This window comes from Xanthocytophaga flava (assembly GCF_030068545.1).
Classification (GTDB): domain Bacteria; phylum Bacteroidota; class Bacteroidia; order Cytophagales; family 172606-1; genus Xanthocytophaga; species Xanthocytophaga flava.
This window is the reverse complement of record NZ_JASJOR010000041.1, coordinates 1-57,671: the sequence shown is the minus strand read 5'-3', so window position 1 is coordinate 57,671 and position 57,671 is coordinate 1. Positions and strand designations below refer to the sequence as shown.

Genomic DNA, 57,671 nt, shown 5'->3' with positions numbered 1-57,671 from the left:
TAATCTGTATCGTCCATTAAAAAAACAAGCCAAAGTGCCTGTGATACTCTGTACTCATGGTCATGGGAATAATCCTGATGGGCGATTTCATGAACAACTACAAAACCGATGTGCAACATTAGCCCGAATGGGTGCAATTGTATTTGCTTATGATATGATAGGTTATGGTGATTCAAAACAGTGTATACATAAGATTCCGAAAGCATTGCCATTACAAACATGGAACAGCATTCGTGCACTGGATTTTTTATTGTCATTGCCAGAAGCAGATCCTAATCGGACAGCTATAACCGGTGAATCAGGAGGAGGGACGCAAGCCTTTTTGCTTACGGCTATTGAACCACGAATTACTGTTTCTGTACCTGTTGTCCAGGTATCAGGCTATTTTTTTGGTGGTTGTGTCTGTGAAAGCGGTATGCCTATACATAAGCGATCTACTCATCAAACCAGTAATGTAGAAATTGCAGCACTGGCAGCACCACGTCCTATGTTACTTGTTTCAGATGGTGCAGACTGGACCAAATATACTCCAGAATTAGAATATCCCTATATTCAAAATATTTATCAATACTATAATGCTGGTAACCTGGTTGAGAATTCGCATTACACCAATGAAAAACATGACTATGGTCTATCCAAACGTTTAACCGCCTATTCATTTCTTGCCAAACATTTGAAACTGGATTTACACAAAGTAATGAAGGGCGGGCAGGTTGATGAAAGTATGAATACTATTTTATCAGCGAATCAACTTGCTGTCTTTGATAAACGTCATCCCCGGCCAGAGAATGCGATAGTAGGAGATGAAGCAGTAATGCAGCTTTTAAAATAATAATCGAATTCTCTACAGCAAAGTATGCGTAGGCAAAGAAAATATCAAAAATCTGATTGTATACGAAAGCCATCAGATTTCTGATAACCTCGAACTATTATCAGAACTTCGATATTTTTATAAACTAATCAGAGTTTTGATCTCTTTTTAATTTGTGACATAAACTACATACAACAAATATTTTATCAGAATTCTGATTACTTCAATTTACATTGGAGAGGAAAGTATTGACACAGATTCTTTCATGGTCAACTCCATTTCGAAAAGGGATGATATATGTTTAAGTAATAAAGCTTCAACTTCAGCCATATTGGGTACCTGGCCAATTTCTTTAGCTAGGGAAGTAACTGCTTTATCAGAAATACCACAAGGAACAATGTTATTGAAATAAGAAAGATCTGTAGTAATATTTAGTGCAAGGCCATGCATGGTAGCCCAACGACTGGTTTTTACACCCATTGCACATATTTTTCGTGGTTGCTTTTGTTCTACGTAATCTATCCATACTCCTGTTAGACCAGTTATTCGTCCTGCATCTACTTTATAGTAAGCTAATGTACGTATAACCGCCTCCTCAAGTAGACGCATGTATTTATGGATATCCGTAAAAAAGTTTTCCAGATCAAGAATAGGGTATACAACAATCTGTCCAGGTCCGTGATAGGTAATATCTCCTCCACGATTACTATGGTAATAGGTAGCACCTATGTCTGCAAGAGTATCTACTGCATGCAATAAGTTATCCGCTTTACCATTTCGTCCTAATGTATACACATGAGGATGTTCACAAAATAACAGAAAATTGGGCGTCTCTAATTGGCTTTCTGGTGGCAGATCACGATTCTGTGTTTTTACATCCAGGATCTGCTGAAACAATTCTGTTTGATAATCCCATATTTTCTGATAATCAGCCAATCCTAAATGCTGATACTGCACACTTTTATTGATTTTTGGATTCATATAAGCACATAGATAATGATACTCTTACTTAGGAAAACATATGTCATTTTCTGAAAGTTGCACAAAGGTATAACCTCTGCTACAATAGAACATTGTAATCCTATAAAGCGTAACCTGTAGTCATTGAAGTTGTCTAGGATAATTATTGCTTACTCATCTGGTCTTTTAATTCTGAAATATTTTTTAGCACTAGCGGATCTACATTATTTTCCTTTGCCAGATAGAAAGATATCCAGTCAAACAGATTAATAGCATATAACATCTGTTCTAATAGAGAATTTCCATATAATAAAATTACCTCTATGATTCCTGCTGAGTGTTTATAGATGATCTGACGAGTTTCATCAATTCGTAATTGGATACGCGGATGATCAAGAGTTGTAGTCAGCATTACAATCATAGTACTTTCCAATAGTGTAGCAGGATGCATCCATCCTTCTATCTCATTGTGATTCAATTCCGGAATTAGATTGGTATGGGCAAACTGTTTACTAGTTGTATTAATTTGTTGCTGAAGCCAATGTAATACAGGTCCAAACTTCGCATCTCCATACATTACAGGAAGTTTTCCTTTTAAAAATTCAGCCACATTTTTAGCACCATCATCAATAAAGTATTCTCTTTCATCAATCAATTCAATAGCTGCTTCAATCTGAGGAATAAACCAGTCTGAAATAAGAGAATACTGTTTAAGCAAAAATAATAATTGGATAACCGAGTATCCAATAAAAGCTCTTGAATGCGGTTCTTTAAATGGAATCTTAGCAATTGTAAGTCCATTCTGCTGAGCAATTTCAAGTAATTTACCACCAGTAGTAAGACAGACTATTGTTGCATTCCGAACAATAGCTTGAGTTAATGTAGATATGACTTCTTCTGTTGTTCCTGAAAAAGAAGATGCGATAAATAATGTATGCTCATTGACAAAGGCAGGGAGATCATAACTTTGAATCAAGACCACAGGTATCTGTATACTATCAGCAGTTACAGAGTGCACTATAGAAGCTCCAGTTCCAGAGGCTCCCATACCTGCAATAACTACATTTCGGATTTCTTTAACTGGTGGTTTTACAACAAGATCTTTTCCAAGCTCTAATCCACGCCTCAATTGATCTAAGTAGCCTTTTAAAAGATCTTCCATTCTAAACTTTGTTTACATAAAGGTACATTATAGTATATATCTGCATCAGGCATTGGCCAAAGATTTTAGTTGTATCAAAAGATTTTGTAAAGCAAAGGATTCTTTTAAATTCACTATGATTAGTCTGTCCAAAACACCTTTCTTGGCTAAACTATTTTTCTCTGATTCAAAAGGAAAATCATCTAGCCATACAAAGGACGCAGTATAGTCAATAGCTTCGGTTTTTAGTGTATCCCAGTTCGTAGGCTTTACTTGTTTTAGTTTTTCAAGATATTCACTTGAATAAAATTTTGACAGATATGTAATAGCTGTATCAGCATGGCCTTTGCAATGTGTGGTAAGCCAATAACAATCAAAAGTAGCAAGTATATAATCCAACAATTCATACACTCCCTCAGGGAGTTTCTGGTCTTTGGTCAATAAGACGCCATCTATATCCAGATATAATTGTACCATTAGCTATGAAATATTCCAAAACCAAACAAACTGGTAATCGGGGAGAAGACCAGGCAGCAGAGTGGTTGCAAAGTAAAGGATTTGAAATTGTTACACGAAATTTTCGATACAAACGAGCAGAGATAGATCTGATCGTACGCAAAGATTCCTGTTTGATATTTGTAGAGGTAAAAACCCGTTCAGGTACAGAGTTTGGCGAGCCTGAAACATTCGTATCTTCTACACAACGAAACCAAATTCATGCAGCAGCTGATGAGTATATTCATAACACCAACTGGCTGCATGACATTCGTTTTGATATCATTGCAATTACTCTTGGCAATTCTATAGAACTTGTCCATATCGAAGATGCCTTTTATTGATATTGTCTATGCTTCATCAATCCGTTTTTTTAAGCGTTGTAACAAATTTTCGCCAGCTGGTAGTAATCCCGAAGCTTTATTAATAACTATCGGAGCAATCGGTTCTACAACCGGATACACGAATGTATGCTCCCGAGCATCAGCAGGGATTCTGATTCCTATGGCTGTAATCAACCAAATCACTACACTTGCACCAAATGCCCACAGAGTCAGGCCTACTATGGCTCCTGCAATACTGTCAAAACTTCCAATCAGAGTATACTTCCAGGCATTACGCAGCATTTGCCCCAGTTTGGTTACCAAAAATATAATAGGAAAGAACAAAGTTGAAAAACCAATATAGGGAAGTATTCGACGTGGCACTCCACTTAGATAAGGAGCAAGCCATTCGATACCAGCATGTAATAATCGAAATCCAAGAACGACTGCTATCACAAAAGCGGCAATCGCAACAAATGACATCAATAATCCTTTTTTATATCCATTATATGCTCCCCAGATTAATGGTACTAATAATACAATATCTAATGTTTTCATTTTTTAGGTTGTAGTAGTGTAAATTTTACTCTTATTGGGCATTTTCTAAATCTTATGTGCTAATGCGAAAGAAAACCTTCCCAACACCATTATCACAATAACATTGTAAACTCTCCATGATGTTTGCAATATCTAACCGAAACTGATCTCCTGTTAAATAATCCAGATAGACATCCTTATCATCTTTCTCTATGACAAATTCCCAATCAATACTCTTGATAAAGTCTGGATTATGGATGATTTTTTTCTGGAATCTTTCAGCAATCTTTAAAACCTTTTCTGGATTTTGCATACATTTCTTTATATATACTTTCTGTTCCTTCCGGTAGTTGATTTCTTCTGCATGCGCCTTATCGTTATCAAAATCATCATCTTCTTCCATTTCTGCAATTTCAGAATACATAAGATGATACGAAAATGGTTTAAGGTTTATCTTAAGAAGATCCTGGAGTTGCTGAAACAACGAATCTTCATAATCACGATAATTTCGAGTTACTACCAACCAGTATGTTGATAATTGAAGGTTTGATCCACACTCTCTTATAGCATACCCATTTAGATCTGCATCAATACTTATTGATATTCCCATTGTAATGATTCTTTCTTATCCCTCAAACACTTTTTTCAATTCCATTCGGAGACCCATCATCTCCTGTAATGGGAATACAATCGTTTTATCATATTGGCTTCTTACCCAGCCGGGTGCATTGGCAGACATATAATCGGAGATATTCTCTTTTACAATGTCAGGGTGCATATGTAGTATTGACTCTATCAGAAAAGACACTGTATTTCCATAATTATAGGAAGTAAGATCACTACACATAGCTTTCACAACGTACTGTGTGAATGCAAATGACCACTGATGTTCTTTTCTTTTAAGTAACTCTTCACGCAATCGTTGTGAGTCAGTAGCAGTATTGGATAAGTCTATGTGTTTGAGATAAAACTCTTCTAGTTCTGCATCTGATAAATAGCTTAACAGATAACTTACATGAGTTTGCTGAATAGTATAAACGTCTTTATAATACTCTAACCAACTTCTAGCCCAGGCACTATTGTTATGATAATAAGCTGCCTGAGCCAATGCAACAGTATATAAAGCAATTGTGTCTTCTTTTGCTTTATCTTTCTTTTTAGTAAACCCTTCTCCTTTATTAAACGCTTCCATTATCTGGACAGGAGAGGCTGACAGATGTTGTTCCCATAGTTGAGGAGGAATACGTGAAATTATTTCATACAACCATCCTTCAACATCCACATACACATTTTTATTGTGGCTTTCTTCCAGAATACCTAGCCGTTCCCACATAGTTTCCTTACAAAAAAAATCGTCTCCTTTTTCAGGAATGACTACAGCTATGTTTTCAGCAGAAACCAGTCCCAACAATTTTCTGTCTGTTTTCTTATAAACATAGCGTTTCACCTTCTCCCATATTTCCTGGCTCAGCTTTGATTCTGGCAAGCTTAGTAACAACTCAACCACTTGCTTGAGCAAATCAGGCGTAGCATCTTTTTTCTTTTGGCGTACCGTTTGTATTTCATCGAATACCTGCTGCAGGAAAGGTTCATCATCTGAACTCAACTGATTTTTCAGTACAGCTATCAACTCCAGTTTTGTCTTGGCAGTCTCTTGTTCCCAGGATTTTTCCAAAATTTCACGTGCCTGTGCTGGATTGTTCTTCCGAATTTCTTCAAGAGCAATTTTTCTTTCTGCTGCTTTGCCTTCTTCCCATAAAAGTAGATAGTCTGTTTCTTTCAGGTAATTCCACTCTGAGTTAAACTGAGTCATCCACAATCCTCGCTTACCTGCAATTTGTCGGATTTTTGGTTGCAAATGTTTGTATTTTTTATCCAGTCCCAGATTTAATAATGCCAAAAGCAAATCAGGTGTAATAATCAATGATTTACGAATAGCTTCATCTAACCATTTTTCTACTAAAGCCTGATTTCCACTATCATATGAGAATATCTTCCGTAATAATGAGATAACCGGAGTAGGAGCATAGGAAAGAACTTCTGCCTCTGCAGGAAGACCTGCGGTAACTTCCAGCTTTTCAGGCATATTACCTGCCTTTCTATAGAAAGAGGCGAGTGCAGCTGCCTTATAAAATAAAGCCTCTTTATCCTTTTTATCAACTTGTGATAAACTGTTTTTTATTGTTTCTGGTAAAAGATTTTCATCAAATGTCTGCTTGTCTGTTCCTAACAAAGCAGTATTTACCAGATCATTCCAGAAATCGGCCATATAGCTGTTTTTTAAAATCTTTAGAGAGACTCTACGAATTATATTATCTCAAATATTTTCTCAATTACTAGTTCACTATTTTTCCATACCTGAAAAGTCCATTGCCCTTTTACCAGCTCATACTCATGTTCAAATGTTACATGCATGTATTGATAATAAGGCGTAGTATAGATGAATGTATCTGTTTGACTTCGTGCACTTATTTGGGTAAGCGGATTTGTCATTTCAGGATGGAGAATATGCAAAGTTATTTCAATATCAACTTCTCTGTGAGAATTATTTACCAGGAAATAAAAGCTGATTCCAAAGGTAGTTCCGATCTCAGCTTTTATCTGATCTGTGTTATTCAGAAAGACCGGATCATATTTATCCTTCGCCTCATGACGATACCCATTTAGCAAGTTTGTATCTAAGATCTTTACATAGCTATCTGCATTCAGATCAACATCTAGAGTGCCATATTCACCTAAAGTTGCAACAAATTCCTTCTCAATAAGTAATAACCTCTTTATTCGCCTATACAAATTCATTCTTTTCTGATTAGACAGCAACTTCCGATATCTTATTCTCTTTAACAAAAGGTAAGCCTTCCCAATCTTCTATTATTTCTGAAAAGGAGTAGCCTTAAACTCTTTTCATGTGTAGATTCATCTTATGAATTCGTGTAATATTGTTTTTTCTTTATTCTTTCAATGCGCTCACTAACATTATATGGATTTACTATCATAGCAGATAAAGTTCACTAAAGGAGAATTTATCAGATCAGTTTGTATTTGCCTTCTACCCAAACCCCCAATGGCACAACTGTATCTTTCTGCTGAAGGAAAGACATATGTACAGATGTTCCGCCAGATAGAGCAAGTATCTGATATAGCTTTTGAATGTCAAAATCAGCTGGCAATGGCATAATATATCCATCAGAATCTCTCAGATGCCATTTTGAAGCATGGGTTACAGGAAGTAAATCCTTTACAAACAAAGGAATATTGTCGGCCCAGGGAAACTTGCTCAAAATTTGCGTGTAATATTCCTGAACAGCATCCCAGTTAGCAAACATTTCAGGAACAGGAAATTGTGTAGAGTTGGAGCCCACCATTTTAATAGCTGCTCTCAAAGGATAATTGCCAGGATAAAAAACCAGTTCAGCTTGAGTAGCAGTACCTGGCACCACCAAATTCTGAATAGGCGCACTTCGATAGGCAAAATTTAGAATCAGGGCAAATCGTTTGGATTGTGTGCCATACAACCAATCACGTTGAATGGTTAGGTCTTCGTCATTTACTTCGCGCTGTCGGCCTAATACCAGCCAGATATCTTTAATTTTCTCAGCAGCAGCATCTTCTAAAAGCTCCTTCTGATTACGAGAAATGCCAATCAAACTTTTTACATCTTCCTGTACCAAAGTAGGTAAAGCATCTATATTTTTTACACCTTCTAACAGCATGAATATTTTGGTAGCCTGCTGTAGTGCTTCTCCTTGCCAGGTATTTCCGGAAAAATAATTAATCTCCTGAAATTCTTTGACCATATTTCCCAATCCAGGGGCTTTCGCATCAACCATCCGGGCTGCCGTTTTTTTCCAGAATTGAGGCCCTTTTTCAGGAAATGCTAATAAACCTCCACGTAATAAATCCTTTACCCATAGATCCAACTCTGCAACCCCACCAGCAATTTCTTCCAATCGTTTATTTTGCCTTTTTTCTTTTGCTTTAGCCTGTTTAGCAACTATTTCAACATCTGCTTCAGGTTTAGGTTCTGTAGTAGCCGGCTTTGATGCTCGTTTATCCATCCACTCTTTTACCCAGACAGGCTCATTCTCAGTCTTGGTAAAATCTGCAAAATTTCGGGTAAACATCAGATATAGACCTAGTCCATGTTTGCAGGGAAACTTACGACTAGGGCAACTGCATTTAAATGCAGTATTTGTCAGATCAATCTGGCTGCGATAAGGGGTACTGCCACTTCCTTTGATTTCACCCCACAGTACCCGTTCATTATACCCAAAAGAAACCCATTTTGATGTACCGGCAAGCCCTTTTCCAGCAGCCAAAGATGCTGTGTCCGGCGATAACTGAGCAATTTGTTCTTCCGTTAGCTGATTCATATCGTATTACTAGACTGGTATAATGCCAGTGTATAAACAAGATTTTATGGCATGAAATATACTATTTTTTTGACACACCAATGACTAAAACAACCTTACCCAATCCTTATTTTCAGGAAAAATCCTGATACAATCAGCATAATAGTAAAGTCTGTATTTCTATCAAAGTTTTTACAATGAAATACCTTTTAGAAATAGCCTGGCAAAATTTTCCATATCTGCTAAGGCAATTGATAATCTTCCTGTATATCAGTTGTTTTTATTCGTCTGCTAAATAATTATGGTTACTCCCTTTATCGATTTGTGTTCTCTACTTACAGAGAATTTTATTGTATCACAGGTACATTATAAAAACAGTTTGCTAATTACTGGTTTCTGTCTAATTTTGTTGCCTTCTAAATGCATTTATTCTATTGGTTCTCCTTCTAAGGTATACCAATGACCAACTAACAGATAACGAATAACTCAAAATCATACAATGAGAGAAATTGCATTCCGCGAAGCCTTGCGCGAGGCCATGTCTGAAGAAATGCGCCGCGATCCCAACGTGTTTTTGATGGGAGAAGAAGTTGCAGAATATAATGGCGCTTACAAAGTAAGCCAAGGTATGCTAGACGAATTTGGTGCTAAACGTGTGATTGATACACCCATTGCTGAACTAGGCTTTGCAGGTATTGGAGTAGGAGCAGCAGCCAATGGTCTTCGTCCTATCATTGAGTTTATGACATTCAACTTTTCGCTGGTTGCAATTGATCAGGTTATCAATAGTGCGGCAAAAATGATGTCTATGTCTGGTGGACAATATTCTGTACCTATTGTATTTCGTGGACCTACCGGAAATGCAGGTATGTTAAGTTCTCAGCATAGCCAGAATTTCGAAAACTGGTTTGCCAATACTCCAGGTCTGAAAGTAGTTGTGCCTTCTAATCCATATGATGCGAAAGGATTACTAAAGTCATCTATCCGTGATAATGATCCTGTAATATTTATGGAATCAGAATTGATGTATGGCAATAAAGGAGAGGTTCCAGAAGAAGAATACCTGATTCCACTGGGAAAAGCACACGTTAAAAAAGAAGGAAAAGATCTTACTATTGTTTCTTTTGGTAAAATGTTGTGTGATAACCCTCAAACAGGAGGTGTAGTAATGCCAGCTGTTGCCGAACTGGAAAAACAAGGTATCTCAGTAGAAGTAATCGATCTACGTACTGTACGTCCTATTGATTATGAAACGGTTATCAACTCTGTAAAGAAGACTAATAGACTGGTTATTGTAGAAGAATCATGGCCGTTGGCATCCATCTCTTCTGAGATTGCCTATAACGTACAACGTTTTGCTTTTGATTATCTGGATGCACCTATTCGTCGTGTAAACAGTATGGATCTTCCTCTACCTTATGCACCAACTCTGATTGAAGCAATTCTTCCAAGTACCAAACGAATCATTGAGGCCTCTAATTCAGTCTTGTATAGATAAAATAAAAGTGCTTTTACAAAAAAGAACCCCCTGGTAACAATTACCAGGGGGTTCTTTTTTGTACGAAAACATACAATGTAGTGTATGATATTTTCTTTCTAAATCCAATAATTGAAACATCTATAATTTGCATAGATTTTACCATTATTTAATTTATGAAAAGAATTTTTACATTATTATTTATTCTCGGTGTTTTTTTTAATTCAAAAGCACAAGTAAAACAAGTACAACGTACAGAAATACAGTTAGAGAGCAAAGATGAAAACTATCATTTGATTCCTATTGGAAAGGAAGGACTAATGATTTTCAAAGAAGGAGAATCTATTTCCCGTAGTGATGATAAAAACTGGGAGTTTATCCAATACGACAATAATTTTCAGAAATCATGGGAGACCACTGTAGCTATTGACGAAGACCTTTTTTTTAGCCGATATTATTATGATGAATTAAGTGTTGCTCCTAAAATTTATATCCTGTTCAACAGATATAAGTCTGCTAAAAAAGAACTGCTGGTTGTTGATATTCTGACAAAGAAGACTGTCAGAAAAACATTTGAGACTCCTAAGAAATTCTCCATTCAGTCTTTTAAAGCCTATAATGACGCCGTTTATTTTATGGGCACCATAAAAAAGTCTCAGGTTATTGGATATTATGATATACAAAAAGAAGGGTTTCTTCAAATAGGAGTAGAGAAGGGAGAAGTATTAAAAGACATACAGGTTCGTAACAGAGAAGGTTTAGTAGATATTACATCTCTAGTCAATCATAATAAAAAACAAGGGATAAAGCTTAATAGCTTTTATAAAAATGAACGTAAATCTTCCCTGACAATACATCCGGAAGACTCAGACAAGGAAAAACTATTAGATGCTAGAATGACTGTTGTAAATGATGAAAAGATTATAGCCGGAACTTATACAACCAGCACTTTTGCCCAAGGGTTATACATTAGTAGAGTTACAAGTGACAAAACTGATTATATAAAGTATTATAGTTTTACAGAATTTGCTAACTTCTTTAAATTCTTATCTGAGAAAGGACAGGAGAAAATGGAAAAGAAGATAGAAAAGAAAAAAGCCAAAGGTGAGGATTTAAAAGTAAACTGCCGATTACTATTACATGATCTTATTTTACAGGACAATCAATACATTCTCCTTGGAGAAGCTTATGTTCCTACCTATAGAACTGAATATCAGACTCGCTATGTCAATGGTCGTGCAATGACGTATACCACTCGCGTTTTTGATGGCTATCTTTACACACATGCGGTAGTTGCAGGATTTGACAAGCAAGGAAAGTTATTGTGGGATAATTGTTTTGAAATGGGAGATGTCAAACAATACTCCTTAAAACATATGATCCGTGTTAATGTAGAGAATCAAATTGTAAAGTTGATTTATTCTTATAATGATCATATCTTCACTAAGGTTGTTAAAGGTAATAATGTAGTTGATGATAAAAACCGGGAGGAAATGGATAAGAAATATGAAGGTGATAAACATAGGGCAGCAACCCGCAGCTCTACTGCTTACTGGTATGATAATTATTTCCTGGCATGGGGAGATCAACGAATTAAGAATAAAGAAGACAAAAAAGTAGATCGGAAACGCTCTGTTTTTTACTTTGAAAAGATAGAATATTAATAAAGCAGAAACCATTCTGTATATTTTCCTAAATTTCAGATACAAGTTGCTTCATCTGAAATAATACAAATTAAAAGCCTATACTTTTTAAGAAGAGTATAGGCTTTTAATTTGTATTGGATGCTTATATCATAGTTGGGTGAGTAAGTATCATATCTTGCTTTTATTCCAATCAATCAAACTCCTGCGATGAATTTCGGTCAAAAAAGTTTTGTGGTGAGTTATACGCAGCAACGAAATTTCAGTGAATAATCGCAATTCCCTCATTGGTCAAACAGATTACTTTGCTTCGGTAAAAAATCTTTTGCGATTTACTATGTGCAGACTTGAACCTTTTCCTAAAATTTAGGATCATTTATATTTTATTTCTGGTAATACTTCAATCCATCTTTGATATCCTTAAGAGAAATAGGCTGGTCAATAACAGGCTCGCCAATAGCTTTCAATAAGACACATTGTATTTTCCCGGCTGCATTTTTTTTATCCTGTAATGCTAAGGGTGCAATAGCTTCCATATCATTTTCCTGAATATCTACTTTGCCATAGATGGAAAAAACAAATTCTTCTATTTGCATAAGCGATTCTTCAGGCAGTAGCTTTCTTTTATAGGATAGATATGCCTCTGCTACCACCCCAATAGCAATGGCTTCACCATGTAGCAATTTTCGTTTCGGTTTTTCCAGAAAATAACTCTCTACTGCATGGCCAATTGTATGGCCAAAATTCAGAATCTTCCGCAATCCTTTTTCTGTAGGGTCCTGTTCTACTATAGTTTCTTTCACCTTCACAGAATGTCTAACCAATTCATTCCAGCTTTGTTCTTCTAAATCCTTGCGTCTTATTTCGTCCCACATCTGACTATCTGCAATAAGACAGTGCTTAATCACTTCCGCAAAGCCAGAACGAACTTCTCCATACGATAAAGTTTGAAGAAAATCAGTAGCGATTAACACTGCCTTCGGATTTTGAAAAACCCCAATATGGTTTTTCAAACCATGAAAATCAATGCCTAACTTACCTCCAACACTGGCGTCTACCTGAGAAAGCAATGTGGTAGGCATCTGTATAAAGTCGATGCCTCTTTTGTAGGTTGCCGCACAAAATCCTCCCATATCCCCAATTACCCCACCACCAAGATTGATTAGCAACGCTTTTCGGTCTAATTGAGCATCTGTCATTTTCTGCCAGATCATCATACATGTTTCCAAATGCTTCTGCTCTTCACCACTTTTTATCTGAATAAGAGTGTGCTTAGGTAAAGTAGCTTTTACCAAAGGATAACAGTATCTCTTAGTATTTTCGTCAACCAATACAATAAGTTGACTGTATTTATTTACCTCCAGAAAAGAAGTAAGAGAAGTAGTTATGCTTTTTTCTATTTGGATTTGATGACCCATTTTTTTTGTGATGTTAGCAGATAAATGATGCCCTGTTGTATCTTATTAAAAATATGCATTCAAAAATACTATCTTTTTTAGGTGTATACCCTGCATTTTGCTTTTTTTAGACTTTCATTTTTCTAACATAAGTAAGAATTATAGTACTTTATCTATTTCAAAAAATCACAAAACCTTATCAATCAACATATTATTATTTTGCGTACATATTTTTATTTTTTATTTACCATGTAAGGTTTACCTTTTTTTTCGCATAAGTATATATGTATACAAAACACATGCAACTACTCTTACATCTAAATCGTTTTTTACTCATTTACCATATGAAAGCATATACTTTCTTCCACCCAAATTTTTGCAGAAACCTGGTAGGTTTATTCTTATTCCTTTGTGGTTCCTTTTCATGGGCTCAATCTCTACAAATGGCACAATCCAATGGGTTAGTTGCCTACTCTGAAACAATAGAAGTTCCAGGTGTCAGTAAAGCTCAACTTATCGAAAGAGCACAAAATTGGCTTAATAGTAACAAAAACACGATTTCTTTTATAAGTGAGGAGATGGGTATGGTTTCTATGGGGAGTGAAGTACCATTCACCAGTGAATACACAAACAAAAAAGCATCAACAGATGGAAGGGTAGTTTATGTGGCAACCCTGTTAATAAAGGATGGCATTTTTATGTATGAGTTTAATAACTTTTATCATGAAGCCAATCCCAAATTATCTCATCCTGTAGATTTGGGTTTTGTTACCGTTAGTGGTGTGGAAAACAAGGAATTAAATAAAGAGTGGAAACAAAAAGATATGGAAAGTATGCGTAAACAGGTAGATGTGTCTATTCAGAAAAATATTGATGCACTGAAAAAAGCTTTACTAAACGAAAACCTATCATTCAATTTTAGCGTAAATGGAAACTAATCATCCATTTGATGATTTCTATAAACAAACCACTTTACAACCCAAGATTTCAACCGCTAACCCCACTGGCTATCAGTGGGGTTTATTATTAACGGCTTATTCATACATATTTTTTGCATCTGCTGCAGATAACTCTACTAGAAAACCTCCTATCTTTTCTGTTACAACATCTAAATACCTCTTTCCCTTTTCAGGCGTAGATTCGTATGGATTGCCAACGCCAGTATCTGCGGTTACCTTACTCCATTCGCGCTGTGCCCAAGCCCATCCTTCCTGAAATCCCTTTATTTTAAATGGCTTCGATGATCCATCTCCCGCTTCTGAAAGATCCAGTACCCAGTCAGGTGCTATATGCATCATTGCACTGGTTTCCATTGCACCAGCATGATCTCCGGGATCATCAAAATAGTTGCGTCCATCAATAACCCTGAACCAGTGAATTGTACACAAGAATACCGTAGGATATAATGCCTGTAGTTCCCGAAGCATCTGCTGGAAATTATTACCTCCATGTCCGTTTAGTATTACCAGTTTAGGAATACCTTGTCTAGCCAAAACGTCTACTACATCCTTCAAAATAGCCATTTGTGTACTTGGCATCATATTGATATCCAGTGTTATATCTAGCTGCCCTGTATTAACGCCAAATGGAATTGTAGGCAAAACCACAACTTTGGCACCTTTCTCCCACGCTATTCGAGCCGATTCAGCGGCGACATAATCACATTGAAAATTATCTGTCCCATAAGGCAGATGGTAATTGTGTGCTTCTGTGGCACCCCAGGGAAGTACCACAACTTCATAAGGGGTTTCTTTTACTGTTTTCCAATTTGTTTCTGCAAGTATGTAAGGACGTGGCGGCATAAATTATTCCCATTAAATAATAAAAGAGTGTATTTTTGAAACCTAAATTAAATAGAAATGCAGAATGATCAACTTATTATAGAGAATACTATTACCTATGTAAAAAAAGAGCTTCAGAATGCCGAAGGAGGACATGATTGGTGGCATATTGAACGTGTATGGCATAATGCAAAACTCATCTCTCAAACTGAATCTGTTAATAGTCTGGTTGTTGAACTAGCTGCACTTCTCCACGATATAGCAGATGCCAAATTTCACGATGGAGATGAAGAAATTGGTCCTCAGAAAGCAGCATTTTTTTTAAAGGCACAATCTATAGACCAGAGTATTATTGATCATGTAGAACAGATTATCCGTAATATTTCATTTAAAGGTGGCAACTTTACTACGTCATTCTATTCTCTTGAACTTGCAGTAGTTCAGGATGCCGACCGACTTGATGCTATGGGTGCAATTGGCATAGCCAGAGCATTTAATTATGGTGGGTTTAAAAATCGAGAATTGTATAATCCTCAGATTGCACCCAATCTTCAAATGTCAAAGGAAGAATACAAAAAGAGTACAGCCCCTACTATCAATCATTTTTATGAAAAGCTGCTTCTTTTAAAGGATCGAATGAACACATCTACAGGAAAACGTATAGCTGAAAAGAGACATCACTTTATGGAACAATTCCTGCAGCAATTCTATATGGAATGGGAAGGTAAAGGCTAACCGTTTTCAATACTAGGTAATCTGATAGTAAAGCTAGTTCCTTTACCATATTCAGAGTGAAGTTGGATAAAACCATTTAGTTTCTCAATTGTTTCTTTTACAATGTATAATCCGATTCCAGAACCAGTAGATTGAGCACTTCCTCTATAAAACATACCAAATACTTTATCGAGATGTCCTTTTTCAATTCCTATTCCGTTATCTTCTATTGTTATAACAGCGTCATTCCCATCAGTTATAACTTTTATTTTAAGAAAAGGATGTTGCTCTCTGATTTTCTGATATTTAATAGCATTTGAAAACAGATTTCGGAAAACTACTCTTAATCGATTTTCATCACTCCAGAATGGCTTATGCAATTCATAGTCTTTGATAATATCTAGTCGGCTAGCATTTTCCATATACTCTAGTTCTTTCCAAATATTATCTACCAGTATAGAAAAATCTATTTGCTTTCTGTCTAATGTTGTACGACTATTTCTGGAATAATCCAGAATATCTTTCACAAATCCATCCAATTTATAAATACTTCTTTGTGCCATCTCCAGATAGCTACTCAACTGATCCAAGTTTGTTTCTTCCTGCATCAATCCTATCAATCCCAGTAAAGAAGATAAGGGCGCACGAATATCATGAGAAACACGATATACAAAATTATCCAGTTCCTGGTTAGTCTTCTTTAGATCAGCTGTACGTATATCTACATGTTCTTCCAACCGTAAATTTATACTTCTGATTTCATTATTTGATTCAATAAGTTCTTCTGCCTGAGCCTCTATTTCTTCTTTCTGTTCCTGTATCAATTGGTTTTTTTCTACTAAGGCACGATTAGCCAGTTGTAAATCCTCTGTGCGTGTTCTTACTTCTTTTTCCAGCAACAAGTTAGCCCTTTGAATATTTTTAAGACGGAGATAGTAGATTGTTATAAACATTGAAAATATACCTAGTAGCATAATTGTCCGGACCCACCATGTTTTCCACCACGGTGGAATCACCACTATTACCAGAGATCGGATATTTCCATTTGAGCCGTCATCCTGAAGTGTAGTTACTTCAAAAGTATATTTTCCAGGATCAAGATTTGTGTAGGTGACTTTTCTAACGTCTCCAACATTTTGCCATGTTTCATCCACAAATCCTTTAAGGCGGTATTTGTATTGTACTTTTTCAGGTGTTGTATAGTTTAGTGCAGCATACTCAATACTGAAAACCGATTGTTGATAGGATAATTCTATTCTGTCCGATTCACTTATCTGTTGTTTGAGTGGAGAAGAATCGCCAATTGTAACAGGTTTATTAAAAATCTGAAAATCAACAAATACAACCGGATATTTTGCAGACGGAATTAGTAAATCCGATGGGTTGAAAAAATTAAACCCATTATTTCCTCCAAAAAGTAATTTTCCTGATGCTAATTTTAATGAAGCCCGACGGTTAAATTGTAAACCTTGCAATCCATCATTGCTATCAAATACCTTTACTTTTTTTGTTTGAGGAGTGATTCTTGCAATTCCCTGATTTGTGCTGACCCAAATATTACCTTGGTTGTCCTCTTCAATAGCATTAACATTATTGCTAGGTAGTCCATTTGCTTTAGTAAATGTACCAATAATATGCCTATTTCTGTCCAATACTTTTATTCCACCTCCTCCTGTTCCTATCCATAACTTTCCCTTTGAGTCTTCAAATAAATCAAATATAGCATGACTTGTCTCCTGAGATGTTACCAATGGAACTTTTATAAATCGTTTTTTTTCCGGATCAAATAAGTTTAAACGTCCATTACTTGTACCTATCCATATATTATTGTGTGTGTCTACTAATACAGCCCATATAAGAATATCACTGACACTTGTAGTATCCTGTACATCTGGCACATAATATGTAAATGTATGGCTTTCTGAATCAAATGTGTTAATTCCTCCTCCAAACGTACCCAGCCATAGTATTCCATCCTTGTCTTCTGCCATACATGTGATATTATCACTATTGAGATGTTTCCCATCTTGTTGTATGGCTTTCCTGAAATGGGTAAACTCTTTTCGTTTTTTATCAAAATAATCTAATCCACTACCCCAGAAACCTATCCATATTCTCCCTTTTTTATCTTGCAGTATCGTCTTAAGTTTATTTCCTCCTATTCCATTCTTCTTCTTCACTTTATATTGATAATGCATTGCATTATTCATCTCCCTGTCAAATATTGTTAATCCACCACCATCACTCCCAATCAGAATATTACCTTCATCATCCTCCAGAAAAGAACTAATATCATTATGTGTAATTGTATTCGCTGCTATTTTCTTGTAATAGTGCCCCATTTGAACTAAATATTTATCATACATATTTAAGCCACTATTATAGGTACCTATCCATAATCTCCCTTCTCGATCGGTGTACAAACTTTTTATACTATTTGAAGAAAGGCTTCTTATATCAAAAGGATCATTTTGATAGTTATAGAAACGACTATCTTTTTCATTATATAATGACAAGCCATTATCTGTTCCTACACAAAGTACTTTATCTTTTGTTTCAGTTATAGTCCAAACCTGGTCATTGCAAATACTAGCATTATTGCCTTCTTTATACTGAAAGTGGGTGAATTTACCTGTAGTTTTATCCAGTAAATTAAGGCCCTTATCCCATGTACCAACCCAAAGTCTATTCTTGTGATCATTGTATACACAATAGGCATTATTATCACTTAATGAGCGACTGTCTTTTTCGCTATGATTAAATTTTTTAAATTTTCCTGTTTTAATATTCAAACAATTTAATCCGCCACCTAATGTACCTACCCATAAGTTACCTTCTTGATCTTCAGCAATTGATATAGCTCTATTATGACTAATGCTTTGTTTATCATTGGGATTATAAGAGTAATTTGTTACTTTAAAGTTTGTAATATCTACTTTATCTAATCCTTTATCACCTGTACCTATCCACATTATTCCTCTTGAGTCATTATATAAGTCATAAATAAAATTGGAACTAATAGTATGGTTTGTATTTTCATGTGCCAATTGTATAAAATTGTCTAATCGTTTATTATATATATAGACCCCGCCACCCCAGGTACCTATCCAAATATCTCCATTTATATCCTCTGACAAAGCCATTATAGCATGATTGATAGGAACTACACTATTACCTGTACTTTGCCTATATGGATGAAATGTGTAGCCATTAAATTTGTTTAGTCCATCTTCTGTTGCGATCCATATAAAACCATCTTGATCCTGAAGTATTTCTCGTATATAATTGTGTGAAAGTCCTTCTTTGACTGTATATCTTTTAAAACTCAATTCAGATTGCGGAAATCCTATTCCTATAAATACAATTATTAATAGTATACTAAGTAGATTTACCTTTATAAATATATAGTTACAATTCATCCTATAATCATTTAATAAGCTAATCGTTAACAAAATACTTAAGATCTTCAATTGTATTTTATCCGAATTATAATATAATTATCTCTACAATCAGAACTATCGTCTTTCTTGGCAAACGTTACTTATCACTATTGATCACGTGGCCTAATCCAATTTACAGCAATTAAATTATAAAAACCTTTTTCAGCAAAATTTATATTTCATCTTTTTATATAACTATTTTAACATAATTCCTTGACAAAAATCGTACAATTGTGTACGCAATTATTAATTAAAAGACAAAAAAATCGCAAGCTGTTTAGCTTGCGATAGGGTAGTAGATAGTTGATTCATTTATTGAGTATCACCTCTAAGATTACGATATCTTTTCCTTGCTTCGACTACATAAATACTACCTGGATATTTAATTAAAAAGTTCTTATACATCTCCATAGCTTCTTCTTTCTTTCCAAGCTTTTCCTCTTTCAGCTTCGCTATTAAAAACTCTGCATCATCACTTAAAATATCATATCCATACTCTGTCACAATTTTCTGCAGTTTTTCGACTGCCACTTCACTGTTACCTCTTTTCATATATATCTGAGCCTGTTGCCAGAGAATTTCATCAGCCAGACTATGTCCTGCATAGGTTGTCATCATATGATTAAGCTTTTCCAACGCTTCTTCATCTCTATTTTGAAATAATAACAGTTCGACATTAGCATATTCACGCATTGCCTCACCTGTACTATCTAATCCCGTATTATCTTGTATGAGGATACTCAATGACATAGCATCATTAGCAATCTCTCGTGATGTTGCCAGTTTCAAGATATCAAGATGTTCTTGAGCTAGTTGAAAATCACCTTTGAAATAATTCAAACGGGCATTCCGCAATTTGGCATCGTAACCCAAAGGACTATCTTTTTCATCTTTCTCTACTTGTGAATAAATGAGAGTTGCTTCCCAAGGTTCACTTTTAAGTAAATAAATATCCCCTAAGTCTAACTTACATTTATCGATAAATCGCTGATCCGTTCGAGCAATTTTAATAGCATCCTGGAGAAGAGTTATTGCCGTGTCTTTTTCATTTAAATAGAATCCATACAGTAAAGCAGTACTTCTCATTGCCTCAACCGTTTTAGGGCTCCGTCCAAGTTCGCTCAGTAAAATTTTATAATCTCCAATCAATGAACGTATTGCACCTTTATCCACAGGATATGCATTTTTCACTAGTTCTTCTTTGGCATTTACAAGATATCGTCTTGCCATAGGATAGTTATTACTTTGTGGATATTCTTTCACCAGATATTCAAAAATTTCACTTGCAGCTTTGTAGTCCTTATTTTGCAAACTTATTTGTCCTATTTCCATCAATCGTTGTCCTTCCATTTTCATCCTGCGATCAATTGCCCTTGCCTGTAAAAAAGCCCGATGAAAATCTTTTTGTTGCATGTAGAACCAAATAAGCAAATCATTATAGACGATCTGATTGGGTTCTTTCTGAAGTTTTGCAAGTAATACTTTCTCAAGCTTTTCAAAATCCTCAGGTTTTTCCAGATCATCCTGCATAGCATTCTGAACCACAACCAAATTATCATGTGCTTCTGCAGCAATACTTACATACTCATCAAGCATCTTTTCTGTCTCTCCGCTGCTTTTATAAAGATGTGCTAGCTGGAAGGCATATTCACTAGGGCTCCCGCTGCTTTTACGGGCCTCTAGATACATTTTCTCAGTCCAGTCGGGATGCTGGTTCTCGAGCAGGTATTGAGCGATCTGATGAATCTGCTGAGGGTTCTTTTTAATATCGTCTATCAACCGGTTCACACTTTTCTGTGCATCCTCTTTTTTTCCTTGCAAATCCTGGATCACGGCCAGTTCTGCTTTATAAACGGGTTGCTCCGTACTAGACTTAGCCTGTTTCTTTAAAAATTTCTCTGCTTCATCCCAAGCTTGCAACTTTTGTAATGTCTGAACATATTTCCTTTGTACTACTGGCACCACCCGTTCTTCTTTTATCAACTTTCGATAAATCTCCCTTGCCTTCTCAGGTTCATTTTGTTGAAGATATTCATCTGCGAGTTTAATTTCCTGTTGCTGGCCCCAGCACATCAACACTGACAGTATCCCGAATGTCAGTGTCAGCAGTACTTGTTTTTTCATTTTGCGAAATGTGTGTGTGTGTCTTTTCATATAACCGTTCAAGTCCTTTCTTTCTTATATATAATATTAATTCTTTTTTTAAATAAAATCTAATACTACCATTAGTCCGTGGATAAGTGGAAAAGTGGAAAACCGGATAGAATAAGTTTGCAAGTGTCAATAGTTTGTGGATAAGTAGGTCGTTATCCACATATTTATCCACACTTTTCCACAAGATTCTCAGTATTTTTCATAAGTTATACACATTTTCCTGATTTTTTTACTTGTGCATAAGAAGTTGTTCACATGTGTGGATAAGTGTAGGGGTACATTGTGGATAAGTATAGGTTTATCCACTTTTTGGTCAGGATAGAATAATGAGGGTTGGGTTATCCGCTTTGGATAAACGCTAGATAAACACTAAATGGGTCTTTATCCACTCGAGTTTTCCACTAATCCACAGAGTTATCCACATTGTTTTATTTTTTTGCTAAGAAAAAATAGACCTTAAATCAGAACATCCCTTCTTGACCTTTTGATTTTGTGTTTTTGGAGAGGAGTTTATACAATGAAAGTCGAAGTGGAATTTTGAAAGTAAAATCTGTGAAAAGTTGCCTTTACTCAATAGAATAGCCGTTCTTTCCTGTTTTTAAGAAAAGAAAATATTCTTTGGTTATAAGATCCGTAGATCTATCTGAAAGCTGTCAATATGTCAGTTTTGTTCGTGTATTATAAAGTGTTTGTTATGCGAACTTTTACTAAAATGACCAATTAGTTTTTGATAAGTGTTGTCTTATCGATTTTCACAATCCGGGTTCTATCATTATGATTTACTAGGAGGAGACTGAAAGTCTCTGCTCCTCTAACCGTATTGGCAAAAGTTTTTGAGCCAAATGATTTTTCTATCTTTTCATTTTCTGCACAATTTCATTTTGCTTCTTTATATATCTTGTTCATCTAGCTGATTCCATCTGGAGTTTTAGAGAGCACATCTCCTATCACAACTCTTAACTGAATTCCGATTCAGCATCATTTGTTTAAGAGTACATGACTTAGAGAGTCGATGATATCAGATTGGAAACAATAAGACCGCAGTTGTTTTGAACTTGCTTTCTTATCATGTCAGAATAAAAGGATCACCGGATTTATTCTGATCTTTTCTGTCTCTCATAATTTGGTTCAACGCTTAAATGAGTATCAACTTCATGAGTCTACTACACCCGATACAATCCTGGTTTTATATATCTTCCTAAGAAGATCTCTACATAATTTTGTAGAGTTACAGACTTATCTTCTGTCTCACATTTTCACTTCTTTTAAAGACTATAACTTTGTTCGTATTTCTCGAAATAATCCTGGCCTTTTATAACATCTACTCATTTGGTTTCTTCAAAATAAATTAGACCTCCTCTTAGAGGTTGTCTAAAATTATTTTACAAAGGCTGCAAAGGCAGATAATAATAAAGTTCTTTATGAACTAAAATACATAGGCTGCACCTTCATCAGGCTGCTCAGCCTGCGCCGGCAAAATAGTCTTGGTTTGCTCTAAAACTTGCTCTTTTCACTTCTTTAATAATAAGTTTGACAATCTCTTAGCGAAAAGCTTTGGTTTTATGAATTGTACTTCTACTTGTGAACACTCGAATGTAAAGTCTGTATATGTTTTGATTACCTTATTTTTCTTTTTTAATACTATCATTTGATAAGCTCTATTCTTCTTTATATTGATTGATATATGCTTTGATTTTTTCCTTAGTATGCTTGTTCAGAGCCACCATATTTTCCTTATGGAAGGCTTTTCTATAACTAAAAATATCTATCGGTTTACAACTTGGGCCTTTGAAATCTGAAGTGATCCAGATTAGATACTCTCTTATTTACAATTAAGAGAGAAATTACTTAATACATATCTTGTGAAGAATGCCTATTTCTATCAACTTGATAGAAGAGTTTTCTAACTGGTTTCTAATTCAACAAAGGTTCTCATCATCAGTTTATTATTTTACAGAAGTAGTATTATATAATTTTAAAAACATTCAATCCGTAAATTTTAGAGTAAGCCCTAATTATCCTATAGCTGACAATAGGAGAGGTGGCAACATACATTTTCATTCCTTTTCACCTTTTGTATACATTGTTCTCACATACATCTTCTTTTTATAAAGAGAAAAGTTGTATTTTCCTGCTCATCGAGACTTTGCCCGATTGAGTCAATAACGAGCCTGTGGGAAAATACACGGTTTCCTATTCGTTATATCAATATATCTTTAAAGGTCTATAAGTTATATTCTCGTCAACGCTACCATACCTCACATGTCATCTTGATTTATGAGGTAAATTGATAGTAAACTACCCTTGTCGACTTCTTGTAGATTCAATATTTAGTCTCTGATTGAGATGTATTTTAAATTGTTTATGAGGAGTGTCAATGTACCTGGTTTGTATGGTTCTGCTAGTTGATTCTATTGGTTTGATAATGTCTTTTTTACTAAAAAAATCATCTGTCACAATACCTTTTATACTTCATAAGTAGCGTTTTTTTATTGAATAAATACAAAATTGTACTTCAATAATACTCATAAGTTGCTGATTTTCAAAGAAAAATATAGGTTATTTTCACGGTTTTATACCATTGTTTTTTTGTTTGAGTCTGTATTTATGCAGCGTAAAAAATGTGTTTTGAGTAAGGGTAGGACCTATACAAGACAGGAGTTAGCCGTGATTAGTTTTCCTTAATGCTATACTATATTCTGGTGATTTCTCCACTCATTTGATTTTGAGGAAAAGGCTAATACTATGAAATTCGTATACAGTCTTGGCAATGGATATTACCCTTTGATGATGGTTATAAGAACTTTAAGCTGTTTTTATAAGTTGATTGCGGAGTGGGGGATAACTTTGTTTATATACTGTTTAGGTGTTCAACCTGAATACTTTGAAGCTGATTTCTTGATTGTGCATATTCACTAAAAACATGCCAGACTTGGGCAAGAGGTATTTCTGTACAACAGGAAACTATATAAAGACAAGCTATCTTCCTGCTTGATTGAATCTTGCATAGGGTTTCAATTTTTTTTGTTTGCGTATAATTCACGGCAAGGCTCCTGGATGAGGATGACTCGATTACACTACTATGTGAGAAGTTTTTGATCAGAATTCAAGGCCAATTTGTGTTTGTGCATAACTTCCATTACTTTTTGTTTTGCTGTGAATTCACGGCAAGAGACCTCATGCGCATAACTCACGGCAATAACTTTTTTGGCCTGAACTCAGGTTACATTTAACTTTGACTGGTGTTCCGGTTAAAAATAAAATCAACTGGAACTCCAGTTATTTTCTGGTGTGTACATAACTCACAGCAAGCAGAGAACATGATCGGAATTTACTGCAAGCATCCAAGTATTGTCTCCATAAAAGTATGTCCTGCTATCAGTGGGATATGGGCAACAAAGCTTTTGACATGAATTAAAGGAAAGTATTAAGTCTAATTCTCTTCCATAACTTTTTCAATTTTGATGATCGAGGTAGTCGTTCAAATAGGAAGACATTCAAATGTTTGTTCAGACTTAAATAGAGAGCAACAGCCGTGACTTGAGTATAAAGAGGTTGTATTCTGATATGTTATTCAGATTTGTAATCTTACCTAAACAAGGCTTTACCCTTAACGCAGTGCGTACTTAACACTATTAACTCGATTATTTTCACTTAGTTGTTTTTTCTTCCTTAAAAAAATTATTCTCTTTCTTTCTGAGTTCCTCTGTCCTTATAGGCTTTTTCTCCTGTTTTTCTGAAAGAATACTTCATCACTTTCTTCCTGAAAGGATATTCTCTCTTGCTGTCCTTCTGTAAGACACTTTTGATAAATAGAGCTATGCTTATTCTTGAGAGAAAACTATCTCCAAGTACAAAGGTTATAGGTCTTGCCATACTTGTCCCGCTCACGCCATGAGTGGCAAGCATGGCGTAACAGGAAGGTCCTTTCAGGAGGACATAGAAAAAAGGTATGCAAAAGGAGAGAACTGTAATGGAAAAGGAGTATAAAAAGGGTTTGGTATCTTTTTCAGATAGGAAGATCAATGAATAATGCTAAAGGGAGAATATTTTGCGAGAAGGAAGAGGAGGCATTAATAACTTACAAGATACTTGGCTTTGTCCAGCAATTTATTATGAATCGTTTACTAAAGTTTTATATATACATTTGTGCCAAGTTAGTTAGGATATTTTTGGCCTTTCGGGAGAGAAACAAGAAAGGATTGAGTCAACTCAATCCTTTCTTGTTCTTATAATTCTTTTGTCTATTGAAGACTATGGCATGGAGATATTTTGATCTGTCAATTCCCAGTTTTCTTTGAGTTTGATTTTTTCAGGTTTGAAAATTATATCCTCTGCTATTCTACGATCTTTGAAACTGGCCGGGTCCCATTTTCCATTGTTATTCTGATCAATTACTACTCTTAGATTATAATCTCCAGCAGAAAGGTAACGAAACATGTAATTACGTTGGTTTCTTGATTCTGCTACTACTTTACCACTATTATCTACAAGCTGAACTATAAAGTATTTTTCCTTTGTATTTACTGTTCCACTCATCGTGCCATATCTTTCAGGATCTTTTATACTATGATCTGTTTTGATTGCTTTTGCAGTATCATTTTCGACGCTAAAGAAAGTTTCTTTGGGTGCCTCAAACCGTACACCAGTTTTTACTTCAATTTTCTTATTCAGAGTTAATCGGGTATACGAGTTATTCCATTGGAAATCTTTCGGGATATCAAGCGGAATAGGAGTGAGGGTATCAGCAAGTAACCGTATTTTAGAAAGATCATATCTCGTAACAGGCTTAGAAAAGGAGACGATGTATTGAAAATCCTTTAAGACAGGCTCGCTGTTGCCAGGTTGTGTTCCTACTTCAAAAGGAAATTTAGTCTTGCGCTTTAGCTGTTTTTCATCTAATTGATCAAACTTGATCTTTACAGGTATCTGGGCAATGTTTTGTGCAGAGTCTTGTGCTATTACCTGTATTGAAAGACTATCGTACGATTGTATTGTATTGTACAGATAGATTGTTTTAGGTACTTTAGGATCTATTATATAAGCTAGTTTTTTAGTGGAATCGTCCATGCGGATTTCTGCATTGATTAACCCTTCATTCATTTCTATTCTGTAAAGGTCACTTTGAGTAGACTTACTGCTTATTTTAGGAGGATTTTCATCTACTACACTTACTTTAATGTCTAAGTTTACTTTACTACTGTCGGCTATTTGTAATGTCTTTGGAAGAAAACCTATTTTCTCTTTCTCCTGGTTGTAACGTTGATTATTGTCTTTTTCATTTAACGCATACATTTTGTAGTTGTCTTCATGTATATTCTCCAGTTGATAATACCCTTTCTTATCTGTTTTTGTAAAATAGTAAGGTTTATCTTTGACAATGTCCAATGTATCGTCTGTCCTATATAATGAAACGACTGCATTTTCTACTGGTTGCCCTGTTTCCAGATCCTTTATGATTCCTTCTATCGATAATGTATCTAATCCTGGTCCAGTACTGAATACGACTTTTGCATCCTTAGCAATATTTTTTTCGGTAATGTCTTTAATTGCGTTTCGTAAATTAATAGTGTAAGTAGTATTGGGTTTATCAAAAGGCTTATTAAATGTCAGAATAAGACCATTTTTATTGGCTTTGTATTCATACTCTGTTCCTACATTAGGTGTTACAATTAGTTCCTGTTGAAGATTTTCTACCTGGATATATTCATCAAAAGTAAAGATTACTACCTTTCCTCTATAGTCACGGCTCTTGTCCTCTGGAATAATCTTCACCAATTTTGGTGCAAGAGTATCTTTGGGGCCACCGCTAGGTGCTCCCTGCAGCGCACATTGAGTAAAAAGAAACGGAATAAAAATCAAAGTTAAACAAGTAAAGATGATAGAAAACGGTTGTGCTTTTGTATCTGATATACTTGCTGAAGGTTGAACTTCTAAAGTTGTATATAGGTTTGTATTCACTTGTGGTTGCATTGACACTTTCATCTTTCTTGAATCGGGAAAATACTTTCAGGTAATTAGTTGCTATACTTACTTTATTGGATATTTCTGTAATGAGGTCTTTGGTATCCAGATAACTCTTTCTATACTATTTTGAATATATAAATCAAGCTGGAATAGTTGTCGTTGTTCTTCTTTGCCCAGGAATTTGATTTTAACCCCCTCGATACCGCTTCCGCATAGTTTATTTTTCCATCTCTGTACTTAGTACTCAACATTGAAATATAAAAAGCATCAAAATACATTGGCTTTACTTCCGCAATTTTAAAGCCAAACTTCTCTATTAATTGTGTAAGCGTTTTTGGTGCGAAATGATATAAATGTCTTGGAACATCGTATGCTGCCCAATACTGATTATAATACTTAGCATCATAAGACTCAGAATTGGGAACAGCTATAACGAGTTTGCCATCTGAAGAAAGATTCCTTCGTAGTTTATCCAGTGTCTCGCTTAGTAAATGTACGTGTTCCAATACATGCCACATCGTAATGATATCAAATTGTTCATCCGGATAAGCTGTTAAGAAATCTGGTTCAATCGTTAACTGATTATTTGAACCCGCAAATGCCCTTGCATTACTGTCTGGTTCTGTTCCTTTCACTTGCCATCCTGCTGAACTACATGTTTGCAAAAAAGCACCCGTACCACATCCAATATCTAATAATGTGCCTTTAGTATGGAGACTATTTATGAGCTTTAATTTATTCTTGAGTGTATAATTTCTGACTATCTGATAGGCCTTATTAATTAATCCTTTATTTGTATTGCTGTGTGATATATAGTCTTCTGACTGATAGAATGCACCAATTTCATGAGCTGCTGGACGGGGATTTGTGAACTTAAAGCCACAACTCTCACAGCGTACAATTTGAAACTCTTGTTTACTAACTGTATAATCTTTGCAAACTAAAAAGTGTTTAAATACTAATGTGTTGCATACGGGGCAACTTTTCAAATTTTCAGGCATGGAGATAGTATTGAGATTCTTACATTTATGGCTCCAAAGTTAGTAAATAGAAGGCTTAAAAAATAAGAATGTGTATTTGATATGGGATTTTATACAAATGGAATACGAATCCTTTTGCCATTTTTCCGGAAAAAGGATATAAAATGATTTTCTGTACCGTACCTAAATTGATAACATCTACTGTAGGATTGTACATCCTTGGATATATGATGGCGCACTTGCTGAACATTCTATTACTTGCTCTTCTATAAACTAGGAAACTTTATGTAATTGTTCCGGAACATAGGACTTATTTCATTCTCCTTTTTGGGGAAGTGGGATATGTTGATGGTGAGTATTTCTTTGTAGATACCCACATGGATATTCTGCAAAAGGCACCTGTTTAACACTGTAATTTAACGAAGATCCACAGGGAATTCTTTATTTAAAATTATATCTTTCTAAAGATAGAAGCCTGTATTCTTTTTTTCCTCCTGTATACACTTCCTCCCTTTATTCCTTAAAAGGACATTGGTCGATCCTTTACTATCCTTCTGAAAAAACTTTTGACAGAGCGATGCTGCTTTTTGAAAAGATTTTCTCCACTCGAAGCAGCTATCGGCCTTGTCACGTATGTCCCGCATTAGTTTACCACCTGAAGGCATGGGTATCAAGTTCCTATTAGGAAGACTGAAAGAGAGTGGAATTGTGATCCTTCTAGAGAACAAAAGATAGGAGTTCTTTCTGGAGGATATAGAGAAAAAGTATGCGAAAGAAGAGGAGAGTGAAAGGGAGTTGTTTAAAAGTATGATAATGATGAGTGTCCTTTTTAGGAGCGTTGGCTTGGATTTATAGTACAGAAAAGATTTATCTCCTAACAAGTATATAGGGAGGCATTGGACATACACTTCTGCAAACGCCAGACCTTTGCCTTTCTATTTTAATAAGTGGCTTAATGCATTTTCTTAAAGCTCTCAGAATTAAAAACGTAGGAGACAGGAAAGTGTATAACGTTGAATATAGTGGAGTGGGGTGGGGGAGTAGCTGAATAAAGGATGATAGACTTATGTCGAATTCCCGGGTAGTCTATCTTCTATTTTTGGCACAGTTGGTAGAGGTATTATTGGATAGATTTTGGGTAAGCCATATGATGGGTTCGGTCTTTCTTGAGAATTTAATAGATACTTTAAGCCGATTTCAAAAATCGATTTTTTTGTTTTATGCTTATATCGATACCAACATGTTCTATATTTTACCAGATAGAATTTACCTGTTTTGACTCAACCAACTCTATTTTCTGTTTAATGCCTATCTATAATAAGCATATTTAGTGATCGTAAATCTTATTATTATTTGTTTGTGGAAAGGAGTTCTAACATACAAAACAGGCGAGATACATATCCCGCCTGTTTTGTACTCTACTTCATCTTCCCAAATAAACCATCAATATAGATACATCTGAAGGAGATACTCCACTAATTCGTGAGGCTTGGCCAAGTGTCATTGGTCGTATCTTTTTTAGTTTCTCTCTGCCTTCTTTTGATATTGCCTGCACACGATCGTAGTCAAAGTTTTCATTTATTTTATAGTTCTCTAACTCTGATAACTTATCTGCTACTTTCTGTTCCTTGTCAATATAGCTTTCATATTTGACTGCAATTTCTGCTTGTTCTAGCATCTCTATATCATACTGGTCAATATAGATTGCAAGATCTTTGTCCAGCGATTTTAATCTATCAATCGTGATCTCTGGTCGTTTTAATAGATTATATAAAGAGCTTTTTTCCCGAATAGTGGCTGTTCCAATATTCTCTAGTTCCCCGTTTATTTCTTCTGGTGCAAACTTTTTCAACTTCAAATCATTTAGCAGTCTGGCTGCTTCTGATCTTTTGTGTTTCATTCTCTCCAACCGTTCTTCAGATGCCAGCCCAAGATTAAAGCCTGCTTCTGTTAAGCGGAGATCTGCATTATCTTGTCTCAGTAGTATTCTATATTCTGCCCGTGAGGTAAACATTCTATAAGGCTCATCCGTACCTTTATTAACGAGATCATCAATTAGTACGCCTATGTATGCTTCTGATCTCTTTAGTATGAAGGGTGCTCTATCATGTATTTTATTATGCGCATTGATACCTGCCATTAATCCCTGGCAGGCTGCCTCTTCATATCCAGTTGTTCCATTTATCTGACCTGCAAAGAAAAGATTCTTGATGAGTTTGGTTTCCATTGATAACTCCAGCTGAGTAGGAGGAAAGTAGTCATACTCTATTGCATACCCCGGACGAAACATCCGCACATTTTCGAATCCTGGAATTTTTAATAGTGCCTTGTATTGTACCTCTTCAGGAAGAGATGTGGAAAAGCCATTCACATATACCTCTACCGTATTCCATCCTTCAGGTTCTACAAAAATCTGATGACGATCTTTATCTGCAAATCTGTTTATTTTGTCTTCCACAGATGGACAGTAGCGAGGTCCCAATCCTTTGATTCTTCCTGCAAACATTGGTGACTTGTCAAATCCAGTTCTAAGTATCTCATGCACCTCTTCATTGGTATATGTCATCCAGCAGCTACGTTGTTTTGCCAGTGGTTGTGTATTCGTATAGGAGAATTTACTTGGATTTTCGTCTCCTGGCTGCTCTTCCATTACTTGATAGTTCAGGCTTCTTCCATCTACTCGGGGTGGTGTTCCCGTTTTCATTCTACCTGCCTCAAAGCCTAATTCTATTAATTGTTCTGTTATGCCTGTTGCTGCTTTTTCAGCTGTTCGTCCACCTCCAAAGTTTTTCTCTCCAATATGTATCTTTCCATTCAGAAATGTTCCATTTGTCAATACTACTGCTTTGGACTCTATTTCTAATCCCATTGATGTTCTTACTCCACATACTACTCCATTTTTTATCAGCAGACCGCTTACCATTTCTTGCCAAAAATCTACATTAGGTATTTGTTCTAATGCCAGACGCCATTCTTCAGCAAACCGCATTCTATCACTCTGTGCTCTTGGGCTCCACATTGCAGCTCCTTTGGATCGGTTAAGCATTCTGAACTGTATCATGCTTTTGTCTGTGATTATTCCCGACATTCCTCCCAATGCGTCCACTTCTCTTACTATCTGCCCTTTTGCTACTCCACCCATTGCTGGATTACAAGACATTTGTGCAATTGTATGCATGTTCATCGTTACGAGCAATACTTTTGAACCCATGTTTGCTGCTGCTGCTGCTGCTTCACACCCTGCGTGCCCTGCTCCAACTACTATTATATCATATTTTGGAAACATATATTTGTTTTAATGTCGTTTTAATAGTCTTTTATATTTATCTTCTTTTTTTAATTTACTCTGTCTTGTGGAAACATTCCACGTGAAACATTAATGTTTAATCTTGTGAAATAAATCTAATGTTTCACGTGGAATGTTTTATTGAAAGAATACGTAAGTAGTAAGATTCTTTATCTCTCATTTGTTCTTTCTCCTCTGGGGTGTGATCCATATATCCACAAAGATGAAGGACGCCATGAATCATTACCCGATATAACTCTTGTGAAAATTCGGTGTTAAACGTATCTGCATTTTCTTTAACTCTGTCAATACTTATAAATATATCTCCTTCAATTGTTGAGGGATCTTCTGACTGCTCGAAAGTAATGATGTCAGTAAAGTAATCGTGATCCAGATATTGCTTATTGATAGATAGTAAGTAATTGTCCGAACAAAATATAAAGTTTAAGAGTTCAAGTTGATAGCCTTCATCTAGGATAACTTGTTTTATCCAAGCAGTTAGAGATCTTTTTTGAGTGATCAGAAATGTTGTGTCTTCAGTGAAGTAAGAAATCGATGCCATAATGAATTATTAATTCCAAGGCAAATATACGTAGAAAAGAGGGAGCCCCTTAAAAGGATGCGAAAGAAAAAAGCCTCTAAAAAGAGGCTTTAATAGAAAGAAATTTATTATCTCAATTGAAATAAAAAATAAGCTCAACCTCTCTGCCTTCGTTCCTGAAATGGACTTCATCAGATAAATGACGCATCAAAAATATTCCTCTACCTCCGATCTTCTCAAGGCTCTCAGGTGCAGTTGGATCAGGAAGGTGATTATGGTCAAACCCTGGCCCTTGATCTTCTACAATAAAACGAACGGAATTTTCTTCCAGATGCATCTGCAAGGATACATTCTTTGTAGGGTCTTCATTGTTGCCATGCTTTATAGCATTATTGACAGTTTCGGTAACAGCAATGAGAATGTTTCCATAGATATCGTCATCGAGTTTATAGATTTCCTTGGCATTGTCAATAAAACTTTCAATGATACGAATGTTTTCTACCATCGAAGGTATCTGAATAGTAATAGATTCCATGAAAGAAGATAGTCCTGATACAGTATCAAATTTATGAGGCTGAGCTTTCATCTCCAAATGTGTTAGGCCATTTTTTATATATACGTACGTAAATTCTGGGCGAAAAGTTGTAATAGATGGATAGATTTTAATCTTATAGATTATTTAGCATACGAGAAGCTCTATGAGTTACTATACCTATAATAAGGTATATACTTTTTAATAAGGAAGTGTAACCATTATTAGCAAGCTATAATACTGGCATAAAATAAAAGCTCTCATTTGAATGAGAGCTTTTATTTTATTTTGTTGAATTACCAAGTTTTTTGAAGTATTCATCAACTTCTTTTCTATAATAAGGTGACAGGGCAGGGGGGATGGTTTTTAGTAACTCAATTTGTTTTTCTTTATTCTTAATGTATTGTTCAAAAGCAGGGGGAACGGAAGGTTTCGCATCTTTGGCTTGCTCTGCTTTTCGTTGCTCATCTTCATCTCTTTCCCGTTGCGATTTTTCTGCTTCCAATAAACGGGTTACGATATCCTGATTTCTTTTGAGCATGTCTTGTGATAGATTTTTATTAACCAAGTCTTTCTCAGTTTCTTCCATTTTCTTTAAGAGATCTTCCATGCCTCCTGGTTTTTCTCCTTTTTCATTTCGGCTCTTCTCCATTTGCTGCAATGCTTTTCGGATCATCTCTTGTTGTGCTGCCATCTTTGCTAATTCTTCAGAGAGTTGTCTGCCTGACTTTCCTCCTTGTTTAAGATCTTGTATTTGCTTATTTAATTGTTGCTGCAATTCACTCATGCCAGGCTGAGGTTTTTTGTTAGGCTTGGGTTTGCCTTTTCCTGCTTTGGCATTTTTCATCTGTTCCTGCATTTGTTTCAACGCATCGTTTAGCATCAATGCCAGATTATTCATGGATGTCATGGCAAGTTGTTGTTGGCCAGTAGCGAGGCTTAAACGTCTTTCTTTTATACCTCTTGTACTTTCATCCATGTGTTGTTTCATATCCGTAACTTCACGTGTTACAAAAGATTCTAGCTGGAACACCCGTTTTGCAAGTGAATACAGGCTGTCTTCTATAATTTTAGCATCATCCTTTAACTTTAATTGTTCCTGAGCCAGTTTAGGAAATCTTGGATCTGAAAGATTTACATTGCGGAAGTCTTTCATGAGTTTTTCCTGGTCAAATGACAATGTGATCAGATTCTCCAAAATGTCTCTTAAATCATCCAGGTTTTCCTGATTCTGCTCCATCTCCATACCTCCTTGCATTTGTTCCATTTCTTTTGCCATTTGCTCCATTTTTTGTGCTGCATCTTTCTGGTTTTGGGAGGCTTTCTTATTTTGGTTATTCTGGAGTTGATCTAAACTTTGTTTTTGCTTTTCTGATATATCTTTCTCTTTTTGGCCATCCTGATCCATTTGTTCAAGACCCGTAGGTTGCTCAAGCTCTTTATCCATTTCTTTTAACTCTTCAAGATTTTGCTTTTGTTCTTCAAATTTCTCGTTGAGGTCTTGTTGTTTATTCTCTAGTTCTTTTTGCTCTTTTTGTTGAGACTCATTAGCATTATTGTTTTTTGTATCTTCTGTCTTCTCTGCCAGTTTCTGTTGTTCCTTAGCTAATTCTTTTAAATCGTTTATCTGCTTATCGATCTTTTGTTCAAACTGTAATTGTTTAAACATCTCCAGTGCTCTCTCTATTTCTTTCTCCAATGTATTTTCCTTCTGGCTCAGTTTATCAAGCAGGTTGAAATTATTTTTATTTGTTTCCAGTAGCTTTTCTAATTCTTCATAAAGCTTTTTGGTCTCTTCATCTAAGAGGTTATCCATTAGCTTCTGTAACTGATCCATTTTTTCCATTAGTTGCGGATTTGTTTCGGAGAAGCGGTTTTGTTGTTGGTTCAGACTTTTCATCTGCTCCTGAAGTTTCTCCAATTCCGCATTTAATTCTTGTCTTTTCTTTAGTACTTCTTCAATTTGTTTCTTATCCTGAAAATCCAGTTGTTTCTTCGTCTTTAACCTATCCTCTAATGTATTTATCTCTTTCTTTAAGCGGGATGCTTTTGTTAATGCACTACTGATTTTTGAACTGGTTTGTTTAGAGAGTTGCTCCTGATTATCTTCCAGTTGTTTATCATTTGGAATAGCAAAGGTAAATACCTGCGATTTTGCTGCTTTAGGACCATTTACACCATCATTATCCCATACTTGTACATAGTATTGTATTTTGTCTCCTGGAGCTAATTGTAGCTTTTCTAAAGACCATTGGTGATAATAGTTCTGAATAGTTTGATTGGCCTGAAGATTTAATGGGATCGTTCCTGTGTGTTGTGATTTGTTTTCTTCATCTGCAGGAATAACACTATAGACAATAGCAAGTTTGGAGAATCCATAATCATCCGCAATATTTCCTCCAAATACAAGATAATTGAATAGGGTAGTATCTTTAAAGCTCTCTAGTGTAATCTTAGGGTACTGATCTGGTATTACATCCAGAAAGTAATTAATATCTTCTTTATTGAAACCAAAACGATTTTTAAGTTTAACCTGATAATTTTCTGATTTGGTTGCTTTTGTAGAGAATAAGAATGTCTCTTTTGATGGTTGCTCGGCAACCGTTGGATTAGATGCGTTGCCAAATGTAACAAGCAAGCTATCTGTATCTGCCGATTTGAATTCCCATTGTATCTGAGTACCTTCTGGTACTAACAAATTTCCTACATTATTTAATATTTCATCTGTACGTTTCAGATAGGCAGGGTATTTTAGTTTAGCTGAAAATATCTCAAGGCTTGGACGAGGGATTAAATGAACTTCATAACCATTCGATTGAAAATCTGCAGCCTCAAAATGAAAATCAAAACCCTTCTGTATTTTATTGAATGTAAACGAAAAATTTCTGGCATCAATAGCTGTCATCTTTTGTTTACGTCCATTTGTATATAGATAAACAGTTTCTGGTAATGAATTTCCCTCCAGATGAAGTGTAACAGTAAGATCTTCATTTTTGAAAACATCCAGGTTTTTGTTCTTCAGTTCAAATGAGAATGGGGCTTCTGGTAAGTACACTTTCCGGAAGTTGACTATTCTTTGAGAACTATCTGTAAAGAACTTAGGAAAACGTGCAAGGATCAGTAATATAATGAGGGCAGGAGGGACTATATAGCGTAAATATCTACGATTCTGGCTTATATCCACTGCATCTGTGAATGGGATAAGGCTAAGTTGTTGAGTCCGCTGATCAATACTTGCCAGCAATAATTGATTTTGAGATGTGCTTAAACTTTGAAGTTGAATAGTATTGAGGAGCTTATCATCGATATTGGTAAAGTATTTACCAATTTGACGGGCTGCTTCTTCGTTGGATATTGGCTTACTTATGTTGTTTAGTTTTAAAACAGGATCAATGATATATTGATATAATACGTATCCTGTTATTCCTAAAAATGTAAATAGTAATCCTGCTCTCATTATCGGATTAAAACGGCCGAAGAATTCTGCCGTATTTACAATCAGATAAGTCGTCAGTATGAGTGATCCTCCAAGTAGTAATCCTCTGATCAAAAGATTACGATAATATTTTTTCTTGTAAGCTGTCAGCTTTTGCAAAAGGATATTCATAGCTTCTTGTATAATATAGGATTAGGAAGATTTTTCAGCGTAGATACATTTAGTTTTAACTATAAATACTTTCAATTTTAGTCGTATCTACTAAAATAACGAACAAAGAGAAAAGGTAGTTTTTTTGGGCAAAAAAAACAAGAGAAATAAAAGCATACAAACTGTAATGCTTTTATTTCTCTTGTGAAAAAAGAATAAGAGAGCTTACTTTTTAGATTTCTCTTTTTGTTGTGTTTCAGGAGTAAAATATACTTCGGAAAAATCGTCCATATTCAATGGATGAGTTGGTATGTTCTTTAAATTGTCTTTAACTAACATATATTTCTCATCGTACCATAGCGGTATAACTACTGCGTCATTTATCAACTGTTGTTCTGCTTGGAGCACTGCTGCATTCGCTTCTGTAGCTTGTTTTGCAGCTAGGGCTTTTTCATACCATTCATCAAATACTTTATTATGATATTGAAACACATTAGGGTATGTTTTACCTTTATAGCTAATACTATTTCTGCTATAAAAATTTTCCAGATAACTTATAGGTTTTGCATAATCTGGTGTTTTGGATAGCAGAACTATGGTAAACTTTCCCTCTGTTAAGGCTTCTTGGAGCTTTGCTAATGGCATTGGTTGTAAATTTACTTCTATACCTAATGTATTCTTAATCTGATCCACAATCGCAATGGCTACAAGCGTATTTCGGGAACCATCAGGGTAGAAGATCAGAGTTGGTTTTTCTGATGGAATAGGAGCTACCTCTAAAAGAGTACGTGCCGAGTCCTGCCGTTCTGATATTCCACGAACATTCTTAGCTGGATAGGAGGGATAAGCTGGTGAAATAAGTCCATGTTCTGCTACTTCTAGGCCTTCTCCATTAAGGGTGGTACTTAAAATGGTTGTTTTATCTATACTATATGCAAAGGCTTTACGAAGAGATGAACTCTTAAAGAATTTATCTGCACAATTAAAAGCTAAATAATGAGTAACAATTTCAGGTTTTCTAACAAGGATTGAATGTTCCCATCCTTCGGGTTTATTTTCCATTGATTCAATTTTCATTATTTCAATGAACTGTTCTGGTGGCAAATGATACATCATTTGAATATTACCACCTTTAAATTCTGCCAGCTCTGAACGTTTATCAGGAATAAACTGAATATTTATCTGACTTAAAAAAGGAAGTTGATTACCTGGAACATCATGTCTGTGATAGTGTGGATTGCGGGATAAATTAATAGAGATTTCTCGCTCAACCTCTGTAAGCATGAATGGTCCTGTTCCTACTGCTTTGGGTCTTACAGTACCATATTTGTTGATTGCTTCAATAGGATATATAAAAGCCTGGGGCCTGGTAAGTTGAAATAAGATATCTGGATTTGGCTTTTCCAGAATTAATTGAAAATGATAGTCATCAATTTGTTTGATAGCTTCCGGAACGATAAGCTTTTTGTTTTTATCAGAAGTTGCAAAATACTCATTAATGCCTTTTAATCTATTTTTAAATAGTACAAATCCTTGATTGTCAGGAGATTTTATGCATAGTTGAATGAGGCTATAAACAATGTCTCCTGCTTTTAGTTCTCTTCCTTTGCCATTAGGAAAGCAAGGATCATCATGAAATAGAACACCTTTTTTGATCTGAAAAGTATAAATAGTACTATCACTATTTACTTCATATGATTCTGCCAGTGATGGTATCACTTCTAGTGTTTTTGGATCTGTTTTAAACAAACCCTCATAAATCATAGCGGCTACCTGAGCGGAAACAGGATCTGTAATGGAAGGAGGATAAAGTGTGTGGATATATTCTGTTTTACTAAGACGAAGGATACCCCCATAGTAACTATTTCCTTTTGCAGCTGGCACTAAGATAAGTTCATCTCTGGTTTGTCTGCATCCCACAATAGTAAGAAGAATTAAAATATAAACAGAAAAGTTTTTGATCATAAAAGGATTCAATTTTGCTGAGATAGCAAAATTAATAAACCTAAGAAAGGTTCAAAGGTTTTGAGGAATTAAACCTCTAATTTGATTATAATAGGGCAATGATCTGAAAAACAAATGTCTGTTAATAATTCTGCCTCCTGAATTTTTGTTGTGATATCTTTACTGGCAAAGAAATAATCAATGCGCCATCCGAGGTTTTTGGCTCGGGCATTAGCTCTGTAAGTCCACCATGAATACTGTTGCTTCTGAGGATTCTTATATCGATAGGTATCTACAAAACCAGCCTCAAGAAACTTGCTGACCCATTGACGTTCTTCAGGTAAGAAGCCTGTGGATTTTTGATTGGCTTTAGGATTATGTATGTCAATTTCCTGGTGAGCAATGTTGAAATCTCCACAAAGAATAAGCGGTTTATTTTGCTCATGCTGTATAGATAGAATATATTGTTTGAAGTGATCTAGCCATTCCATCTTAAAGGATTGGCGGATCTCTCCGGATGTTCCTGAGGGTACATAAACATTAATTAGCGAGAAGGCGTTTGTATCAAAGCGGAGTATACGTCCTTCTCTATCATATTCCTCTATTCCACTTCCTTGAATAATCTGAAGAGCTGGTTGTTTAGCTAGAATAGCTACTCCACTATATCCTTTTTTTTGTGCCGGATACCAATGAGTATAAGTATAGCCTAATCCTTCAAATAAAGGATTGAGGTGTTCAGGTGTATCAAACTTTACTTCCTGTAAACAAATAATATCAGGTTGTTCGTTCTTTAACCATTCCAGGAAGCCCTTCTGCAAGCCTGATCGTAATCCATTGATATTAAAAGATATGATCTTCATAATACGGGAAGTAAGTACATGTTTTCTTTTTGGCTTGAAACAAGGCATTGATGCTACAATACCTTGTTTCAAAACCGCCTATAGATAAAATAAGAGAACTTCACTAACTACTTATCTCGAATCTTGGTTATTAATTGTCCTTATACTATTTACAAAAAAGATGGGCTTTAGCACCCATCTAGCAAAAAGAATAAAAAAGGTAATTAAACAAGTTAATTATATACCCACTTCATTTTGAAAATAATTAATCACATACTCTTTAAGCATTTTTTCCTGAGAAAGCAGATCAGAGAAAGGAAGCTTTTGTACAAGCTTCCAATGTGGCCATCCGTCTGTATCTCTATAATCAAACTCATAATAACCAACTTGACTTAGTACCTTACATATACCTATATGCATTAGGTCTTGCTTCTGCTCTTTGGTAAAATGCAATACTCCTTTGCCCAGTTCCTGAACGCCAATTAAGAATAATACCCCATTTAAATCAGCGGGTCGTTTACCTATCGATTGTTCCAGTTTTGTCAGGAGCTGATCCCATTGTACTTCAAGTGTATCTTCCATATATCAAAGCTCAATTTTTATTTAATGCCTGCCAGTATTCTACTGCTCTGCGAAGATGTGGTATGACAATAGTACCACCAATTAGATTGGCAATAGAAAACACTTCAAATATCTGTTGGTCTGTAACTCCCAGCTCGTGGCATTTTCCCAGATGGTATTTTACACAATCGTCGCATCGTAATACCATGGAGCATGCTAATCCAATCATTTCTTTTGTTACTACATCTACAGTGCCTGGTTCATAACAGTTTGTGTCCAGATTAAACAATCTGTTAATAATCAGATTTTTTGCACCAGATATTTGTTCGTTCATCCGGCTTCTGTATGCATTGAACTCTTCTACAAGTGGATCTGCCATATATGTTTGGAATAAAATGAATAAGTAAAGTTATCTATGTATACGTTGTAATATTCTTCTTAGAATTTGGGTTGCGAATGTACACAATGTACTGCTATTTTAATGAGAATTTGTTGGCTAATACATTGTAACATATAATACCTATGAGTTTGTTCGATGACTTCCTGGAGTTGATCTTTCCTGAATACTGTCTTATGTGTAATGGTAGCCTATTAAAGAATGAGAAACAGATTTGTTTATACTGCCGATATCATTTACCTGTAACTAATTACCACAATGATCCAAATAATGCATTGATGCAACGGTTTGCAGGAAAGGTAAATATTAAATATGCCTGGGCGTTTTTAAAGTTTACAAAAGGAGGGAAGGTACAGAATGTCTTACATCATTTGAAATACAATGGAAAAAAAGATGCAGGTATATTGTTGGGTAAGTGGTATGGAAGTGAATTAAGAAAAAGAGAATATCATACGGAATTTGATAGTATAATACCTGTACCGTTGCATGCATCAAAGTTAAAAAAGAGAGGATATAATCAATGTGACCCTATTGTGGCTGGTTTATCGTTGCAATTAGGTGTTGCGGCATACCCAATTGCTTTAAAACGAAATATTCACAATCCTAGCCAGACACGGTTAAGTAGAATGGAGCGGTATGATAATACTAAAGATATATTCGAAGTAGCAGATTATGAATCTGTGAGAGATAAGCGCATCTTATTGGTTGATGATATTGTTACTACTGGATCTACTCTGGAATCCTGTATTATGGCATTACAGAAAGCAAAATGCAAAGAAGTAAGTATTGCTTGTTTGGCGTCTGCACAGTAAAATCTTATATTGAAGATTTTACTCTTTCTGATCATTTTTCTGTTTACTCATATTCGGTTGTTGATAGGATGTGTTTAGCTACAGACTGCGAGGTTATTCACTGATTAGGTAAGGGAGTGCATTTTATTCACAGTGTCTTTTGTTTCTGCGCATAGTTCACAGCAAACTATTTTTTAGAGAAGGCAAGGCCGTCCTGCGTATAGGCGGATGGTTTGCATTTTATTCACGGCAAGTTGAGTTTTGACTTGAACTCCGATCACTTTTTATTTTGACTGGAGTTCCGACCGTTTTTTTTCTTGCGCATACTTCACTGCAAAAGTTTTGTTTGCGCATAACTTACTGCAAAACTTTTTTTGATCGGAATTCACCACAAGTACAAGAATTTTGTATAATCCAGTTCAAAAAAAATAGTATTAGTATAGCTAAAATGGATAAATATTCTTACTAAACCAATCTTCTGCGGAGGTTGCTTTTATCTCTGTCTGAACTTTTTTGTCTATTTTCTTTTGTCCATTCTGGATAGAATTGTCTATCATTTTATGAGAGATAAATCCTTGTTCTTTAACTCCCAGCCTTGTAAGTAGATCTATTATTCTTTCTCCTCCAAAATGCAAGAAGAATGGTTCTTCTAGGGCATTATAGAAATGCACAGTTGGTTTTCCTGGCAATTGGTTTAATTGAGACAGGTAGTTTTCTTCCACACTCGATTTAGGATAGTGTTCAGCAAAATGGAATGAGATATTCTTAGGAATACTACTAAATGCCTTTATAGTATTTGTCTGCATAAGAAGTTCAACCGAAATCAATAAGATTGACTTATCATTAGGTAGATTTCCATGAATGCTCTCCAGGTGTTTAAACTCAAGTCCTGCATTCTCTAAAGCATTTTTTACCTCCTGTATTGTTTTAGAGAAGAAAGTTACAACAATAGGATAGGAGGATATTTCTTGCTTTACCAGTTCACAGAGAGTTGCATATTTATGAATCTTCTTTTCCCAGGTTTTGTCCGGATATCTTGTATAGCTAACCTTGGTCTTCTTTTTAAATAAGAAAGAGAACATACTAATTTTCTTTAACTGTAAGAATTGGAATCCACCAAAATAAAAAAGCCTCCACGAGAGCGGAGGCTTTTTGCATTATTTCTTTTTATTAACGGTTAGAACCTGCATTAATCATTGCACAACGGAAGCCGATTGTTGCTGTTGCTGAATCTTCTTCCAAATAACGACGAGTACCTGGAGATAACCAATAAGCAACATCTTTCCAAGAACCTCCTTTGTAAACCCGTACCTGATCATCGATCAGAGAGTTGTTATTTTTCTTGTCATAATTCTCTGCTTTATCCAGATAACCACTACGACGAAGAGGGTTTAGATCATCAAAATCCTGGTAAGAGTTTGAACGATAAACGTCATATACCCATTCGTTTACGTTTCCTGCCATGTTATACAAACCGAAATCGTTTGGTGGGTTCTCATATACCTGGCTGGTGATCAATGCCGCATCATTCAATTTACCTGCTATACCCGCATAGTCACCACGACCACGTTTGAAGTTTGCAAGGAATCTACCCATTTGCTTTCCGTAAGGGTTACGCAGTGCGTGTCCATCCCAAGGATAAATACGTTTGTTGGTTTGGTTTTCATCAAGATACTGAACGCCAATCAACGCATATGCTGCATATTCCCATTCTGCTTCAGATGGCAGACGATAGTTAGGAAGAACCACACCTGATTCAAGTGGGATACGTCCTCCACCATCAGAAGGTGGCTCGATACCTGCATCTTCAGCTAGTTTTTTGTTTACAACATTGGTACGCCATGTAGAATAATCTACTGCTTGTTTCCATGAAACACCTACAATAGGATAGTAACGGAAACCTGGATAGCGAAGGTAGTGATCACGATATGAATCGTTGAATGCTAGTTCGCTGGTCCATACTGTTGTATCTGGTAATGCAGATTGGTAAAATTCTTCAGAAGAGTCTTTTTGGATATAGTATAAGTATTCCAACCAGTGAATATTGGCGATTTCTGTCTCGTCCATCCAGAAGGATTGCACACTGACAGTTCTTTCAATATTATCATGTGAGTTTGTTAAATCTTCTTCGGCAGAACCCATTACAAAGCGTCCACCTTCGATGAATACAAGGTTTGGACCTTGAGGCTGTCCTTTGAAGTCCGGAACCTGAAAACCATCATCTTCATTGTATGCAAGGCCAGTCGCCGTACTTTCCTGGCCAGGGTTCGCTGCCGTAGGATACTTGTCTTTCTTACACGATGCTAATGCCAGCAGCATCGAACCTGCTAACATAACATGTGTAGTTGAACGCCAGAGCTTATTCATAACCTGTTTTTTGTTAAATAATGAATTATATTAAACACTTATTTTCAGAGTTGTTTTTCACTGGATTTCTGATGTACAGGTAAACTTTAATTGTAAGAGAATCCAACTAATACAACAACTATTAAATACACTTTTAATTCTGCTACGAAAATGCACGGTTTTCGTGGAATAATAAATTGATTACCGAAAGAAAATCGATGTATGTAATAAAAATTAAAATTCCGTAAAATAATTTTTTACTGATACCTGGCTTCTATTTTTAGGAACCAATACCATCCATCAAAAAAGGATAGATGCGGATAGGAATCTTCTTCTAACCTTCCAAAAATCAACTGGTTGCTACTATTTATTTAGATTCATTCACCAATCCACATTCCGTACAAAAATACAATTTTGTTACATAGATTAACGGAATCAGTGGTTAATTTCGTCTCCTTAGGACGCGTAATTTTAATATTTTGTTACAAAAATTGCAGCGCAATCCGTCGGACATCTTATTTAACACCCATTGAAACGAATAGAGTAGGTATAATATTGTCTGATTTACTTCCAATAGTACTGTAAAATACTAAGAACTCCCACAATAGCTATCTGTCTGAGAATTGTTCTGGAAGCATATATCTAAGGACTAACTATCATCCAAGCTATACAGCCATTTTTACCTTCTCATCTATCAGTGATAAGATATCTCTTGCTTGACTTATAGATTTAATTTCGTCAAATATCAGTATAAGTTTGTCCTTTGCTTCTTTAAGCCTGCATTTCTTAGGATTTTGCTGAATATACAGTAAAATATTACCAAATACATCCGACTTAAAGTATTTTTCGTTATCTGCCGGAACAAAATAACCCTTCATACTTCCATTTTTTAATGTTAGTTTCTCAAAGCCCAGCCTTTCTGCTATCCAACGGAGACGAACCATTTCAATTAGATCTTTTACTTCTTCTGGCATTTGCCCAAATCTGTCAATTATTTCGGTTGTAAATTTCTCTAACTCTACTTCTTCTTTTATATTATCTAGTTGCGAATAAAGATTCAGCCTTTCAGAAATACTGGGGACATAGGTCTCAGGAATGATAATAGAAAGATCAGACTCTATCACACAATCTGTGATTAATTCTTTTACATTGAGTTCATCTGCAAAAAGTTCTTTAAATTCGTCCTCCTTTAGTTCTTGAATAGCATCATCCAATATTTTATGATATGTTTCAAAACCCAGATCTGAAATGAATCCACTTTGTTCTGCTCCCAGCAAATTTCCCGCCCCACGAATATCCAAATCTCGCATAGAGATTTTAAATCCATCTCCCAGATCTGAAAACTCTTCAAGAGTATGTAGTCTTTTTCTGGAATCAGAACTTAGTGAAGTAGGAGGAGGGGTTAACAAATAACAATAAGCCTTGCGATTGCTGCGGCCTACACGTCCTCTCATCTGGTGTAAATCTGCTAATCCAAACTGATGGGCTCTGTTGATAATGATTGTATTTGCATTTGGAATGTCCAGACCTGATTCTATAATATTGGTAGAAAGCAATACATCATATTCTCCATCGATAAACTTCAACATAGTTTTTTCAAGTTTGCTCCCTTCCATCTGTCCATGAGCCACGCCGATTTTAGCATCAGGAACTAATCGTAATATAGTATCGCCAAGTTCAACAATATCATTAATACGGTTATGGACAAAAAATACCTGACCTCCACGACGCAGTTCTTCACTGATGGCATCCCGAATCATTTCTTCACTGAATGTTTGTACTTCAGTAGTTACTGGCTGTCGATTTGGCGGTGGGGTAGCAATAATGGAAAGATCACGTGCTCCCATCAAAGAGAAATGAAGAGTACGAGGTATCGGAGTAGCTGTTAATGTAAGCACATCTACATTCACTCGCATTTCTTTTAATTTATCTTTGGTTTTGACACCAAATTTCTGCTCCTCATCAATAATCAGAAGTCCCAGATTTTTGAACTTGACATCACTTCCTACAAGACGATGCGTCCCTATAAGAATATCTATGCTGCCATCTGCTACCTTTTGTAGCGTTTCCTTAATTTGTTGAGTAGTTTTAAATCGATTGACATATTCTACCCGAACTGGAAACTTTTCAAGTCGTTCTTTAAATGTTTTGTAATGCTGCATAGCAAGTACAGTAGTCGGTACTAGTACTGCAACTTGCTTACCATCTGTAGCTGCTTTAAATGCTGCCCGTATCGCTACTTCTGTTTTACCAAAACCAACATCACCACAGACAAGCCTATCCATAGGATGAGCTTGTTCCATATCTTTCTTCACATCTGCTGTAGCTTTGGCCTGATCCGGTGTATCTTCGTACAAGAAGGAAGATTCAAGTTCTGCTTGTAAAAAGCTATCTCTGGAGTAGGCAAATCCTGGTGCTGCTTTTCGTTTGGCGTATAGACTGATAAGTTCTTTGGCAATATCCTTAACCTGCTTTTTGATCCTTGATTTCTTATTTTCCCATTCTGGTGAGCCGAGTTTGCTCATCTGTGGTGGATTGCCATCCTTTCCTGTATACTTTGCTATTTTATGAAGTGAGTAAATACTTACATATAGAAGATCATCATCCCGGAATACAAGCCGAATCGCTTCCTGCTGGCTACCGTTTACCTCAATCTTTTCCAATCCTGCAAATCTTCCAATACCATAATCAATATGAGTAACATAATCACCTGGCTGCAAGGTCCGCAATTCGCGTAAGGTCATTGCCTTTGATTTGGAGAACCGTTCCTTAGCCTTGTAGCGGTGAAAACGATCAAAAATCTGATGATCTGTATAACAAGCAATTTTTGTATTATGATCTACAAATCCTTCCCGAAAGGCAAGGTTCAGAGATTGATAATTAATATAAGGATTGATTTCCTGAAAAATAGTATTCAATCGTTCATGCTGTCTGATTGAATCTGCGGCAATGGTATTAATATATCCATGGGTGAGATTGTCCTGAAGGTTTGTTGCCAGCAAATTAAAATCTTTATTGAATGAGGGTTGTGCAGATGCAGAGTATTCTATTTTTTCGGCGTTCTTGAAATAAGCTTTTTTACCAAACTCAATAACACGCTTTTCCTTTAACTGGTTGAGGAAATTGCGTCGCGTGTCAAACAGCTCTTCAGGTTTCGAAATAAGCCGAGGTTCTTTGGCTGCCTCATAAGCTTCTGTTGCTTTCTCAAAGTATTTCTCAATTACCTCAAGAGTAAGCTCTATATCTTTTGCCCAAATTCCGACATCTTTTGGAAGGAAGCTGAGAAAAGTTTCTCTGGATTCAACAGTTACTTTACTTTGTATATTAGGGACAATGGATACTTGTGATACGGTTGCAACAGATAATTGGGTATCAGGATTAAATGTACGAATACTTTCTATCTCGTCTCCAAATAGCTCAATTCGATACGGTAAATCATTTGCAAAAGAGAAAACATCTACGATACCACCCCTAATGGAAAACTGTCCTGCTTCATAAACAAAATCAGTTTTATCAAAATCATAGCTAAGCAAAAATTCTGCAATAAAATTGGTATCCAGTTTCTCACCTACCCGAGCTACAAAAGTATTTTGTACCAATGATTTCTGACTAATAACTTTTTCTGTCAATGCTTCAGGATATGTAACAATAAGTTCATTCCCTCCTAAACTAAGCTGACTCAGTACTTCTGCCCGACGAAGTATATTAGCATTATCTGTTTCTATGAATTGATAGGGTTTTCTATACGAGGTAGGAAAAAACAAAATTTCTTTATCTGGCAATAAATTTTGAAGGTCATTTAGAAAATAAGCAGCTTCTTCTTTCTCGTGTAAGATAAATAGATGAGTTTGTGGATTTCTGAGGTATAAAGCTACTGCCAATACTGCATCAAGGCTACCCACAATCCCTTTGCATTGCAAATGCGCTGGATTCTGAATGTTATATGCGAATAATCTTTCAATGGTCTGAACCAGACTATCTTCGCGATATAACTGAAGAAAATCTTTACTCTTCAATGTCGTAAATAGTAGATTGAAATTACAAATTTATAAAAGAAAGGGGAATGGTGCTTAAAAAGCTTCTGGAAAACACCCCTCAATTAGTTATTATTGGCTGTTTTTATACTATATGTCTATGAGATTTAAATCCTAAAACAGCTCCGTTTGTGAGTTTTTATTAAAATCAATGCGTAGTTTTTACAAGTGGTATGATAGATCTTTGAAAGAATCTATTTATTTTCCACAAGAACATAAATGAACTAGACAAAGTTCTGGCTTAGTTTTGTTATGTTTGTGCTGTGAATAGTACTTTTTTTGTGGTAACTCATTTTTGCCAATATTTATAAAAATGAGATGTATTGAAATGATAACTTTTTGTAAAAAGATACCTAAAATGCCTGATAGATTAGAAAGAAAAAAAATATTCTTACAAGTAACCTGATAGGTAGAAATTGCACAAACACCATTGAACTTATTAACTTTCAGAAACAAAACGAAAAAAGCCTGGAATGTGTAGGAAATATGGACATATAGAAGGAGGACATAGACTGGTTTGATAAAAAATGTAGAGAGAATAAATAATAAAAAAAAATTAGTATACTTGGAACACAATAGTATAACTTATTGTAAAACAAGGTATTTGTATAGACTAATGGAATACGTTTTACATTAAAAAGAAAATAAATTGGCTCATTTAATAGTTTCTCAGGACGGAAATACTTTTTTACTTATATAGTTTTATTAAAGACTTTTGTGTCCGAACCTGATAAACAATACTCCTAACAACATACGTTTTTACTAATTTAATTACTATGGCAAAGCTCAAAAATATTATCAAGCAATTGTCTCCGGAAGATTACGATGCCATCTATAACCAACTGATGACAAGTAATGCTGAAAAGTCAGCATACCTTCTAAAGTTTATGCGTGAGAAGCAATTGTCTGATAGTAAGATCATGGAACAACTAGACGTAAATACAAATGCGTATTATACGTTGCGTTCGCGCCTGAATCAAAAAATTGAAGAATACCTTCTTCAACAAATGGAGAGTCCACGTACAGACTTGTTGAAGAAAGTTGCCAATATTACTGAAATCCTTTTTACAAAAAAGAGGGCTATTGCCGTAGCAACATTAAAAAAGCTAGAAAAAGAGCTGTTGGATTATGATCTTTCCAACGAATTAACAATTATTTATAAAAGTCTTAAAAAACTGCACATCAATTCGCCAGACTTCTACAACTACTCTCAAAGTTACAACCGTCACGTGGCCTATATGTTGGCCATTGATAAGGCTGAAGATTTATTATCAGAGTATTTCAAAAAGTATGGTAACTATACTCTTTCTGGTACAGAGACTGAGAAACTGGAGTTGACCTATCTGAACAAAGAAATGGAAAACGTGTGTAAATTGTATCAATCACACCGTTTGTATGTGTATCAGAATTGCATGAGCATTTTCCATCGTTTGTTTGTAGAAAACACAGAAAATCTGGATGATGATCAGGAGCCAATTGAAGATGTGCTGAATAATGTTGAAAAAATATTCCAGCAATACAATCTGGATACTGTATACTATCACCTGAAACTGGTATTTGAGTTTTTAAAACTGGAATACTATACACACTATAAAGTATATAAGAAAGCTGAAAAATATTTTGATGAAGTAAATGATGCTGCCAGTACTTTATTAACCAACTACAGTTTATATACATATCCTGCACAATTCCTTTTTACAAAAGTACAACGGCATATCCGCCTGGATACAGAGCAGACTATGTATGAAGAGAACGAAGGTTTGTTCCAGGATTATGAAGCAGATGCTTATGATTTGCCAAAATATACAGGATATGTTGTATATAGAGCTGTATGTTGTTATTATTCAAAAAAATATGATGAGGCAGCGCGTTGGGTAAATAATTTGTTAAATGAGATGAGTCTGAAGAAATATCCGATTGCTCATTTGGAAGTAAAATTATTGTTGGCATTACAATATTGCTTACTTAATGACTATGAATTATTTAGTCAGCTTCTTAACAGTATCCAGCGCCAGATTCGGATTATGGGTAAAGATGAGTGTGAACATATGCTTATCTTCACCAAGATAATGAAAACTTCCTTGTATGATAGCAAAAACGGAAAAGCTGCTAAGATTCGTGGATTAATTGATAAATTACAAAAAATCAATGTAAAAGGATTTACTGTAATTACATTAATTAAAATGGATGAAAGCTTTGTTGCAAGACTCTCTTCTTAGAAGGTAACAACTATTCCTATAAAAACAAACACCTCTAATGTTGAAATTAGAGGTGTTTGTTTTTATAGGAATTTATTTTTAATGGGAAAACGGCATTACTGGTTTTTAGTTAAAAGTTCGACCTTTGAAGGAGGGCACATTAATAATACGGGTATAAGCAGGATTGTGGCTATAGTAAGAATACGGAAGTGCTGTAAGACATCATAAAAATATCGCCCAATTATATCACTACCAATTATAGGAGTAAAGAACAAAGAAGCTAAAATGAATATTCCCAATGGGAAATAGATTTCTTTACTCTTTTGAAATTGAAAATGTACTATAAAATAATAGAGAAGATAGATAATAGCAGGAAATAAATAGATATATGCATATTTTTGTTGGTGAGGAAATAATAGTGGAGTACAGATAAATAAGTATGTATATTCCCAGTAGTCTTTTAAAACAGACACATTCTTTTTAAATGGAAGTGTTCGAAGAAACACAAGGGTTAATAGGACAAAAAATATCCTGCTAATGTTTAATACAAGTAATGTGTTATTATAGCTCAAATCAAGAAAGTTACGCTTAATAGGTAGTTGGCCTGGCGCATTGGTAAGATAGACAGGTATAAGGCTTGTTAAGCTGTGAGCACTGAGGTCAGTTTCTATGGTATGCTCGCTATTGGAAGGATTTATAATCTGCCACCATTCACTCAACAAATATTGATTAAATTTTATCCCTAAAAATAAACCAGGAAGGTAAAGCAAGACTATGAATGTTAGAATAGTTATGAAGAAGCCTCTGAGTTCTTTTCTATAAAGCAGATAAGGTAAGAATAAAGCAGGTAAAAGTTTAATGTTGATTGCTAGCCCTAGTAGAATACCTCCTTTTATAAACTTATCCTCTCGAAATAGTCGCAAACCTTCAAGGGTTGCCCACAATAGGAATATTGTTAGCTGAAGCATTGGGAAATTGTACATTATAAAGCGTACAATTAAAAAGAATGCTAAAATTGTCCAGTATTTCTTAGCCTTTTCCGAAAGAATGGAAATAGTAAAATAAGCCATTGATAATTGCCAGACCCTATAAAGCCAAAATGCCAATAACAAAGCCCATATTATTTTAGGAATAATAGGAGGAAAATATGAGAAAGGGATCAACACCAAGGCGAAAAAGACGCTATAATAATATTGTAATCCTTTGAGGAAAGGTGGTTGATAAATATTTTCAAAGTTTCTCAGCCTACGAGCTGTGTATAAATATACATTAAAATCATAACCATCAAAGGCATTAAGAACGCAAAATGCAACAACAAATAATATAAAAATAAGGAATCCTATCTTCTGTTTGCGAAGATAGAGGAGAAAAGGTATCTGCATGTATTTGTATTTTATGGTAAATTTTATAACTGAAGCTACTGTTTTAATATTGACGTGTAGCTTTAGAAATTACCGAAAATAAGGTTTGAGATAGAAAGGGAACTTGGTTGCTTTTTGTCAAAAATATAGGAAAGTACAAAAACCTCAAAATAGAGGTAAGAGATTCTATTTGTCACAAAAATAAGAACAGGTTTTTTCGGAAATTTGAGCCAGCTTTTTGTAAAACTTTACAGGAAGAAATAAAAAAACCTGTACTCGTATTGAATACAGGTAGGTTTTGTATCTGGCAGGATACTGTCTTTAGATTCCTAATTTTTTCAGACTATCCTGAGTGAGAGGTTTATTTACATATTTCTTTACATAATCGTATTTTTTAGATTTGCTCATATCCTGTGGGTTTATAGAAGAAGTGAGCATAACGATTTTGCAATATTCTTTTGTCTCTTTTGATAATTTCTCAAATTCATCCAAAAATTGAAAACCATCCATCAGAGGCATATCTATATCCAGAAAAATTAACTCAGGTAAGGTTACGTTGTTAGTTACGGCAGCAATTTTTTCCATATTTTTCAAAAACTCAATCGCACTTTTCCCGCCAGTATGGGTAAAAATATGCTTGGCAATACCTGCCGATTCAATAATCTTCTGGTTTATGAGGTTATCAATCTCATTGTCGTCAATCAACATAATGGTGTTGAACCTCTGAGTATTTTCTGCCATAATATAAACTATTTTAATGCGTCTTGGTTTAAAATCGGCTACAAGGTATAATATTCAGTAACAATTCCAAAGTTTAATTTTTGCCAAATCATTACAAGGTGACAAAAATATTTAAAAATGCAAATAATCTTTATATTGTTGATAGTCAGACAATTATTAAGTGCGTTTTTTTCAAAAATATGGTTTTTTAAACATTAATTGCAAGGAAATTACAAAAAAGAGATTATATATCTACATTTATTCTTTCACTTATAGAACAGATAGATAAATAGAATAATTAATAACAATGAGAATTTTATTAACCGCCAGAAAATAATATTCTTAAAACCCTTTACTAATTCTTTGTGAAAAATACTATATATCAAATGTAATGCCTTGAGCAAGAGGTAATTCTTTACTATAGTTAATAGTGTTTGTCTGACGGCGCATATATGTTCTCCATGCATCAGAGCCAGATTCTCTTCCTCCTCCAGTTTCTTTTTCTCCACCAAATGCACCACCTATTTCAGCACCAGACGTTCCGATATTAGCATTTGCAATACCACAATCTGAGCCTGCATACGAAAGAAATGTTTCAACTTCTCTCAAATCAAGTGAAAAAATAGCAGAAGATAAGCCTTGTTGTACATCATTATGGATTGCAATGGCATTTTCAAGGTTACCTTTATATTGAATAAGGTATAAAATAGGCCCAAACGTTTCCTGCTGAACTATTGGATAATCATTCTGTGCTTCGACCAATGCAGGTGTTACATAAGTTCCTGTGTTGTATTTTTCTCCTGATAAAACTTCTCCTCCAGCCAGGATTTTACCACCTGATTTCTTTACTTCATCAAGTGCTTGAGTAAAATTTTTAACAGCTTGTTTATCAATAAGTGGTCCTACAAGAACTCCATCCTCTAGTGGATTGCCAATAGGTAATTTAGCATAAATACTTACCAATCGATCTACAACTGTTTGATAGATGGATTCATGCAAAATTAATCGTCGTGTAGATGTACAACGCTGACCACAGGTTCCTACCGCACCAAAAGCTACAGCTCGTATTGCCATTTCCAGATCTGCGTTGGGAGTAATAATAATTGCATTGTTTCCTCCAAGCTCCAGTAATGATTTACCCAAACGATTAGCCACAGTTTCACCCACTTTGCGTCCCATACGAGTAGAACCTGTGGCTGAAATGAGAGGAACTCGTTTATCTGATGCAAGACTATGTCCAATACTTGCGTCTCCTAATACTAAATTAAAAACACCTTCAGGTACATTATTATTTTTGAGTACATTACTTATAATGTGTTGACAAGCAATCGCAGTCAGCGGTGTTTTTTCAGATGGTTTCCAGATACAAACATTTCCACACACTGCAGCTAACATAGCATTCCATGACCAGACAGCAACAGGAAAATTGAAGGCAGAAATAATTCCAACGATTCCTAATGGATGATACTGCTCATACATACGATGAAGCGGCCTTTCCGAATGCATAGTTAATCCATACAATTGTCTGGATAGACCAACAGCAAAATCGCATATATCTATCATTTCCTGAACTTCCCCTAAACCTTCCTGGTAAATTTTGCCCATTTCATAACTAACCAGACGACCAAGAGCTATTTTATGTTTACGAAGTTCCTCTCCAATCTGTCGTACTATTTCTCCTCTTTTGGGGGCGGGTATCTGTCTCCATTGTATAAATGCTGCTTCTGCTGTTTGAACCACATGATTATATTCTTCTGTTGTGGCCCATTGTACTGATGCAATGAGTTTATTATCAACAGGAGAAGATATCTCCTTTTGTCGGTCAGATAGGGTGGAACCCCAATTTAAACCAGTACTATATGCTGGGTTATAAGAATCTATATTTAATTGTTTCAAAAAATCCTGCATAAGATAAATAAGCTTGAAAGTAGAATAAGAACAAATTAAGTTTTAGGTTGTCAAAAATACATGATTCATTTCAGATTATAGCTAATACTTGCCTACCCAAATAATATGGACAGAATTAACTGCAGTTGGATGCTTGAGTTGAATACCACTCAAAAAAATTGCGGTGAATAATGCACAAACAAAAAAATGATTGGAGTTCAGGTCAAAAACAAAAACTGCAGTGAACAAAACGCAAATTCTCAGCCATTCAATGAACCAAAATGTCATTGCTAAAAAATGATCTGCCGTGAACTATGCGCAGAAATGAATCATCTCTTAAAGAAAGTGCATCCTTACACTTAGAGTATACTAAATGTAAGGATGAGATATTAGGGTGCTATTGCATGGTAACCTTTAGTTCCATTTGGAAATACGCCTTCTACAACAATGGCGCGCTGGCTGTTATTGATAATTTTGAAAACTTCTTCTGCTGATGTAACCGGATGACTATCCATTTCAGTAATAATAAAGCCTACTCTCATACCAGCATCTTTTATACGACCTTCTGCTATTCGTACAATCTTTACTCCATTTCCAATCCCTAATGCCTTTTTTTCAAGTGGACTGGCAGGAGCCATATCCGCACCAAAGATGTTAATTGTTTTTGCAAATTTAGGTTTAGGTAATAACGTATTTCCATTACTATTGCGCAAAGTAACCCATGTTTTCTGTTCCTCTCCTTCGCGTTCAAACCAAACCGCTATTTTATCACCTGGATGGTAAGTACCTACAATACTTTGTAACTCTGTCATAGAATTAATGATATGACTATCTATTTTAAAGATAACATCTCCTGATCGGATTCCTGCTGCTTGTGCAGCGCTTTGTTCATTTATATCTTCAACCAAAACACCTCTAACTTGTTTTAATCCATTCTCTTTTGCTTTTTTTGCATCAACATCCTGAATATGTACACCTAACAATGCCCTTTGCACAGATCCGTAGCGAAGCAAATCATCCATCACTTTTTTTGTAAGTGAAACCGGAACAGCAAAAGAATATCCTTGTGAAATACCCGTATTCGATGCTATAGCAGTATTAATTCCCATTAATTCTCCTTTAAGGTTAACCAATGCTCCTCCACTATTACCAGGATTCACAGCAGCGTCTGTTTGAATAAAGGACTCAATTTGGAGGTTATCTTTATCTTTTAAAATATTTATGTTACGTCCTTTTCCACTGATAATACCTGCTGTAACAGTGGAAGTTAAATCAAAAGGATTGCCTATGGCAAGAACCCACTCACCTATATGTAATTGGTCTGTATTTCCATATCTAACAAAAGGAAGATTCTCTTCTTCAATTTTTATCAATGCAAGATCGGTTGTTGGATCTGTTCCTATTACAGTACCACTATAACTACGTTTATCTTCCAGAATAACTTCTATTTCAGAGGCTTTTTCAATAACATGATTGTTCGTTGCAATGTAGCCATCTGGTGAAATAATTACTCCTGAACCTGCAGATTCTCTAGGAACAGACCCTTTGAATGGTCCGTCAAAACCATGAAAATCATGGAACCAGTCGTCAGAACCTTCCTCATTTTCGTCAACAGTTTCAGGTGAAGGGACACTTACTTGTTCATATCTGGTTTTAATATGTACAACTGAAGGCTTTACTTTTTCTGCTGCATATACAAAGTTAAGTCCATCAGGTACCTTAACAGAAAAAGATGTGTCAGTTTTGTAATTTGATACAGGAGATGCAAAAAAGCGGTTTTGCTTTTGTTCGATTGTCTCATTTTCAATTCCAGGAAATAGCATTTTATAACCAGTTAATGCCACAACACCCCCTAATAGAGAGGATAAAAACAAACTAATAACATATAAACGCAGATTCATCAGGCAAAAAGAAAATAGGATGGATAATAAAACAAATTGTGGAGTTTAATCTACTCAGGCTCGCATTTCATTAAACGTGTATAGTTATCTTCTAATTATATCCATAAGAACAAATGAATAGTTAAGTTTATAGCATTTATGAATAAAGTGATACAAAGTCTATACATGAAGTAGTAAGTAATCTACCGATAAGAAGAATGAAAAGCAAGAAACAAATCCAGTTTTCAATAGAGCGAGTATTAAACTTAAAAAAAAAATATAATTTTTTTTAATGCGTAAGTGTTTGTTTATTAGTGGTTTATTAGCCTTTTATGACTACACTAAGAAGAAAATATTAAAAAAAATAGGGCTACCTCTTGACAAATATAGGTCCTATTATTAGTTTTGCAGCCCTGTTAATCCCGAATAGCTCAGTCGGTTAGAGCATCTGACTGTTAATCAGAGGGTCGCTGGTTCGAGCCCAGCTTCGGGAGCCCTGCAAACCACATCTTTTAAAGATGTGGTTTTTGCTTTTTAGACCTACCTATTAACTAGACAAGTTATCATGTTGTAGGTTTAACCGTTTACGTTTTTCTGGATATGGCTCTCATTTTAAGTATAGAAACTTCTGTCAAAGCATGTTCCGTGGCATTGCACCAATCCGGTAAATTACTTGCAACTTTTCAGTTTTTAGTGGAAAAGGCCACATCACAGGTATTAACAGTTGCAATTGAACAGATAATACGAGATTCGGGATATCTTCTGAAAGATTTAGAAGCAGTTGCTGTGGCGAAAGGCCCTGGTTCATATACAGGATTGCGAATAGGAGTGGCTACTGCTAAAGGACTTTGTTATGCATTGCAGATACCTTTGTTAGCTGTTAATACACTAGAGGTAATGACAGAAGATGTAAAACGCTTTTTTTCTATAAATGATTATCTGTTTTGCCCTATGATAGATGCACGAAGGATGGAGGTGTTTTGTGCTGTCTATAATATGGCAGGAGAGGTCATTTCACCTGTTGAAGCAAAGATTATTGATGAGAACTCTTTTGATGATCTCTTAGTTAATAAGAAAATAATCTTTTTTGGTGATGGAGCTATAAAGTGTAAGGATAAGATAACACATTCTAATGCTAGTTTCATAAATACTATTATTCCTTCAGCTATATATGTAGGAGAGATCGCTTGGAAATATTTCCTAGCAAATCAAATGGAAGATGTTGAAACATTTGAGCCTTTTTATTTAAAAGAGTTTGTAAGTACTAAGCCTTTATCATAAAAATCCAAAGAGACTAGTTATGGATACGGAAACAGAAATTATAAATCGGGTTGCTAGTAGCGGATTGCTCACATTAGATCTGGCAGATTATTATCATCTAGGGGAAAGGGTAGTATATGATTTAAAAGACAATTTGTTTCAGGGGTTAATATTAAAAGAAAAAGATTTTCGTCAATTTCTTAAGGAGCATGACTGGAGTAACTATGCTGGAAAAAATGTAGCAGTGTTATGTTCTGAAGATGCCATTGTTCCAGTCTGGGCTTATATGCTGCTTACTACATATCTTGAGCCTTATGTGAATAAAGTTGTTTTTGGAGATCTTCAGAATTTGGAGCAAGCTCTATTTCAGGATGCGCTTTCAAAAATCTCACTTGAAAATTATATCAATGCTAAAGTTGTTGTGAAAGGGTGTGGAGATCTACCTATACCTTCTTATGCCTATGTAGAAATTACCAGATTGCTACGTCCAGTCGCACAAAGTATAATGTATGGTGAACCTTGTAGTACTGTTCCTATATATAAGAAGCCCAAAAACAGCTAATTAGTATTTTTCATTTAATTTGTGATGAAAAATATTTCATAATTATTTGGAGAATAGGATTGGGTCATATACTTTTGTAACCCTGTTCGCAAATCAAGAGAAGATCACGGACAGAGTAAGAAAAAAAGAAGAAAATAAATTTTAGTTTTTTCTTGCAGTAGTCAAAAACAACTTCTACTTTTGCATCCCGATTCACACATAGTGAAGAAAGAAACAAGAAAAAGAAGAAATAAAGTAAGTAGAAGGTAGAGGCGATAAGAAGTTAAGTAGTGAAAAAATAAAAAAATAAATTTTCACAAAATACTTGACAGAAAAGAAAAAGAAACTTACCTTTGCATCCCGATTCTGAAAGAGAGAAAAACAAGAGTGGTAAAGTAAAAGTAAGAATCCAAAATAAGAAAACCAAATTTTATACAGGTTTTTTTAAGCAAAGAAAAAAGAGTAAAAAAATAAGTATTACCTAGTATATAGGTCTATCTTCCAAAAGCGGAAGAGAAGTTCTTTGAGTGATTGAAGCAAAAGATAGCAAGCAAATAAAGCAAGGTAAGGTTTTGTTAAAATCGTAGGATTGAAAACAAACCGTCAACTTGATTCCTTTAATAAGAGAGTTATCGGGACAGACACTGTTCTTTATCACTAGCAATAGTAATAAAGGACAAAACTTCATATACTATGGAGAGTTTGATCCTGGCTCAGGATGAACGCTAGCGGCAGGCCTAATACATGCAAGTCGAACGGGTAGCAATACCAGTGGCGCACGGGTGCGTAACGCGT

The 57,671-nt window shown here is 35.3% G+C and carries 40 protein-coding genes, 1 tRNA gene and 1 rRNA gene (1 of these 42 running past the window's edge); 12 read left to right on the top strand and 30 right to left on the bottom strand.

Translation table 11 applies throughout. The features are described 5' to 3' along the window. Positions 1-832: the 3' portion of an alpha/beta hydrolase family protein gene (locus tag QNI15_RS35140; RefSeq protein WP_314036529.1), read on the top strand. The gene continues 323 nt to the left of window position 1, outside the view; 832 of the gene's 1,155 nt are visible here — the last part of the coding sequence; its start codon lies beyond the left edge, outside the window; it ends in the stop codon at positions 830-832. Between the two features lie 207 nt (positions 833-1,039). Here QNI15_RS35140 and lipB read toward each other — a convergent pair whose 3' ends face one another. The 3 genes from lipB to QNI15_RS35125 form a co-directional block, all read right to left on the bottom strand. After that, entirely contained in the window at positions 1,040-1,792 is a 753-nt protein-coding gene (gene lipB / locus QNI15_RS35135) for a lipoyl(octanoyl) transferase LipB (protein WP_314036527.1), read from the bottom strand. A 142-nt stretch (positions 1,793-1,934) separates the two neighbouring features. Further along, on the bottom strand, positions 1,935-2,933 hold the full coding sequence (locus QNI15_RS35130) for a bifunctional phosphoglucose/phosphomannose isomerase (protein WP_314036525.1): 999 nt from the start codon (positions 2,931-2,933) through the stop codon (positions 1,935-1,937). Between the two features lie 45 nt (positions 2,934-2,978). Then, the gene (locus tag QNI15_RS35125; RefSeq protein ID WP_314036523.1) at positions 2,979-3,389 is read right to left on the bottom strand and encodes a hypothetical protein; all 411 of its coding nucleotides are present in this window, start codon (positions 3,387-3,389) and stop codon (positions 2,979-2,981) included. Positions 3,390-3,394: 5 nt separating this feature from the next. Here QNI15_RS35125 and QNI15_RS35120 point away from each other — a divergent pair, with 5 nt between their 5' ends. Then, entirely contained in the window at positions 3,395-3,751 is a 357-nt protein-coding gene (locus tag QNI15_RS35120) for a YraN family protein (protein WP_313992307.1), read from the top strand. 6 nt (positions 3,752-3,757) lie between these two features. Here QNI15_RS35120 and QNI15_RS35115 read toward each other — a convergent pair whose 3' ends face one another. The 5 genes from QNI15_RS35115 to QNI15_RS35095 all read right to left on the bottom strand — a co-directional run bounded on the left by QNI15_RS35115 (position 3,758) and on the right by QNI15_RS35095 (position 8,640). After that, positions 3,758-4,288 carry a CvpA family protein gene (locus QNI15_RS35115; protein WP_313992310.1) on the bottom strand — a complete coding sequence of 177 codons (531 nt, stop codon included), beginning with the start codon at positions 4,286-4,288 and terminating at the stop codon, positions 3,758-3,760. 52 nt (positions 4,289-4,340) lie between these two features. Next, the gene (locus QNI15_RS35110) at positions 4,341-4,877 is read right to left on the bottom strand and encodes a hypothetical protein (protein ID WP_313992313.1); all 537 of its coding nucleotides are present in this window, start codon (positions 4,875-4,877) and stop codon (positions 4,341-4,343) included. A 15-nt stretch (positions 4,878-4,892) separates the two neighbouring features. Further along, positions 4,893-6,536 (bottom strand): DUF5691 domain-containing protein, encoded by a 1,644-nt coding sequence (locus QNI15_RS35105; protein WP_314036521.1) that lies wholly within the window; start codon positions 6,534-6,536, stop codon positions 4,893-4,895. A gap of 38 nt (positions 6,537-6,574) precedes the next feature. After that, a complete protein-coding gene (locus tag QNI15_RS35100; RefSeq protein ID WP_313992318.1) occupies positions 6,575-7,066 on the bottom strand; it encodes a DUF3859 domain-containing protein in 492 nt (163 codons plus the stop codon). Between the two features lie 227 nt (positions 7,067-7,293). Further along, a complete protein-coding gene (locus QNI15_RS35095; RefSeq protein ID WP_314036519.1) occupies positions 7,294-8,640 on the bottom strand; it encodes an SWIM zinc finger family protein in 1,347 nt (448 codons plus the stop codon). Between the two features lie 460 nt (positions 8,641-9,100). On the opposite strand from QNI15_RS35095, the gene QNI15_RS35090 reads away from it, so the two are divergent. Both QNI15_RS35090 and QNI15_RS35085 read left to right on the top strand, forming a co-directional pair. Further along, entirely contained in the window at positions 9,101-10,117 is a 1,017-nt protein-coding gene (locus QNI15_RS35090; protein ID WP_313981599.1) for a pyruvate dehydrogenase complex E1 component subunit beta, read from the top strand. A gap of 155 nt (positions 10,118-10,272) precedes the next feature. Then, positions 10,273-11,760: a hypothetical protein gene (locus tag QNI15_RS35085; protein WP_313992321.1), complete on the top strand. Its 1,488-nt coding sequence runs from the start codon at positions 10,273-10,275 to the stop codon at positions 11,758-11,760. A gap of 362 nt (positions 11,761-12,122) precedes the next feature. Here the strand turns inward: QNI15_RS35085 and aroB are convergent, their stop codons facing one another. Next, the gene (gene aroB, locus QNI15_RS35080; protein WP_313992324.1) at positions 12,123-13,157 is read right to left on the bottom strand and encodes a 3-dehydroquinate synthase; all 1,035 of its coding nucleotides are present in this window, start codon (positions 13,155-13,157) and stop codon (positions 12,123-12,125) included. 323 nt (positions 13,158-13,480) lie between these two features. On the opposite strand from aroB, the gene QNI15_RS35075 reads away from it, so the two are divergent. After that, positions 13,481-14,074, top strand: coding sequence for a DUF4468 domain-containing protein (locus QNI15_RS35075; protein ID WP_313992327.1), 594 nt, complete (start codon positions 13,481-13,483; stop codon positions 14,072-14,074). Positions 14,075-14,170: 96 nt separating this feature from the next. Here the strand turns inward: QNI15_RS35075 and QNI15_RS35070 are convergent, their stop codons facing one another. Further along, positions 14,171-14,938 carry a creatininase family protein gene (locus QNI15_RS35070; RefSeq protein WP_314036517.1) on the bottom strand — a complete coding sequence of 256 codons (768 nt, stop codon included), beginning with the start codon at positions 14,936-14,938 and terminating at the stop codon, positions 14,171-14,173. Between the two features lie 57 nt (positions 14,939-14,995). On the opposite strand from QNI15_RS35070, the gene QNI15_RS35065 reads away from it, so the two are divergent. Then, positions 14,996-15,652, top strand: a complete 657-nt coding sequence (locus QNI15_RS35065) for an HD domain-containing protein (RefSeq protein WP_314036515.1) — start codon at positions 14,996-14,998, stop codon at positions 15,650-15,652. Here QNI15_RS35065 and QNI15_RS35060 read toward each other — a convergent pair. The 13 genes from QNI15_RS35060 to QNI15_RS35000 all read right to left on the bottom strand — a co-directional run bounded on the left by QNI15_RS35060 (position 15,649) and on the right by QNI15_RS35000 (position 39,840). After that, positions 15,649-18,960, bottom strand: a complete 3,312-nt coding sequence (locus tag QNI15_RS35060) for a ligand-binding sensor domain-containing protein (RefSeq protein WP_314036513.1) — start codon at positions 18,958-18,960, stop codon at positions 15,649-15,651. The genes QNI15_RS35065 and QNI15_RS35060 overlap by 4 nt on opposite strands. Before the next feature lie 423 nt (positions 18,961-19,383). After that, positions 19,384-21,195: a tetratricopeptide repeat protein gene (locus QNI15_RS35055; RefSeq protein ID WP_314036511.1), complete on the bottom strand. Its 1,812-nt coding sequence runs from the start codon at positions 21,193-21,195 to the stop codon at positions 19,384-19,386. Positions 21,196-24,906: 3,711 nt separating this feature from the next. Beyond that, positions 24,907-25,101, bottom strand: a complete 195-nt coding sequence (locus tag QNI15_RS35050) for a hypothetical protein (protein ID WP_314036509.1) — start codon at positions 25,099-25,101, stop codon at positions 24,907-24,909. A gap of 378 nt (positions 25,102-25,479) precedes the next feature. Continuing rightward, the gene (locus QNI15_RS35045; protein WP_314036507.1) at positions 25,480-27,087 is read right to left on the bottom strand and encodes an Ig-like domain-containing protein; all 1,608 of its coding nucleotides are present in this window, start codon (positions 27,085-27,087) and stop codon (positions 25,480-25,482) included. Positions 27,088-27,308: 221 nt separating this feature from the next. Continuing rightward, positions 27,309-28,193 carry a class I SAM-dependent methyltransferase gene (locus tag QNI15_RS35040; RefSeq protein ID WP_314036505.1) on the bottom strand — a complete coding sequence of 295 codons (885 nt, stop codon included), beginning with the start codon at positions 28,191-28,193 and terminating at the stop codon, positions 27,309-27,311. A gap of 1,402 nt (positions 28,194-29,595) precedes the next feature. After that, positions 29,596-31,458: a tRNA uridine-5-carboxymethylaminomethyl(34) synthesis enzyme MnmG gene (gene mnmG / locus QNI15_RS35035; protein WP_314036503.1), complete on the bottom strand. Its 1,863-nt coding sequence runs from the start codon at positions 31,456-31,458 to the stop codon at positions 29,596-29,598. Positions 31,459-31,582: 124 nt separating this feature from the next. Next, the gene (gene ybeY / locus QNI15_RS35030; protein WP_314036501.1) at positions 31,583-32,020 is read right to left on the bottom strand and encodes an rRNA maturation RNase YbeY; all 438 of its coding nucleotides are present in this window, start codon (positions 32,018-32,020) and stop codon (positions 31,583-31,585) included. 112 nt (positions 32,021-32,132) lie between these two features. Further along, complete coding sequence (locus tag QNI15_RS35025; RefSeq protein ID WP_314036536.1) at positions 32,133-32,534, bottom strand: ATP-binding protein; 402 nt, start codon at positions 32,532-32,534, stop codon at positions 32,133-32,135. Positions 32,535-32,814: 280 nt separating this feature from the next. Continuing rightward, positions 32,815-36,138, bottom strand: a complete 3,324-nt coding sequence (locus QNI15_RS35020) for a DUF4175 family protein (protein WP_314036499.1) — start codon at positions 36,136-36,138, stop codon at positions 32,815-32,817. 204 nt (positions 36,139-36,342) lie between these two features. Further along, positions 36,343-37,881: an ABC transporter substrate-binding protein gene (locus QNI15_RS35015; protein WP_314036497.1), complete on the bottom strand. Its 1,539-nt coding sequence runs from the start codon at positions 37,879-37,881 to the stop codon at positions 36,343-36,345. A gap of 269 nt (positions 37,882-38,150) precedes the next feature. Beyond that, on the bottom strand, positions 38,151-38,921 hold the full coding sequence (locus QNI15_RS35010) for an exodeoxyribonuclease III (RefSeq protein WP_314036495.1): 771 nt from the start codon (positions 38,919-38,921) through the stop codon (positions 38,151-38,153). A 216-nt stretch (positions 38,922-39,137) separates the two neighbouring features. Next, positions 39,138-39,482: a hypothetical protein gene (locus QNI15_RS35005; RefSeq protein ID WP_313981566.1), complete on the bottom strand. Its 345-nt coding sequence runs from the start codon at positions 39,480-39,482 to the stop codon at positions 39,138-39,140. Positions 39,483-39,492: 10 nt separating this feature from the next. Further along, positions 39,493-39,840 carry a carboxymuconolactone decarboxylase family protein gene (locus QNI15_RS35000; protein ID WP_313992364.1) on the bottom strand — a complete coding sequence of 116 codons (348 nt, stop codon included), beginning with the start codon at positions 39,838-39,840 and terminating at the stop codon, positions 39,493-39,495. A 143-nt stretch (positions 39,841-39,983) separates the two neighbouring features. On the opposite strand from QNI15_RS35000, the gene QNI15_RS34995 reads away from it, so the two are divergent. Continuing rightward, the gene (locus QNI15_RS34995) at positions 39,984-40,670 is read left to right on the top strand and encodes a ComF family protein (protein ID WP_314036493.1); all 687 of its coding nucleotides are present in this window, start codon (positions 39,984-39,986) and stop codon (positions 40,668-40,670) included. Positions 40,671-41,092: 422 nt separating this feature from the next. Here the strand turns inward: QNI15_RS34995 and QNI15_RS34990 are convergent, their stop codons facing one another. The 3 genes from QNI15_RS34990 to mfd all read right to left on the bottom strand — a co-directional run bounded on the left by QNI15_RS34990 (position 41,093) and on the right by mfd (position 47,011). Next, positions 41,093-41,731 carry a hypothetical protein gene (locus QNI15_RS34990; protein WP_314036491.1) on the bottom strand — a complete coding sequence of 213 codons (639 nt, stop codon included), beginning with the start codon at positions 41,729-41,731 and terminating at the stop codon, positions 41,093-41,095. Between the two features lie 88 nt (positions 41,732-41,819). Next, positions 41,820-43,016 carry a gliding motility lipoprotein GldJ gene (gene gldJ, locus QNI15_RS34985; RefSeq protein ID WP_313981575.1) on the bottom strand — a complete coding sequence of 399 codons (1,197 nt, stop codon included), beginning with the start codon at positions 43,014-43,016 and terminating at the stop codon, positions 41,820-41,822. 644 nt (positions 43,017-43,660) lie between these two features. Further along, positions 43,661-47,011 carry a transcription-repair coupling factor gene (gene mfd, locus QNI15_RS34980; RefSeq protein ID WP_314036489.1) on the bottom strand — a complete coding sequence of 1,117 codons (3,351 nt, stop codon included), beginning with the start codon at positions 47,009-47,011 and terminating at the stop codon, positions 43,661-43,663. 794 nt (positions 47,012-47,805) lie between these two features. Here mfd and QNI15_RS34975 point away from each other — a divergent pair. After that, positions 47,806-49,248 (top strand): hypothetical protein, encoded by a 1,443-nt coding sequence (locus QNI15_RS34975; protein ID WP_313981580.1) that lies wholly within the window; start codon positions 47,806-47,808, stop codon positions 49,246-49,248. Positions 49,249-49,343: 95 nt separating this feature from the next. Here the strand turns inward: QNI15_RS34975 and QNI15_RS34970 are convergent, their stop codons facing one another. From QNI15_RS34970 to QNI15_RS34955, 4 genes are all read right to left on the bottom strand, one after another. After that, positions 49,344-50,609, bottom strand: coding sequence for a glycosyltransferase family 87 protein (locus tag QNI15_RS34970; RefSeq protein ID WP_314036487.1), 1,266 nt, complete (start codon positions 50,607-50,609; stop codon positions 49,344-49,346). A 300-nt stretch (positions 50,610-50,909) separates the two neighbouring features. Further along, complete coding sequence (locus tag QNI15_RS34965; RefSeq protein ID WP_313981585.1) at positions 50,910-51,329, bottom strand: response regulator; 420 nt, start codon at positions 51,327-51,329, stop codon at positions 50,910-50,912. Between the two features lie 354 nt (positions 51,330-51,683). Continuing rightward, entirely contained in the window at positions 51,684-53,216 is a 1,533-nt protein-coding gene (amaB, locus tag QNI15_RS34960) for an L-piperidine-6-carboxylate dehydrogenase (RefSeq protein WP_314036485.1), read from the bottom strand. Between the two features lie 368 nt (positions 53,217-53,584). Continuing rightward, the gene (locus QNI15_RS34955) at positions 53,585-55,096 is read right to left on the bottom strand and encodes a trypsin-like peptidase domain-containing protein (protein WP_314036483.1); all 1,512 of its coding nucleotides are present in this window, start codon (positions 55,094-55,096) and stop codon (positions 53,585-53,587) included. Between the two features lie 399 nt (positions 55,097-55,495). On the opposite strand from QNI15_RS34955, the gene QNI15_RS34950 reads away from it, so the two are divergent. From QNI15_RS34950 to QNI15_RS34935, 4 genes are all read left to right on the top strand, one after another. Then, positions 55,496-55,569: transfer RNA gene (locus QNI15_RS34950), tRNA-Asn, on the top strand. 106 nt (positions 55,570-55,675) lie between these two features. Beyond that, a complete protein-coding gene (gene tsaB / locus QNI15_RS34945) occupies positions 55,676-56,356 on the top strand; it encodes a tRNA (adenosine(37)-N6)-threonylcarbamoyltransferase complex dimerization subunit type 1 TsaB (RefSeq protein ID WP_314036481.1) in 681 nt (226 codons plus the stop codon). A 19-nt stretch (positions 56,357-56,375) separates the two neighbouring features. Then, positions 56,376-56,897 (top strand): DUF2480 family protein, encoded by a 522-nt coding sequence (locus QNI15_RS34940; protein ID WP_314036479.1) that lies wholly within the window; start codon positions 56,376-56,378, stop codon positions 56,895-56,897. A 669-nt stretch (positions 56,898-57,566) separates the two neighbouring features. Continuing rightward, positions 57,567-57,671, top strand: a 16S ribosomal RNA gene (locus QNI15_RS34935); the annotation flags it as partial.

Bases quoted from the DNA above. Each gene is read 5' to 3' on its own strand.
- lipB (WP_314036527.1), bottom strand. From the start codon at position 1,792: ATGAATCCAAAAATCAATAAAAGTGTGCAGTATCAGCATTTAGGATTG.
- QNI15_RS35130 (WP_314036525.1), bottom strand. From the start codon at position 2,933: ATGGAAGATCTTTTAAAAGGCTACTTAGATCAATTGAGGCGTGGATTA.
- QNI15_RS35125 (WP_314036523.1), bottom strand. From the start codon at position 3,389: ATGGTACAATTATATCTGGATATAGATGGCGTCTTATTGACCAAAGAC.
- QNI15_RS35120 (WP_313992307.1), top strand. From the start codon at position 3,395: ATGAAATATTCCAAAACCAAACAAACTGGTAATCGGGGAGAAGACCAG.
- QNI15_RS35115 (WP_313992310.1), bottom strand. From the start codon at position 4,288: ATGAAAACATTAGATATTGTATTATTAGTACCATTAATCTGGGGAGCA.
- QNI15_RS35110 (WP_313992313.1), bottom strand. From the start codon at position 4,877: ATGGGAATATCAATAAGTATTGATGCAGATCTAAATGGGTATGCTATA.
- QNI15_RS35105 (WP_314036521.1), bottom strand. From the start codon at position 6,536: ATGGCCGATTTCTGGAATGATCTGGTAAATACTGCTTTGTTAGGAACA.
- QNI15_RS35100 (WP_313992318.1), bottom strand. From the start codon at position 7,066: ATGAATTTGTATAGGCGAATAAAGAGGTTATTACTTATTGAGAAGGAA.
- QNI15_RS35095 (WP_314036519.1), bottom strand. From the start codon at position 8,640: ATGAATCAGCTAACGGAAGAACAAATTGCTCAGTTATCGCCGGACACA.
- QNI15_RS35085 (WP_313992321.1), top strand. From the start codon at position 10,273: ATGAAAAGAATTTTTACATTATTATTTATTCTCGGTGTTTTTTTTAAT.
- aroB (WP_313992324.1), bottom strand. From the start codon at position 13,157: ATGGGTCATCAAATCCAAATAGAAAAAAGCATAACTACTTCTCTTACT.
- QNI15_RS35075 (WP_313992327.1), top strand. From the start codon at position 13,481: ATGAAAGCATATACTTTCTTCCACCCAAATTTTTGCAGAAACCTGGTA.
- QNI15_RS35070 (WP_314036517.1), bottom strand. From the start codon at position 14,938: ATGCCGCCACGTCCTTACATACTTGCAGAAACAAATTGGAAAACAGTA.
- QNI15_RS35065 (WP_314036515.1), top strand. From the start codon at position 14,996: ATGCAGAATGATCAACTTATTATAGAGAATACTATTACCTATGTAAAA.
- QNI15_RS35055 (WP_314036511.1), bottom strand. From the start codon at position 21,195: ATGAAAAAACAAGTACTGCTGACACTGACATTCGGGATACTGTCAGTG.
- QNI15_RS35050 (WP_314036509.1), bottom strand. From the start codon at position 25,101: ATGGCAAGACCTATAACCTTTGTACTTGGAGATAGTTTTCTCTCAAGA.
- QNI15_RS35040 (WP_314036505.1), bottom strand. From the start codon at position 28,193: ATGCCTGAAAATTTGAAAAGTTGCCCCGTATGCAACACATTAGTATTT.
- mnmG (WP_314036503.1), bottom strand. From the start codon at position 31,458: ATGTTTCCAAAATATGATATAATAGTAGTTGGAGCAGGGCACGCAGGG.
- ybeY (WP_314036501.1), bottom strand. From the start codon at position 32,020: ATGGCATCGATTTCTTACTTCACTGAAGACACAACATTTCTGATCACT.
- QNI15_RS35025 (WP_314036536.1), bottom strand. From the start codon at position 32,534: ATGGAATCTATTACTATTCAGATACCTTCGATGGTAGAAAACATTCGT.
- QNI15_RS35020 (WP_314036499.1), bottom strand. From the start codon at position 36,138: ATGAATATCCTTTTGCAAAAGCTGACAGCTTACAAGAAAAAATATTAT.
- QNI15_RS35015 (WP_314036497.1), bottom strand. From the start codon at position 37,881: ATGATTTATGAGGGTTTGTTTAAAACAGATCCAAAAACACTAGAAGTG.
- QNI15_RS35010 (WP_314036495.1), bottom strand. From the start codon at position 38,921: ATGAAGATCATATCTTTTAATATCAATGGATTACGATCAGGCTTGCAG.
- QNI15_RS35005 (WP_313981566.1), bottom strand. From the start codon at position 39,482: ATGGAAGATACACTTGAAGTACAATGGGATCAGCTCCTGACAAAACTG.
- QNI15_RS35000 (WP_313992364.1), bottom strand. From the start codon at position 39,840: ATGGCAGATCCACTTGTAGAAGAGTTCAATGCATACAGAAGCCGGATG.
- QNI15_RS34995 (WP_314036493.1), top strand. From the start codon at position 39,984: ATGAGTTTGTTCGATGACTTCCTGGAGTTGATCTTTCCTGAATACTGT.
- QNI15_RS34990 (WP_314036491.1), bottom strand. From the start codon at position 41,731: ATGTTCTCTTTCTTATTTAAAAAGAAGACCAAGGTTAGCTATACAAGA.
- gldJ (WP_313981575.1), bottom strand. From the start codon at position 43,016: ATGAATAAGCTCTGGCGTTCAACTACACATGTTATGTTAGCAGGTTCG.
- QNI15_RS34975 (WP_313981580.1), top strand. From the start codon at position 47,806: ATGGCAAAGCTCAAAAATATTATCAAGCAATTGTCTCCGGAAGATTAC.
- QNI15_RS34970 (WP_314036487.1), bottom strand. From the start codon at position 50,609: ATGCAGATACCTTTTCTCCTCTATCTTCGCAAACAGAAGATAGGATTC.
- QNI15_RS34965 (WP_313981585.1), bottom strand. From the start codon at position 51,329: ATGGCAGAAAATACTCAGAGGTTCAACACCATTATGTTGATTGACGAC.
- amaB (WP_314036485.1), bottom strand. From the start codon at position 53,216: ATGCAGGATTTTTTGAAACAATTAAATATAGATTCTTATAACCCAGCA.
- QNI15_RS34955 (WP_314036483.1), bottom strand. From the start codon at position 55,096: ATGAATCTGCGTTTATATGTTATTAGTTTGTTTTTATCCTCTCTATTA.
- tsaB (WP_314036481.1), top strand. From the start codon at position 55,676: ATGGCTCTCATTTTAAGTATAGAAACTTCTGTCAAAGCATGTTCCGTG.
- QNI15_RS34940 (WP_314036479.1), top strand. From the start codon at position 56,376: ATGGATACGGAAACAGAAATTATAAATCGGGTTGCTAGTAGCGGATTG.